This window comes from Turicimonas sp. TL08 (assembly GCF_054660695.1).
The window spans coordinates 1-55800 of record NZ_BAAGDP010000012.1 but is presented as its reverse complement, the minus strand read 5'-3'; the positions used below and the strand labels follow the sequence as shown (position 1 = coordinate 55800).

General features: G+C 44.0%; 60 protein-coding genes and 1 tRNA gene (1 of these 61 only partly in view). 25 read left to right on the top strand and 36 right to left on the bottom strand.

Annotated elements, in window-relative coordinates; genetic code table 11:
• The 18 genes from hypE to ACYQ4O_RS07640 all read right to left on the bottom strand — a co-directional run.
• Positions 1-89: the beginning of a hydrogenase expression/formation protein HypE gene (gene hypE / locus ACYQ4O_RS07725; RefSeq protein WP_308513341.1), read on the bottom strand. 961 nt of this gene lie to the left of the window's left edge; 89 of the gene's 1050 nt are visible here — the first part of the coding sequence; its start codon is at positions 87-89; its stop codon lies beyond the left edge, outside the window.
• 20 nt (positions 90-109) lie between these two features.
• Positions 110-1219 (bottom strand): hydrogenase formation protein HypD, encoded by a 1110-nt coding sequence (gene hypD, locus ACYQ4O_RS07720; RefSeq protein WP_460175247.1) that lies wholly within the window; start codon positions 1217-1219, stop codon positions 110-112.
• A 9-nt stretch (positions 1220-1228) separates the two neighbouring features.
• Positions 1229-1447: a HypC/HybG/HupF family hydrogenase formation chaperone gene (locus ACYQ4O_RS07715; RefSeq protein WP_308513344.1), complete on the bottom strand. Its 219-nt coding sequence runs from the start codon at positions 1445-1447 to the stop codon at positions 1229-1231.
• 2 nt (positions 1448-1449) lie between these two features.
• Positions 1450-3759: a carbamoyltransferase HypF gene (gene hypF, locus ACYQ4O_RS07710; RefSeq protein WP_460175246.1), complete on the bottom strand. Its 2310-nt coding sequence runs from the start codon at positions 3757-3759 to the stop codon at positions 1450-1452.
• Positions 3760-3763: 4 nt separating this feature from the next.
• Positions 3764-4426, bottom strand: coding sequence for a hydrogenase nickel incorporation protein HypB (gene hypB / locus ACYQ4O_RS07705; RefSeq protein ID WP_308513346.1), 663 nt, complete (start codon positions 4424-4426; stop codon positions 3764-3766).
• A gap of 61 nt (positions 4427-4487) precedes the next feature.
• Positions 4488-4694 carry a hypothetical protein gene (locus ACYQ4O_RS07700; RefSeq protein ID WP_308513347.1) on the bottom strand — a complete coding sequence of 69 codons (207 nt, stop codon included), beginning with the start codon at positions 4692-4694 and terminating at the stop codon, positions 4488-4490.
• 18 nt (positions 4695-4712) lie between these two features.
• A complete protein-coding gene (hypA, locus tag ACYQ4O_RS07695) occupies positions 4713-5063 on the bottom strand; it encodes a hydrogenase maturation nickel metallochaperone HypA (RefSeq protein ID WP_308513348.1) in 351 nt (116 codons plus the stop codon).
• Positions 5056-6162, bottom strand: a complete 1107-nt coding sequence (locus ACYQ4O_RS07690; protein ID WP_460175245.1) for a hypothetical protein — start codon at positions 6160-6162, stop codon at positions 5056-5058. The genes hypA and ACYQ4O_RS07690 overlap by 8 nt, the downstream gene beginning before the upstream one ends.
• Positions 6159-6722, bottom strand: coding sequence for a [NiFe]-hydrogenase assembly chaperone HybE (gene hybE / locus ACYQ4O_RS07685; protein ID WP_460175244.1), 564 nt, complete (start codon positions 6720-6722; stop codon positions 6159-6161). The genes ACYQ4O_RS07690 and hybE overlap by 4 nt, the downstream gene beginning before the upstream one ends.
• The gene (locus tag ACYQ4O_RS07680; protein ID WP_066593379.1) at positions 6709-6939 is read right to left on the bottom strand and encodes a rubredoxin; all 231 of its coding nucleotides are present in this window, start codon (positions 6937-6939) and stop codon (positions 6709-6711) included. Before ACYQ4O_RS07680 ends, hybE begins: the two co-directional genes overlap by 14 nt.
• Positions 6939-7856 carry a hydrogenase expression/formation protein gene (locus tag ACYQ4O_RS07675; RefSeq protein ID WP_308513351.1) on the bottom strand — a complete coding sequence of 306 codons (918 nt, stop codon included), beginning with the start codon at positions 7854-7856 and terminating at the stop codon, positions 6939-6941. The genes ACYQ4O_RS07680 and ACYQ4O_RS07675 overlap by 1 nt, the downstream gene beginning before the upstream one ends.
• The gene (locus ACYQ4O_RS07670; RefSeq protein ID WP_308513352.1) at positions 7850-8293 is read right to left on the bottom strand and encodes a thioredoxin domain-containing protein; all 444 of its coding nucleotides are present in this window, start codon (positions 8291-8293) and stop codon (positions 7850-7852) included. Before ACYQ4O_RS07670 ends, ACYQ4O_RS07675 begins: the two co-directional genes overlap by 7 nt.
• Before the next feature lie 2 nt (positions 8294-8295).
• Positions 8296-8616, bottom strand: a complete 321-nt coding sequence (locus ACYQ4O_RS07665; RefSeq protein WP_308513353.1) for a HypC/HybG/HupF family hydrogenase formation chaperone — start codon at positions 8614-8616, stop codon at positions 8296-8298.
• 3 nt (positions 8617-8619) lie between these two features.
• A complete protein-coding gene (locus ACYQ4O_RS07660; protein ID WP_460175243.1) occupies positions 8620-9252 on the bottom strand; it encodes a HyaD/HybD family hydrogenase maturation endopeptidase in 633 nt (210 codons plus the stop codon).
• Between the two features lie 212 nt (positions 9253-9464).
• Complete coding sequence (locus tag ACYQ4O_RS07655; protein WP_460175242.1) at positions 9465-9764, bottom strand: HigA family addiction module antitoxin; 300 nt, start codon at positions 9762-9764, stop codon at positions 9465-9467.
• A gap of 64 nt (positions 9765-9828) precedes the next feature.
• Positions 9829-10572 carry a Ni/Fe-hydrogenase, b-type cytochrome subunit gene (gene cybH / locus ACYQ4O_RS07650; RefSeq protein WP_308513355.1) on the bottom strand — a complete coding sequence of 248 codons (744 nt, stop codon included), beginning with the start codon at positions 10570-10572 and terminating at the stop codon, positions 9829-9831.
• Positions 10573-10584: 12 nt separating this feature from the next.
• Complete coding sequence (locus ACYQ4O_RS07645) at positions 10585-12345, bottom strand: nickel-dependent hydrogenase large subunit (protein ID WP_460175241.1); 1761 nt, start codon at positions 12343-12345, stop codon at positions 10585-10587.
• Positions 12345-13445 carry a hydrogenase small subunit gene (locus ACYQ4O_RS07640; protein ID WP_308513357.1) on the bottom strand — a complete coding sequence of 367 codons (1101 nt, stop codon included), beginning with the start codon at positions 13443-13445 and terminating at the stop codon, positions 12345-12347. Before ACYQ4O_RS07640 ends, ACYQ4O_RS07645 begins: the two co-directional genes overlap by 1 nt.
• 339 nt (positions 13446-13784) lie before the next feature.
• On the opposite strand from ACYQ4O_RS07640, the gene ccmA reads away from it, so the two are divergent.
• The 12 genes from ccmA (at position 13785) to ccmI (ACYQ4O_RS07580) (ending at position 25041) form a co-directional block, all read left to right on the top strand.
• Complete coding sequence (gene ccmA, locus ACYQ4O_RS07635) at positions 13785-14468, top strand: cytochrome c biogenesis heme-transporting ATPase CcmA (protein WP_308513358.1); 684 nt, start codon at positions 13785-13787, stop codon at positions 14466-14468.
• Positions 14461-15129: a heme exporter protein CcmB gene (gene ccmB, locus ACYQ4O_RS07630; RefSeq protein ID WP_460175240.1), complete on the top strand. Its 669-nt coding sequence runs from the start codon at positions 14461-14463 to the stop codon at positions 15127-15129. The genes ccmA and ccmB overlap by 8 nt, the downstream gene beginning before the upstream one ends.
• 11 nt (positions 15130-15140) lie before the next feature.
• Positions 15141-15875, top strand: a complete 735-nt coding sequence (ccmC, locus tag ACYQ4O_RS07625; protein ID WP_308513360.1) for a heme ABC transporter permease CcmC — start codon at positions 15141-15143, stop codon at positions 15873-15875.
• Positions 15875-16063 (top strand): heme exporter protein CcmD, encoded by a 189-nt coding sequence (gene ccmD / locus ACYQ4O_RS07620; protein WP_066593348.1) that lies wholly within the window; start codon positions 15875-15877, stop codon positions 16061-16063. Before ccmC ends, ccmD begins: the two co-directional genes overlap by 1 nt.
• Positions 16060-16503, top strand: coding sequence for a cytochrome c maturation protein CcmE (gene ccmE, locus ACYQ4O_RS07615; protein ID WP_066593346.1), 444 nt, complete (start codon positions 16060-16062; stop codon positions 16501-16503). The genes ccmD and ccmE overlap by 4 nt, the downstream gene beginning before the upstream one ends.
• A 15-nt stretch (positions 16504-16518) precedes the next feature.
• Positions 16519-18480, top strand: a complete 1962-nt coding sequence (locus ACYQ4O_RS07610; RefSeq protein ID WP_308513361.1) for a heme lyase CcmF/NrfE family subunit — start codon at positions 16519-16521, stop codon at positions 18478-18480.
• A gap of 12 nt (positions 18481-18492) precedes the next feature.
• Positions 18493-19029, top strand: a complete 537-nt coding sequence (locus tag ACYQ4O_RS07605; protein ID WP_308513362.1) for a DsbE family thiol:disulfide interchange protein — start codon at positions 18493-18495, stop codon at positions 19027-19029.
• On the top strand, positions 19029-19532 hold the full coding sequence (locus ACYQ4O_RS07600; protein ID WP_423837336.1) for a cytochrome c-type biogenesis protein: 504 nt from the start codon (positions 19029-19031) through the stop codon (positions 19530-19532). Before ACYQ4O_RS07605 ends, ACYQ4O_RS07600 begins: the two co-directional genes overlap by 1 nt.
• Positions 19532-20929: a c-type cytochrome biogenesis protein CcmI gene (gene ccmI, locus ACYQ4O_RS07595; protein ID WP_308513363.1), complete on the top strand. Its 1398-nt coding sequence runs from the start codon at positions 19532-19534 to the stop codon at positions 20927-20929. The genes ACYQ4O_RS07600 and ccmI (ACYQ4O_RS07595) overlap by 1 nt, the downstream gene beginning before the upstream one ends.
• Positions 20930-21157: 228 nt before the next feature.
• On the top strand, positions 21158-22807 hold the full coding sequence (locus ACYQ4O_RS07590; RefSeq protein WP_277030274.1) for an ammonia-forming cytochrome c nitrite reductase subunit c552: 1650 nt from the start codon (positions 21158-21160) through the stop codon (positions 22805-22807).
• Between the two features lie 92 nt (positions 22808-22899).
• Positions 22900-24132, top strand: a complete 1233-nt coding sequence (locus ACYQ4O_RS07585; RefSeq protein ID WP_460175239.1) for an MFS transporter — start codon at positions 22900-22902, stop codon at positions 24130-24132.
• A gap of 12 nt (positions 24133-24144) precedes the next feature.
• On the top strand, positions 24145-25041 hold the full coding sequence (gene ccmI / locus ACYQ4O_RS07580; protein WP_308513366.1) for a c-type cytochrome biogenesis protein CcmI: 897 nt from the start codon (positions 24145-24147) through the stop codon (positions 25039-25041).
• On the opposite strand, the gene ACYQ4O_RS07575 is transcribed toward ccmI (ACYQ4O_RS07580), so the two are convergent.
• From ACYQ4O_RS07575 to ACYQ4O_RS07545, 7 genes are all read right to left on the bottom strand, one after another.
• Complete coding sequence (locus tag ACYQ4O_RS07575) at positions 25030-26910, bottom strand: peptidase U32 family protein (RefSeq protein ID WP_308513367.1); 1881 nt, start codon at positions 26908-26910, stop codon at positions 25030-25032. The genes ccmI (ACYQ4O_RS07580) and ACYQ4O_RS07575 overlap by 12 nt on opposite strands.
• A gap of 47 nt (positions 26911-26957) precedes the next feature.
• Positions 26958-27608: an ankyrin repeat domain-containing protein gene (locus ACYQ4O_RS07570; protein WP_460175238.1), complete on the bottom strand. Its 651-nt coding sequence runs from the start codon at positions 27606-27608 to the stop codon at positions 26958-26960.
• On the bottom strand, positions 27598-28377 hold the full coding sequence (locus ACYQ4O_RS07565; protein WP_308513369.1) for a TatD family hydrolase: 780 nt from the start codon (positions 28375-28377) through the stop codon (positions 27598-27600). The genes ACYQ4O_RS07570 and ACYQ4O_RS07565 overlap by 11 nt, the downstream gene beginning before the upstream one ends.
• A gap of 12 nt (positions 28378-28389) precedes the next feature.
• Positions 28390-29178, bottom strand: coding sequence for a UDP-2,3-diacylglucosamine diphosphatase (locus ACYQ4O_RS07560; RefSeq protein WP_066593317.1), 789 nt, complete (start codon positions 29176-29178; stop codon positions 28390-28392).
• Positions 29179-29670, bottom strand: a complete 492-nt coding sequence (locus tag ACYQ4O_RS07555; RefSeq protein WP_308513370.1) for a peptidylprolyl isomerase — start codon at positions 29668-29670, stop codon at positions 29179-29181. It lies immediately after the preceding gene.
• A 14-nt stretch (positions 29671-29684) separates the two neighbouring features.
• On the bottom strand, positions 29685-30245 hold the full coding sequence (locus tag ACYQ4O_RS07550) for a peptidylprolyl isomerase (protein WP_308513371.1): 561 nt from the start codon (positions 30243-30245) through the stop codon (positions 29685-29687).
• A 79-nt stretch (positions 30246-30324) separates the two neighbouring features.
• On the bottom strand, positions 30325-30873 hold the full coding sequence (locus ACYQ4O_RS07545; protein WP_308513372.1) for a tetratricopeptide repeat protein: 549 nt from the start codon (positions 30871-30873) through the stop codon (positions 30325-30327).
• A gap of 110 nt (positions 30874-30983) precedes the next feature.
• Here ACYQ4O_RS07545 and cysS point away from each other — a divergent pair, with 110 nt between their 5' ends.
• Genes cysS through tilS form a run of 4 tightly spaced genes read left to right on the top strand, consistent with a single transcriptional unit; the run spans position 30984 to position 35427 of the window.
• A complete protein-coding gene (cysS, locus tag ACYQ4O_RS07540) occupies positions 30984-32378 on the top strand; it encodes a cysteine--tRNA ligase (protein WP_308513373.1) in 1395 nt (464 codons plus the stop codon).
• Positions 32379-32381: 3 nt separating this feature from the next.
• Positions 32382-33050: a DNA-3-methyladenine glycosylase family protein gene (locus ACYQ4O_RS07535; RefSeq protein ID WP_460175237.1), complete on the top strand. Its 669-nt coding sequence runs from the start codon at positions 32382-32384 to the stop codon at positions 33048-33050.
• A 2-nt stretch (positions 33051-33052) separates the two neighbouring features.
• The gene (locus ACYQ4O_RS07530) at positions 33053-34021 is read left to right on the top strand and encodes an acetyl-CoA carboxylase carboxyltransferase subunit alpha (RefSeq protein ID WP_066593299.1); all 969 of its coding nucleotides are present in this window, start codon (positions 33053-33055) and stop codon (positions 34019-34021) included.
• 8 nt (positions 34022-34029) lie between these two features.
• A complete protein-coding gene (gene tilS, locus ACYQ4O_RS07525) occupies positions 34030-35427 on the top strand; it encodes a tRNA lysidine(34) synthetase TilS (RefSeq protein ID WP_308513375.1) in 1398 nt (465 codons plus the stop codon).
• A gap of 52 nt (positions 35428-35479) precedes the next feature.
• On the opposite strand, the gene ACYQ4O_RS07520 is transcribed toward tilS, so the two are convergent.
• The 6 genes from ACYQ4O_RS07520 to ACYQ4O_RS07495 form a co-directional block, all read right to left on the bottom strand.
• Entirely contained in the window at positions 35480-36286 is an 807-nt protein-coding gene (locus ACYQ4O_RS07520; RefSeq protein WP_308513376.1) for an ABC transporter ATP-binding protein, read from the bottom strand.
• A gap of 1 nt (position 36287) precedes the next feature.
• Positions 36288-37175: an ABC transporter permease gene (locus tag ACYQ4O_RS07515; protein ID WP_308513377.1), complete on the bottom strand. Its 888-nt coding sequence runs from the start codon at positions 37173-37175 to the stop codon at positions 36288-36290.
• A gap of 12 nt (positions 37176-37187) precedes the next feature.
• Entirely contained in the window at positions 37188-38180 is a 993-nt protein-coding gene (locus ACYQ4O_RS07510) for an ABC transporter substrate binding protein (RefSeq protein ID WP_460175236.1), read from the bottom strand.
• Positions 38181-38400: 220 nt separating this feature from the next.
• The gene (locus ACYQ4O_RS07505; protein ID WP_460175262.1) at positions 38401-39120 is read right to left on the bottom strand and encodes an amino acid ABC transporter ATP-binding protein; all 720 of its coding nucleotides are present in this window, start codon (positions 39118-39120) and stop codon (positions 38401-38403) included.
• A gap of 20 nt (positions 39121-39140) precedes the next feature.
• A complete protein-coding gene (locus ACYQ4O_RS07500; protein WP_084081492.1) occupies positions 39141-39809 on the bottom strand; it encodes an amino acid ABC transporter permease in 669 nt (222 codons plus the stop codon).
• 87 nt (positions 39810-39896) lie between these two features.
• Positions 39897-40661 carry a basic amino acid ABC transporter substrate-binding protein gene (locus ACYQ4O_RS07495; protein WP_308513379.1) on the bottom strand — a complete coding sequence of 255 codons (765 nt, stop codon included), beginning with the start codon at positions 40659-40661 and terminating at the stop codon, positions 39897-39899.
• Positions 40662-40874: 213 nt separating this feature from the next.
• Here ACYQ4O_RS07495 and ACYQ4O_RS07490 point away from each other — a divergent pair, with 213 nt between their 5' ends.
• Both ACYQ4O_RS07490 and ACYQ4O_RS07485 read left to right on the top strand, forming a co-directional pair.
• Positions 40875-41177 (top strand): hypothetical protein, encoded by a 303-nt coding sequence (locus tag ACYQ4O_RS07490; RefSeq protein ID WP_308513380.1) that lies wholly within the window; start codon positions 40875-40877, stop codon positions 41175-41177.
• Between the two features lie 286 nt (positions 41178-41463).
• Entirely contained in the window at positions 41464-42753 is a 1290-nt protein-coding gene (locus tag ACYQ4O_RS07485; protein ID WP_460175235.1) for an L-cysteine desulfidase family protein, read from the top strand.
• A 232-nt stretch (positions 42754-42985) separates the two neighbouring features.
• Here the strand turns inward: ACYQ4O_RS07485 and ACYQ4O_RS07480 are convergent.
• Positions 42986-43079: transfer RNA gene (locus ACYQ4O_RS07480), tRNA-Ser, on the bottom strand.
• 291 nt (positions 43080-43370) lie between these two features.
• On the opposite strand from ACYQ4O_RS07480, the gene ACYQ4O_RS07475 reads away from it, so the two are divergent.
• On the top strand, positions 43371-44840 hold the full coding sequence (locus ACYQ4O_RS07475) for a DegQ family serine endoprotease (RefSeq protein WP_460175234.1): 1470 nt from the start codon (positions 43371-43373) through the stop codon (positions 44838-44840).
• A gap of 926 nt (positions 44841-45766) precedes the next feature.
• On the opposite strand, the gene ACYQ4O_RS07470 is transcribed toward ACYQ4O_RS07475, so the two are convergent.
• The gene (locus ACYQ4O_RS07470; protein ID WP_460175233.1) at positions 45767-46435 is read right to left on the bottom strand and encodes a MarC family protein; all 669 of its coding nucleotides are present in this window, start codon (positions 46433-46435) and stop codon (positions 45767-45769) included.
• Positions 46436-46505: 70 nt separating this feature from the next.
• Between ACYQ4O_RS07470 and mtgA the strand changes: the two genes are divergently transcribed.
• Entirely contained in the window at positions 46506-47228 is a 723-nt protein-coding gene (gene mtgA, locus ACYQ4O_RS07465) for a monofunctional biosynthetic peptidoglycan transglycosylase (protein WP_460175232.1), read from the top strand.
• Between the two features lie 201 nt (positions 47229-47429).
• Here mtgA and ACYQ4O_RS07460 read toward each other — a convergent pair whose 3' ends face one another.
• Complete coding sequence (locus tag ACYQ4O_RS07460; protein ID WP_308513385.1) at positions 47430-48536, bottom strand: acyltransferase; 1107 nt, start codon at positions 48534-48536, stop codon at positions 47430-47432.
• A gap of 271 nt (positions 48537-48807) precedes the next feature.
• Between ACYQ4O_RS07460 and ACYQ4O_RS07455 the strand changes: the two genes are divergently transcribed.
• The 5 genes from ACYQ4O_RS07455 (at position 48808) to ACYQ4O_RS07435 (ending at position 53559) form a co-directional block, all read left to right on the top strand.
• Positions 48808-49395: a hypothetical protein gene (locus ACYQ4O_RS07455; RefSeq protein ID WP_308513386.1), complete on the top strand. Its 588-nt coding sequence runs from the start codon at positions 48808-48810 to the stop codon at positions 49393-49395.
• Between the two features lie 217 nt (positions 49396-49612).
• Positions 49613-50635: an amidohydrolase family protein gene (locus tag ACYQ4O_RS07450; RefSeq protein ID WP_066593086.1), complete on the top strand. Its 1023-nt coding sequence runs from the start codon at positions 49613-49615 to the stop codon at positions 50633-50635.
• Between the two features lie 9 nt (positions 50636-50644).
• Entirely contained in the window at positions 50645-51319 is a 675-nt protein-coding gene (locus ACYQ4O_RS07445) for an orotate phosphoribosyltransferase (RefSeq protein ID WP_308513387.1), read from the top strand.
• A gap of 504 nt (positions 51320-51823) precedes the next feature.
• Positions 51824-52444, top strand: a complete 621-nt coding sequence (gene lolA / locus ACYQ4O_RS07440; RefSeq protein ID WP_460175231.1) for an outer membrane lipoprotein chaperone LolA — start codon at positions 51824-51826, stop codon at positions 52442-52444.
• Between the two features lie 125 nt (positions 52445-52569).
• Complete coding sequence (locus tag ACYQ4O_RS07435) at positions 52570-53559, top strand: metallophosphoesterase family protein (RefSeq protein WP_460175230.1); 990 nt, start codon at positions 52570-52572, stop codon at positions 53557-53559.
• Here the strand turns inward: ACYQ4O_RS07435 and moeA are convergent.
• Positions 53468-54694: a molybdopterin molybdotransferase MoeA gene (gene moeA, locus ACYQ4O_RS07430; protein ID WP_308513390.1), complete on the bottom strand. Its 1227-nt coding sequence runs from the start codon at positions 54692-54694 to the stop codon at positions 53468-53470. The two genes, ACYQ4O_RS07435 and moeA, sit on opposite strands and share 92 nt — an antisense overlap.
• Positions 54691-55290 (bottom strand): molybdenum cofactor guanylyltransferase MobA, encoded by a 600-nt coding sequence (gene mobA / locus ACYQ4O_RS07425; RefSeq protein WP_308513391.1) that lies wholly within the window; start codon positions 55288-55290, stop codon positions 54691-54693. The genes moeA and mobA overlap by 4 nt, the downstream gene beginning before the upstream one ends.
• Positions 55291-55800: the final 510 nt, after the last annotated feature.

The window sequence follows — 55800 nt, the reverse complement described above, 5'->3', positions numbered from 1 at the left end:
CTGGCTTTGCCGCCTGCGCCATAGTTCATTTCGATTTTTCCGTTTTTAATGTTCAGCGGACGGACATAATGTTTCTTTTTTTCTTGCATTTTATTTGTACCGATACTGGCTATTTCTTTGTTCTTCTTCCGTAAGTGTAATAAGCTGCGCAGGCACCCTCACTGGAGACCATGCAGCTTCCGATTGGAGTTTCCGGTGTGCAGACGGTTCCGAAAGCACGGCAGTCTGACGGATGCTTTTCTCCTCGCAGAATTGCGCCGCATTCGCATGCTTTGTTGTCCGGGACTCTGCGGTAGGGAAGATCAAAACGTTTTTCTGCATCAAAGAAGGCATAGTCTTCACTTAGCTTTAGAGCGGAATAGGGAACGCTTGAGAGGCCTCGCCACTCAAAAGAGTCTCTGATATCAAAAACTTCCTTCATTAGATTGATAGCTTTAACGTTGCCTTCGGGTTTGACCGCGCGAATGAATTCGTTTTCAACTTCCGCTCTTCCGTCATTAATTTGCTTAATGAGCATAAGAATCGCTTGAAGCATGTCTAATGGTTCAAAACCTGCGACCACAACGGACTTTTTATATTTCTCAGCCAACTCCTTGTAGGGATCAGATCCGATAATAGTGGAGACATGAGCGGGGCCGACAATCCCGTCAATTTTGACACCGTTCGGATTGTTCAGAATATGCTTCATGGCCGCTGGAGTTAAAACATGGTTGCAGAACACTGAGAAATTCTTAATATTTTCTGCTTTTGCCTGTTTTAGAACGACCGCTGTAGGCGGCGTTGTGGTTTCGAATCCTATAGCAAAAAAGACAACTTCTTTGTCCGGGTTTTCTTTTGCAATCCTGTATGCATCGCTGACGGAATAGACCATGCGGATATCTGCACCTTGAGCTTTCGCCTTCATCATGGAAATTCCGCCGGATGCCGGTACTCGCATGGTGTCTGCATAAGTACACAAAATAACATGATGCTTAACGGCTAGCTCAATTGCAGAGTCAATTCGTCCGATTGGCATGACGCAAACGGGACAGCCCGGACCGTGAATCATTTCTACATTCTTCGGAAGAATATTTTCTAAGCCGTAACGGCTTAAGACATGAGTATGACCGCCGCAAAATTCCATTAAACGATAGGTACGATCCGGCCTGACTTCTTCCGCAATCTTCTTTGTGATCTCTTTGGCTATTGCCGAGTCGCGATATTCACTAATGTATTTCATAGACTATCTTTAAGCGGAGACTTGAGAATTGAAAAGTTGAATGGTTCTTTGGGCTTCTTCCGGATCGATTTTCTGAAGAGCATAACCGACATGCAGAATGACATAATCACCGACTTGTACATTCTCAATCAAAGCCGTAGAAATTGTTTTCTTAACACCGGCGATTTCTGCGATTGCTTCATCACCGGGAAGCACTTCAATAATTTGTACGGGAACGGCTAAACACATTTTTATTCCTTCTCTATAACATTTGCCATACCGGCGACCCACAGCTGACCGAGAGATAAACCTCCGTCATTGCAAGGGACCTCGGTAGATTCGTAAATTTTTAGCTTTTGGTGCTTCAATGCACTTTTGATTTGTTTCATCATGAGATTATTGAGGCAGCAACCTCCGGAAAAACAGATTTTCGTGATGCCTGTCTTTGAACTTTGTTCAATTAATTCTTCGGCAAGAACGGAAGCAATTGTCGTGTGAAAATCTGCAGCAGCTTCTGCTCTGTCTTGCCTTTGGGCAAGATGAAGAAGAAATTCATCGATATTCAGAATGCCGTTTTCACGTTTGACCATTTCTCTGAAAAAGCGGCCGTTTTTGTTTTTGGCAGCGTATTCCAGTAGAACAGGGGCTTCGCCTTCGTAGGTAGAAAAGTCCTTAACCCGAAGAAGTGCTGCTGCCATGTCAAAAAGTCTGCCAAGACTTGAGGCCTGTGGAACGGGAAAGTTTGAATCCATCAGATGAAAAATCATTTGAACATTCCTGTCCGGGAATAATTCCAGAGCCTTTTCGCGGTAACCGTTTTGTGCTAAAAACGCAGCGGCAATTCTCCATCCTTCTTTTGCGCATTTATCTCCGCCCGGAAGAGCAACCGGTTTGAAGTGGCTTAAACGCAGAAACCCCTTCGGATCTACGCGAAGAATTTCGCCTCCCCAGCTGGTACCATCCGTCCCTAATCCAACCCCGTCTAAGGCAACCCCGATTACAGGTTCTTCCAGACCATGCTGAGCCATCACGGAGGCGATATGCGCGTGATGATGCTGGACAGGAAAAAGCTTGGCTCCGTATTTATCCGCTAAATCTTCTGCTAATCGAGTTGAAAAGAAGTCAGGATGAAAATCACAGGCAATAATAGACGGGTGAATATCAAACGTTTCAATCAAATGTTCAATAGCTTTAGATAAAGCCGTGCAATTAGAGACTCTGTCCAAATCTCCAATATGCTGAGAAAGAATCGCATTATCTTCTTTTGAAACACAAGCGGTGTTTTTTAGCCAAGAGCCTGTAGCGATGCAGGAAGGTACTTTCCTCGGCAGCTTAGTGACCTTTGGAACGTATCCGCGGGCTCTTCTTATGATTTTTGTGGGTTCCGAAAGATCGCTGCGGATTACCGAGTCATCGCATCGAATGAGAATATTTCTATTGTGCTCGAGATAAAAATCTGCAATTCCTTGCAGCTGCTCTTCGGCTTCTTTATTGTTAATAACTAGAGGCTCACCTCCTGCATTGGCGCTTGTCATTACGAGATAAAGAGGGACTTCTTCTGAGGCGAGTGGAAAGTGAGGTTGCCGGTTAACTGCCTCAAAAAATAAAAGCCAATGGATGGGTGTGTAAGGGGACATCAGACCAATTGTAGAAAGATCAGGCGCTATCCCATCAAGCAGTTCATCGGCCGCGTCCTTCTTTGGACAAAGAACAATAGGGGCAGCGCTCGATTCCAGAAGATTTTTGGCTTCTTGGTCGATTACAAGAAATTTTTCCGCACTCTTAGCGTTTGCAGTCATGATTGCAAACGGTTTACTCGGTCTGTTTTTTCTTTTGCGAAGTTCTCCGACGGTTTGGGAATTTAACGCATCACAAACTAGATGAAAACCTCCCAATCCTTTGATTGCACCGATTGCGCCTTTTTTTATTAATCTGAAAGTTTCTGCAATCGGGTCGTCGGTCTCTATAAGATTGCCGTCCTTATCTTTCAAAGCTAGTTGAGGCCCACAGTTCCAACAGGCATTTGGCTGAGCATGAAAACGACGGTCAAGGGGATTTGTATATTCTTCATGGCACAAAGGACACATTGGAAAGTCCTTCATACTGGTCTGTGGTCGATCGTAGGGAATATGAGCAGTAATCGTATATCGAGGACCGCAGTGAGTGCAGTTAATAAAAGGATACCGGTACCTTCTGTTGCTGGGATCAACAAGCTCTGTCAGACAGTCTTTGCATACGGCAGCATCGGCAGGAATCGTTGTTTTTACTGCCGAGGATTTGCTTTCAATAATTCTGAAAGAAGAAAACGCCGGACACTCAACGACTTCTTCCTCTAGAGAATCTACTGAAGCAAGAGGAGGCAGTTCTTTTTTGAAGCGTCGGTCAAAGACATCTTGTTGTTCTTTTGTGCCCTGAAGAATAATCTCTACACCTTCTCCGTCGTTTAAAACCGTCCCTTTTAACCCTTCAGAAACAGCAATAACGTATACAAAGGGCCGGAAACCGACTCCCTGAACAGTTCCTCGAACTCGGATTCTTCGGGTGTAGAGATTTGAATCCATATGATTATTTACGATGGCTCTTTAACCAGTCAATCCACTTTTCCATGCCCTCTCCGGTAGTCGAAGAAAGTTCAATGATTTCGATATCCGGATTGACTTGTTTGGCGTACTGTTTGCATTTCTCAACGTCAAAATTGAGATAAGGAAGGAGATCGATTTTTGTCAAAATCATGACTTTTGATGCATTAAACATGTACGGATACTTCAAAGGTTTGTCCTCTCCCTCAGTGACGGAAAGAACGACTACCTTGCATAATTCTCCAAGGTCGAATGCTGCCGGGCAAACAAGATTGCCGACATTTTCGATAAACAGAATGGAATTGTCCTCGGGAATTAATTTTGCTGAGGCGTCTTTAATCATTTCCGCATCTAAATGGCAGTTTTCTCCCGTGTTGATTTGAATAGCACGGCAACCGGTTGCTCTGATTCTTTCCGCATCATTGATAGTCTGCTGGTCTCCTTCGATTACCATCAGAGGGACTTCATTTTTTAAAGCTTCGATTGTCTGACAAAGGAGCGTAGTTTTGCCGCTTCCCGGGCTTGAAACTAAGTTGAGTGCGAGAATATTGTGATCGGCAAAATAATTTCTGTTTTCTGCAGCGACTTTATCGTTTGCTGCCAGAACGTCCATCTCAAGTTTGATTAAACGATCATCTACATCGCTCATGAAATACCTTTTTAGAAATTAAATTATTTTTTAGTTCTATTCGTTAGAAGAATCTAGCTGATTAATTAGCATGATCATGTTCATGGCCATGATCATGATGATGTTCATGGCTGTGTTCGTGGTGGTGTTCATGACCATGATCGTGAGGATGTTCATGGCCGTGGCTATGTTCGTGATCACCATGGTGATGAGCATGAATATGCTGTCCGGATTGATCTAAATCTTCAATTGTTGCGCCTTTGCCGCCGCATCCGCATGTAATACACATATTAACCTCCAAGTGTTACTAATCTTCTGTTTTAAGTTCAAGCTCTGAGACCCTAAATTCGTTGCCACCGTTAATTTTTAACTGATACCCTCCGCAAATAGGACAAGGATCGCCTAAATGATGGAACGGAACGGTTTGAGCACACTTCATACACCAAGCCGTTCCTTCCGGGCGTTCAAGTTCAATTTCTGCTCCTTCCATTACAGTCCCATGAGCAGCGATTGTGAGACTTTGCATCAAGGATTGCAGCTCAACGCCGGCCAGCTCACCGACGATTAATTTAATTTTTGCTACATCCCGATTGTTGTTTTGTTGTGAAACGCCCTCAACAATCTCCACAATGCTCTGTGCCAGGGACATCTCATGCATTTTTATTGACCTCGATATTGATTTGAACACACGGGTCGTAGGAAGAAACCACCAGATAAACCAGTTTTTTTAATTCATCTTCCGACTGTCCTGAAATATCTTTTAAAGAATCATTAAAAGCATGTGTGTCGGTTACATTCAGTTCTGTTGGAGTCAAGATACCGTAATCAGCAATGACGTTTTTTCCTTCTTTTTCTTCCAATTTTGCAAAGTGAAAAAGAACGCCGCGAGAGTTTTGAATAACGCTCAGCGCGCATTTATCTTCCAACTTCAAGACTGAGGCAGAAATCTCGGAAGGGAAGTCATCCATCAGAGTTGTAATGAGTTCAACGAATCTGGCGCAAAGCCGGGTGTATGCCGTGTTTCCATCTTGCGCTAGCAGATAAGAAATCAGAGGATCTTTTCTTTGACGCGCCACTGCCCCCGTTAGGTGTTTGATATCGAACTTATGGCCTTTCGACATCCATAGTTTCTTTTCCTTCACATCTTCTAAAAGCACTTGAGGAGTCTTTTTAAGAAGAGGAAGGCTGCACCATCCTAAGTTACGGTGAGAGTTAAGAGCTGCAAAGATTGATGGAATATCTTCAGAAGTTTCATCCGTGAATCCATTGAGAAGATCTTGCTCCCAATCTTCGCCGAAGTCGGCCAGCAAAAGAGGAAGAGCCAAGTCTGCTAATTTTCTTTTTTCTTCCTTAACTTTTTCCGAATCACGGGGATCAACTTTTTTAAGTTCGCTTACTTGTGCACGAATCTCGACAATACGGTGAATGTGTCTTTTTCGGAAAGCTTCAGGAGCAAGCTGCAGCAAAAAGAAACGTACTCCTTCGTTAATGATTTCCAGGTAATTCTGCCAAATGCAGTCCTTGAAGATTTCCGTGGTGTCTTGTCCCGAAGCTTCATACAATGCAAGTTTGGCTGCAGCACTCTGTGAGTCGGGGCATAGAGAAAAAAGAATAGGAATGAGTTCAAAGACTTCCTCCGGGGTTTTGCCGATAAATAACTTTTCTACAGAAACTTCAGAAGAAGCTTTCACGGCTGCATTTCTTACACAGTTATCGTCTGTATCGAGAAAAATATTGAGATTTCCGACAAAGCTCATGCGTTCTCCTGTTGTTTTCTTCTAAAGAAGGATCTTCTAGAAATTGGTTTAGATAAAGTGTTCTCTACGGCTTTTTCCATGGCCTCTTCTTCGATTTCTCGTTTAGATTCAACCATTGGAGTTCCTTCTTCTTCGGGTTGCTCATCTTTCATAATTTCATCGAGAGCGGCGTAGGCGACTTCGACAGCCATTTGATCGTCTGTAATTTCCTCAAGTGGGGAAAGGAGGGAACACATTTTGTATTCACCAAGGATTTTATCTTTCACGCTGATAAAGTCATAGAGCCCGGCCGGAAATTGATAATGAAGTTTTTTTCCTTCAGGAACTGATTTCCAATATCCTTCTTCTCCCTCACATAAAATAAGATTGATGGCCCAAGGCGTGACCATGACTCCGAGCCAGAAGTTAGTCCATTTCTTAAAACCAACTGCGTGGACTTTAACTTTCGGGTGAAGAAAGGGCAGTCCCTTCATTCGGTTTTGATGAATGTACTTAAACCCAGCCTCTAAGCGAGGGGCCGGATTTGGCTTCCAAATAGCAGGGGCCTTACTTTTCTGCATAATCTTTGGGAACTACCATGAACAGTTCTTTTTCGCATCCGCAGACAGGGCAGCACCAATAGTCAGGAAGTTGGGAAAATGGTGTAGAAGGCTCGATGTTCTGATCAATGTCTCCTTTTTCAGGATCGTAAACATAGTGACAGACCTTGCATTCCAAGCAGTCAGTGTCCTTGAGCTTGGAGGCGTCTCCTAAATAAGTTCCTTCAAAGCCATGCATTAAGACAACTCCACGGGAGAAAGTTCCCAGCTAGATGTAACCCATTCGACCAATTCTTTGATTCGTAAGACCGAGTCCTGTAGATCTTCCGCAGAGGCCAGCGCTTCTTCGGGGAGGCCGCAGACGACAATGGTGTTGAGAATCATCAAACGAGTAGGGGCGTTGTTAAAGTATTGAATTCTCCATGCATGACGAACGTCGGTGGAAAGAATATGGCAGTTTCCGAATCCTCTGGACATCATATGCACGGCACCCATGCCAAGAGCTGTGTCAATAATTTGATTGTCAGCCGGAGTCATAGGAAGATGACTCAAATTAAATGTCTTTGCCGGTGCGCCGGGTTCCCAGCTCTTAAGAGCGGCGTTAAGTTCCGCCAAGATGGCAGGGCTGTTCATGGCCTCAGGATCTTCCTTGGTAGGGTTAAGTCCCTCTTTAGATGTCAGATAAGCAGCTTCCGGTACGCATGCAGGTATGGCGCTTACTTCGATCTGGTCGGAAATCGGTTTGCCGTCTTTGTAATAGCAGACACGCCAAACACCGACGAAGATGGATTCTTGGATGCGGATTTCGTCGAAATTATCCTGCGGAAGTTTGATGATGATAGAAACTTCACCTTCACCCAACATTTGGTTGACCAAATTCAAGGTAGCCGGATCTAGATGGTTTAACGCAAAAGAGGGACCGGCAGCATTGGAATTTTGGTTCCAATTCTTCATTTCTTGATAAAGCTCAATGAATAATTGACGGCAGCGTGTTGCCGTTTCCTTATCGCTGATTTCCGGAGCATGAGGTCGGACGTATGTTTCCACGGTATCTGGAACGCCGATGGTCATTGCCTTTTCTTCATCGGGCTGTGAACCGGGGCCGATGCTTTTAATTGGAATGTTGATTGGCCGAGAAGTAAATTTGTTTAGCATGATTTAACAGGAATTCCGATTGAGGGTGGGAAGGAAGGAGAACGCTGAATAATTTCATCAACTTCAGCAACAAGTTGAGACCACAGACGCAAGCCGTCGACCGCTCCGAGATAAGCGCCGTCTCTTACAAACACCATAGCCGGCCAGCGTTTAAAGCCGTAGATGGCTGAAAGTTTTCTGGCATGAGGAGGGCAGACGACAGCTTTGTTTTTGATTAACTGACAGGATTTTGCTAACTCTGGAGCAATGACGATTGCATCCATAGTTTCTTTCATCCGGTTTGGATCATCTACAAAGAGAATCAGAGAAAGACCGTCTTTCTTCAGAAATGCTTCAAAAGAATCGGCATCAATTTGCTCGAAACCACATTCCTCAGTCATTTTTTTGAAGATGGGATGAGTCTGCAGATCTATTTTTTTAGGTACTTCTATAAGCATGATTACCTCTTTTTTAATTGGGCAGCCAGATGCGGAGGAAGGCGTCCGGTGTTGGCAGTGATGTCGGCAAATGCATCTTCAGTATTTGGATCAAGAGTCCCGTTCATCGCGTTCTCCAGAGAATCTAACGCTTTGTTTACTTGGGCGGCTCGCTCTTCCGTAAGAACGTCCATTGCCGTTCCGTTCCATGCCAGGATCCAAGTTCCGGGTTCAAGCGGGCCAACCATCATTATGTCGATTTTTTCCCGCTGGCCTCTGCCTTCACAGATGGCCACGCCTTCATCCGGAAGCTCCTTGACGATCATTGGTATTCCGATACACATAGGTTATGCCTCGTTAGTGCGGATAAAGGCGTATCTTCTGTCACCCGTACGATCAGCCTCTTCTTGAGAAGGTCTTTCTGCTTCGTACCTTTCCATGTTCAAGGCCGAGTTCTCATTCAGAGGCTCGTAAGATTCGTTCGGAGTTCTTTCTCTTAAGGGTACGCCCCAGTTTTTTAATTCTTTAAAAGCAGCCTCAACAGCGGGCCCGAGCTGTTTCTTGGCTTCATTGGATAAAGACCCGCCGTAATCATCAAGAAGCACAGGCTGGAAGCCAACAACGACGATTTGGTTCGGCGCAGACAGGCGTAGATGAGCAGCTGCCAATAAGTCGTTCATACCGTCTTGGTGTGGGGAGAGTTTGGTTGATATCCAGATTGAAATCTCTTCATCGTGGAGAACTCTTAATTCACCGGGTTCCCCGTGAAAATCACAGCAGTCAAAAACTAAGAGCTTGTCGCATCTGCAAATGTCATCGAACAGATACATTCCGAGAGTGCCTCCGTCGATAACTTTATCTGCCGGATCAAGCACCGCGTACCTTTTATGGAACTCTTCAACAGCTCTTACGCCAAAGCCTTCGTCAGCCCAAAGAATGTTTCCGATCCCAAGGATTAAAGTTGGAATTTCTTTTGTCATACGCTATTAGTAACCTTCGTAGTTACACTTACTTATCCAAATGATTATACGGTAAAAGTAAGTGGAAATACTAATGATTGGCACTTAAATAGCGAGTCGATTGAATTTTTTGTATAGGTAGAGGAATTAACTAAAAGTAATATGAAAAAGTTATATAAGAAGAACTGAAATGGACGATATAAAAACAACAAAACTCGTCAGAGACGAGCTTCTTATTGGGGTGAAAGGCTTTGTCGCTTTTCCTTTTCCAGTTCCTGATATAGATCCCAGTGCATTTGCAGCGTAAGCCAAAATTCGGGATCCGTATTAAAGAAGCGGGCAAGCTTTATAGCGGTAGAAGGAGTTATTGAGCGTTTTCCTACGACTAGTTCATTAACTCTTCTTCTTGAGACGCCTAAGGCCCTCGCAAGGTGAGCCTGCGAAATAGAAAGGGGCTGCAGAAATCTGGAATCTAGGAAGGTTCCCGGGTGAGGAGCACTTCTGCAGGACTTCAGGAAGGAGAGGTCTGACAATTTGGCCTCTCTCCCGAATCCCTTATTCCGTAATTCTGCAGCCATCTTATACAACGCTTAGAAATTACTTACCGGAGTAAGTTCTTTCGATCTCCGCGTCCGGGAACTGAGGTTCCTTGAAGTAGCGGATGCCGTTGATAATTGTGGATACCTGAGTACCGCCGCCCATGATATCTTCACGGAAGCTCATGTATAAGTGAGCGCAGAGGAAGATAAGGATGTAGTACATCAGCAAATGATGGAAGGTTCTTACCGGCTGCGGGCCGCCAAGCAATTCAGTAACCCAACCGAAGTATGTCATCCAACCTGTATCCCAACCCCATTGCTGAGCATAAAGACCAAACCCGGTAATGATGATGAGAACACTGCCGAGAATGTACATTAAGCACATTGCGGTTTGAGCCAAAGGATTGTGTCCGACATATTCTTTTGGATGCTTATTCAAGAAGAGATAATAAGCAGCGCAGCCGAAGATGCCTTTGAGCCACATAATGTCCCAGAAGGGCAGAATGAAGATCATTCTTGAGTATTTGTTGCCCACAAATGCCCAGTAGATACGGTAGGCAAGAAGGGCAGCAAACAGCATGCCGCATACTAAGTGGATCAGGATAATATGTCCGAAGAAATATGTGCTCCATGTATCCGCATAGTTGGGGATCGGAGGCCAGCCGATTAAGAAACCGGTGATACACAAGAGAAAGAAAACAACCGCTTGTGCCCAATGCCAAAACCTAACTGGGGCCTCATAGACATATACAGGCTCGATCGGTCCTTCAAGAATTTCATACGACCATTTCGAGATTTTCATAAAACCCCCTTCTTAGCGAACTTGAACTTTGCAGAGTTCTTGTCCTTCAGTTGAAAGTACGTGAGTTGCGCAAGCCAAGCACGGGTCAAAACTATGGATAGTACGCAAGATTTCAAGCGGCTGGGTAGCGACGGCTACCGGTGTACCGAGCAATGAGGCTTCGTATGCACCCAATTGGCCCTTCGGATCACGTGGGGAAGCATTCCAAGTAGACGGAACAACAGCCTGCCAGTTTGCAATGACACCGTCTTTAATGACGCACCAGTGGCCAAGAGCACCACGCGGAGCTTCAGCAGGACCAACACCCTTGCATTCGAGCGGCCATGTGCTCGGTTCCCATTTTTCCATATTGGCAGCAACTTCGTCACCGGCCTTAATGTTGGCTTCGAGTTCATCAACGCAGCGAAGCATTTCACGAGCCATCATACGAGCTTCTAAGCAGCGAGCCAGTGTACGGCCAAGAGTTGAGAACATCGCTTGAATTGGTACGCCAGCCTTTGAAAGGGCTTCATTAACCAATTCTGTCTGTTCAGGCATCTTCTTAGCGTATGCAACCACCATACGGGCCAATGGGCCGGTTTCCATAGCGTGACCGTTCCAGCGAGGAGCTTTAATCCAAGAATAACGGCTTTCAGCACCAAGCCACTTAATATCTGTCTTGGTACCTTCAGTACCGGCTCCGAGTTCAAACTTCGGATCAGTGATACCGTCCCATGGATGCAAGCCTGCATCCGGCTGAGGATATTGATACCAAGAGTGATCAACGAATTCTTTAATCTGGTTAGGATCTTTTAGGTCAACCGGGTGGATTTCATCAAGTTTGCCGTCGATGATGGCGCCGTTAGGCATCAACAAGCTCTTTTCAGAAAGATCGTTGGCATATCTTGGGAAATCGCCGTAGCAGAGCAAGTTCTGGTTGGAGAGACCTCCGCCAATCTTGAACCAGTCTTTGTAGAACGGAGCCATTGCCATAAGGTCCGGATAGTAGACTTCTTCAATAAACTTGATTGTGTCTTTAGCGATATCGCGGATGTAGTTAACCCAAATCTGGTTGACCATTGTGCCTTGAGCACCCGTGTCGTTCATGTTAATTGGGCACGGTACTCCGCCGACCAAATAGTTCGGGTGAGGGTTCTTTCCGCCGAGAATTGTATGAACCTTAACGATTTGACGCTGATAGTCCAAGCTTTCAAGGTAGTGTGTTACACCGAGAAGGTTGACTTCAGGCGGAAGCTTGTAAGCAGGGTTGCCCCAATAGGCATTTGCGAAAATACCAAGTTGGCCGCTGGCAACAAACTTCTTAAGTCTGTCTTGAATTTCTTTGAAGTACGCTGGAGAAGAAAGGGCGTGATTAGAAATTGCTACCTGGATTTCGCTGGTTTTCTTCGGATCAGCATTCAGCGCGCTTACTACATCAATCCAGTCCAAGCCGTGGAGCTGATAGAAGTGTGTAAGGTGGTCCTGGCAGTAGAGGGTAGCATTCATCAAGTTGCGGATGATGTTTGCATTCTTAGGAATCTTAATTCCAAGAGCATCTTCAACGGCTCTAACTGCAGAAAGAGCATGAATACCGGTACATACACCGCAAATACGTTCTACGAAAGCCCATGCATCACGTGGATCGCGGCCTTTAAGAATGACTTCCAAGCCTCTCCACATTGTGCCTGTAGACATGGCATCGACAATAACGTTGTTGTCGTCCATGACGGCTTGCATACGTAAGTGACCTTCAATACGGGTGATAGGGTCAACAACAATTTTCTGGTTTGCCATTATAAGTTCGCTCCCATGTCTTTATTAACTTCTTTGCTCTTTGCTCTGGCAACAGCACTTGCAGCGACGTGGACGGCAATTGCAGCGCCGATTACGCCGAGAGCTGCCAGACCCACACGGTCGGCAGTTGCTTGAATACCAAGGCCCCAGCTTGGAGGAAGAATAGTTGGTTCGTGTGCATAGAAGGAACCTTTATCCCAGAAATCAGCTTCTGAACAAGCAAGGCATGGATGGCCCGACTGAACCGGCCAAGAAATTGCTTCGTTCCATCTAATAGCAGAACAAGAGTTGTAAGTGATAGGTCCTTTGCAGCCGACTTTGTATAGGCAGTAGCCGAGCTTGGCACCGATATCGTCAAATTTTTCAACGAACTGACCGGCATCAAAGTGGGCTCGTCTGTAGCATTTATCGTGAATTCTCTGACCGTAGAACATCTTCGGACGCAGCTGACCGTCAACCGGCGGGAGACGATCATAGGTGAGCATGTATGTGATGACACCGGTCATGACTTCAGGAATCGGAGGACAACCCGGTACGCGGATAATCGGTTTGTCTTTGATTACATCGGTAATAGGTACTGAGTGGGTCGGATTTGGTTTGGCCGTATTGATACAACCCCAAGATGCGCAAGAGCCCCAAGCAATGATGGCTTTTGCTCCTTTAGCGCAGTGAAGGAGTTTTTCAATAAATGGTTTACCGCCCGGAATACAGAAGACACCGTCGTCTCCCAAGCATGGAGAACCTTCAACAGCAAGAATATAGTTGCCGTCGAATTTCTTCATAACATCTTCCAAAGCTTGGTGATCTTGTTCACCTGCTGCGGCCATCAATGTGTCGTCATATGCTAAAGAAATCATAGAGAGGATGACATCTTTAACCAACGGATGGTAGGAACGAATAAAAGATTCTGTACAGCAAGTGCATTCAAGTCCGTGAAGCCAGATAACTGGAGTTCTAGGCTTTGTTTCCATAGCGTGAGCGATATCAGCTGCGCCGGAAGCACCTAATCCGAGAGAAGCAGCCGTGAGAGAGCAGAATTTCAAAAAACTCCGTCTTGAAACTCCCTGACGCCGCATCATTTCATAGTTAGTTTCTGTCATAGAAGCAATTCCATCAGTAAGGGTTATTGCAGGTTCAATGCGTCGAACCTCTTGGGTAACTGTAACCTTAAATGTAAACACTTAGAGGGAATCGTGCTTAAAATGGGTTTTTAATAAAAACATATGGATACTTGTGATTTTACAAATTTGATGTAACGTATATCGTTACATTTAATCTACTTGGAACTTGAGAAACGAAAGAGGAAAAAATAAATCTTCAGACTCTCGCTTAATAGTGATTTCCCTAGCGAAATAAACGATCGGTAATACCTAAGGTTTATTTAATGCCGTATTCCTAAACTAGCTCCGACTGAAATTTAACGTTAAATTTTTCAATTTATGTCTCAAACCGTCCCCCAGCTAGAACTCAAGGATGTGAAGTGCATTCGTGGGGAAAGGTTGCTTTTTCGTAAGCTTAACTTTTCCTGCCAAGAAGGCACTCTGGTAAGAATTGCCGGTCCGAATGGAACGGGTAAGACTAGTTTGTTGCGTCTTCTGGTTGGACTTATGTCTCCACAGGAAGGAAAGATTCTTTGGGGCGGTCAGGAAATCAAAAAACTAAAAGAAGATTTTTGGAAAGACCTGGTTTATATCGGACACCTTAATGGGGTGAAGGATGAACTTACTGCGAGAGAGAATCTTCTTATCAATTGTGAAATCGGAGAACATCCGATTACTTCTGAATACGCGGACGAATGTCTTAAAAAGGTTGGGTTGGAAGGTTTTGAGGACCAAATTACTCGTGCTCTTTCACAAGGCCAAAGAAGGCGTGTGGCACTGGCAAGACTTTATGCCTCCTCTCATGCCAAGCTGTGGGTTTTAGATGAACCCTTCGTAGCGCTGGACGTTGCCGCAGTAGAAAATTTGTCCAATCAAATTGCTGAGCATGTTAATAGCGGCGGAATTGTCATTTTGACAACACACCAAGAAGTTCCGATTTCTGCAAATAAAAAAGAGGTCATCACTCTTAAAGGTGGCGTATGGCTCGGACGTCATGAAATGAAGAAGGTAAAAAATGTTTAGATTGTTTCGAGCAGTTTTGATAAGAGATCTGACGTTGTCCTTTCGTCAGAAGTCGGACATCCTCAATACAGTTTTTTTCTTCATTGTGGTCGTTACTTTAGTCCCGCTGGGAATCGGTCCCGATCAACAATTATTAAGATTGATTGCTCCCGGAGTGGTTTGGGTTGCAGCTCTGCTTGCAGCTCTTCTTTCCCTTCCGAGGCTTTTTGCTAACGATTTTGCCGATGGAACTCTTGAACAGATGCTTTTATCGGGAGAGCCGCTTACAGTTATCGTGATTGCGAAAGTTTTTGCTCATTGGTTGACTACCGGCATCCCTTTGACTGTAATTTCCGTGGTTTTCGCCTTAATGTTTGACTTAAGTGCTGAGGTCACGGTAGCTCTAATTACTGCCCTGTTTATCGGAACCCCGGTTCTAAGCCTGGTGGGGTCTGTCGGTGCAGCTCTGACTCTCGGAGTCAGAGGAGGAAGTGTCCTTACTTCCTTACTCGTTCTTCCACTTTATATTCCCGTACTAATCTTTGGAGCAGGCGCTGCTGAAGCTGTTTCAGTTGGAGTATCCTCCTCCGCCTATTTTTTAATTGTTGGTGCCTTAACCCTTTTCTCTTTAGTCGTCATGCCAATTGCAACTGCTGCGGCATTGAGGATTGCAGCTGAATAGGAGATTTCTTTATGACCTCAACTTCCATCTTTACTCCTGAGGGAATGTACCGCTTTGCCGGCAAGCTTGTGGTGCCTTGTCTCGTCTCTGCCGCTATTGTTGCGCTTATAGCTTTTTACCTAGGCTTTTTTGTAGCTCCGGTCGACGTAACTCAAGGCAATTCCTACCGTATTCTTTATATTCACGTTGCCAGTGCTTGGATGGCCATGCTTCTCTACGTATTGATGGCCATTTTCTGCATTCTCGGCTTAGTTACTGAGAAAAAGCTTTGGCCGATGATAGCTGCTTCATTAGCACCTACCGGCGCCTTGATGGCTTTTTTAGCTCTCTGGACAGGATCTCTTTGGGGTCGTCCTACCTGGGGGGCTTACTGGGTATGGGATGCACGCCTCACAAGTGCTCTGATTCTCTTCTTCTTTTACCTTGGTTACTTGGCGCTTCAGAACGCCATCCCGGATTGGAGAAGGGCGGATAAAGCTTGTTCTGTCATCGGAATTGTCGGTGTGATTAACGTTCCGATTGTTTATTTTTCTGTTCAATGGTGGAACACTTTGCATCAAGGTGCTTCTCTCACCTCTTCAGGTTCCTCCATTCATCCCATCATGTTAACTGCATTGCTCGTTATGGTTGCCGCCTTCTGGCTATACACCTTCGGTGCAACATTTGCCCGTCTCCGCTCCATTATTTTGGAACGCGAAAAAGGTGAGGAGTGGGCTCAGGAACTTGCTTTGAAAGGAGAGCTGTAATGGATCAGTGGGGAAGTTTTTCTGATTTTATTTCTATGGGCGGCTACGGACGATATGTATGGGGCGCCTATGGGATGGTCATTTTTTGTTTTATTTGTGAATTAGTGAGTTTAAGCAGACGCCGTCAAAGAGCGGCAAAAGAATTATTGCTTGAGGCACGCGCTCATCAGGCGGAGGAAGACCTATGAACACCAAACAGAAACGCTTAGCTTTAATTGGAGGCGGATTGGCAATCGCAGCGGCGGCTGTCGGTTTAGTTATGAATGCATTCCAGGACAACCTTGTCTTCTTCTTTTCGCCAAGCCAGGTTGTTGCTAAGGAAGCTCCTGAGGGGAGAGCTTTCAGAATCGGCGGATTCGTCAAAGAAGGATCTGTCCAAAGACAGTCTGATGGTTTGACCGTTAATTTTTACGTTACTGATACAGCTCATGAAGTTCCTGTTGCTTACAAAGGCAGCTTGCCTGATCTTTTCAAAGAAGGGAAGGGTGTAGTTGCTCAAGGAAAGCTCAAGAATGGAGTCTTCGAAGCAGATCAAGTTTTAGCAAAGCATGATGAAAATTACATGCCTCCTGAAGCGGAAAAAGCCGTTAAGGAAGCGCATGAAAAAGCTCGTGCTTCAAAGTCATAAGTTTCGGAGATTTGGATGATTCCAGAGATAGGACATTTTGCGTTAATTCTCGCCTTAATAGCGGCCCTGATTCAGGGTATTTTGCCATTGGCGGGAACAGCCTTGGGAGTGAGAAGCTGGGTTAATGTGGCCAGACCTGCAGTATTTGCCAATTCTGTATTCTGCCTTATTGCTTTCGGCTGCTTAATGTGGTCTTTCTACGTTAATGACTTTTCTGTTGTTAACGTAGCAAGTAACTCCAATACTCTTCTGCCGTGGTTCTACAGGTTATCCGCAACATGGGGCTCTCATGAAGGCTCTATTCTGTTGTGGACAGTGCTTTTGGCAGTTTGGGGTCTTTGCGTTGCTTTATTTTCCAAGCATTTGCCGCAGGAAGTAATGGCACGCGTGATCGGTGTTATGGGCTTGATTTCCGTCGGCCTGACTCTTTTCATGCTTTTAACCAGCGATCCATTTGTTCGCCTGTTTCCGGCAGCCTCGGAAGGCCGTGACTTAAACCCGCTTCTTCAAGACCCGGGAATGGTTTTTCATCCGCCGCTTCTCTACATGGGCTATGTAGGAATGGTGGTACCTTTTGCGTTTGCGGTAGCGGCTCTTATCGGAGGAAGATTAGATGCTGCCTGGGCCCGCTGGACACGTCCATGGACAAGCATTGCGTGGATCTTCTTAACTCTCGGCATCGCTCTTGGCTCCTGGTGGGCCTACTATGAATTGGGCTGGGGCGGCTGGTGGTTCTGGGATCCGGTTGAAAACGCTTCCTTTATGCCTTGGCTTACCGGTACAGCTTTGCTTCATTCTTTGGCAGTTACTGAAAAACGCGGAAGCTTTAAGATCTGGACTGTTCTACTTGCCTTGATTACCTTCTCTCTTTCCTTGCTCGGAACCTTCCTGGTTCGTTCAGGTGTTTTGACTTCCGTCCATGCTTTCGCAACGGATCCTCAGAGAGGCCTGTTTATCTTGGCTCTTCTTGTCTGCGTAATCGGCGGCTCTTTGCTGCTTTTTGCCTGGAGAGCTCCTCGCGTCGGGACAGGCGGACAATTTGAATTGTTCTCCAGAGAAGCTCTGCTTCTGGTCAACAATGTATTACTCGTTGTTGCTATGGGTGCTGTTCTCCTTGGAACTTTATATCCACTATTTATTGATGCCCTCAATGCAGGCAAGATTTCTGTAGGACCTCCGTACTTTGATTCTGTATTCGGTCCAATCATGGTTCCGGTTATTTTCTTAATGGGTATAGGACCTCTGGTTCGATGGAAAGACGCAAGTGTTTCTGACTTAGGCAAGAGAACATTGTGGTGTCTGATTATTTCTGCGATCCTGGGAGCTTCTGTTCCGCTATTATGGGGTTGGAGCACATGGGTGTTCATTGGTCTCTTCCTTTCTTTCTGGGTTTTGACCACTTTCTTAGAAAGCGTCCGAGAGAACATTAGAAATATTCGCGGCAACTTCTTCCGCAAGCTCTCCTCTTTAAGCAGAGCTTATTGGGGCATGATGGTTGCTCACCTTGGAGTGGCAGTCTTCATCGTAGGCGTTTCCATGGTCATGACTTACTCCCTTGAAAGAGATGTAACTATGACTCCGGGTCATGAAGTTTCCGTCGGCGAGTACAACTTTAAATTTGACAAAGTTGAAACAGGAATTCGCGGACCTAACTTTATCGCTGACAAAGGCTTCTTTACCGTTACCAAGGGTCAGAAGACCGTTGCCGAACTGACGCCTGAGAAGAGAAAGTATTTCTCCAGTGAAATGCCGATGACTGAATCCTCTATTGATTCTTCCATTACCGGAGACCTCTACGTATCTATGGGCGCACAAACTGCTGACGGTGCATGGATTGTTCGTGCTTACGACAAACCATACGTAACTTGGATCTGGTGGGGGTGCATCATTATGTCCCTGGGTGCATTGTTAGCGATGTTTGATAAACGTTATCGCATTCTTCGTCGTAAGGATGCTGATAAATATGGCGCTAGATAACCGAGATAAAAGATGAAATTGAAATATATCGTTCCGCTGGTTTTATTTCTGGCGTTAGTAATTTTCTTTGTCGTAGGTCTGGGGAAGGATCCTCGTGAAGTTCCTTCTCCGCTTATCGATAAACCGGCTCCTGAATTTGCTCTTCCAAGGCTTGACGACCCTTCAAAGGTTGTCAGCAAGAAAGATATGCTTGGTCAGGTTTGGTTGATGAATGTTTGGTCTTCCTGGTGCGGTTCTTGTAAGTACGAGCATCCTAATCTAGTGAAGATTGGCAAAAGCGGTCAGAAAGTGCTTCCGATCGTTGGATTGAATTATAAAGATACGGACGGTGCCGCCGTACGGACATTAAGAACGACAGGCGACCCCTATGATTTCTCTGTTAAAGATCCTACAGGTGAAACCGGTATTGAGTTCGGAGTCTACGGTGTTCCCGAAACGTTCGTCATTGATAAGAAAGGAGTCATTCGCTATAAGCAGATTGGACCGATTACTGACGAAGTCTGGGAAAAGACCATGTATCCGTTAATTAAAAAATTAAAGGCAGAATGATGAAAAAATTTCTTTTCTTACTTTGTGCTTTAATTTCTCTTAGCTGTTTTGCTCAAGCGCCGCAGTCCCCCGGAGCCGCTCCGGACGTTAAACCGACAATCCTTGATCCGGTTGCAAATAAGAGAGTCGCAGAAATTTCTAGCCAGCTTAGGTGCTTAGTTTGTCAAAATCAGTCAATCGCAGATTCCAATGCCGAGTTAGCTATTGACTTGAAGAACCAGGTAGTTAAGCAAATTGCCGCCGGCAAGACTAATGAGCAAATCATTGATTTTATGGTTGAAAGGTACGGAGATTTCGTTCTTTACAATCCCCCCTTCAAATTAAGTACTTTGCTTTTATGGGTTGGACCGGCTTTATTCTTCGTGTTTGCCCTGGCTGCTTTGTTCTGGACATTAATTAAGAGAAAGCAGCAAAAAGCCAAACCTTTGACAGCAGAAGAAAAAGCGAGAGCTGAAGCGTTGCTGAAAGGTACAAAGAGCAACACTAAAAAAGGAGCCGTCTAATGACTACTTTATTCCTGTGGATGGGGTTTTTGACTATCCTTTTACTCTTGATCTTGATTGTTCCTTTATGTACTAATCGAGCCAAGAAGCAAAAGGAAAGTCTTCCGCAGATTAATGTCGATATTTACCGAGATCAATTTAAAGAGCTTGAAAATGAGCTGGCTCGGGGAGCTATCTCTCAACAAGAGTACGACGAGGGAAGAGAAGAACTTGAAAGAAGAGTTCTCGAAGACACCGCGGTAGACAATCAAGTTTCTTACAGCAGTGGAAAAGCGGGTATCTACACGGCTTTTGCTCTCGTGCTTTTAGTTCCGTTTGTGGCTGCCGCTATGTGGTTGATAACACAGCCTCTCGGCGATTTCAGACTTGACGGTGGTAAATACGAAGGTATCGTCGATTACAACACTGGTCAAGTGGTTAAGAATACGGGAGAAATGCATGATATGGATTCCGCTATTCTGAAGTTGAAGCAGCACCTTGATGCAGAGCCTGGTGATATTAACGGCTGGATGATGTACGGAAGAACTCTTCTTACTCTTCGTAAATATCCTCAGGCGGCCGATGCATTTGAGCATGCACTCCATTTAGCGCCGGGCAATCCTGTCATCATGGTTGATTTAGCTGATGCTATTGCAATGGTCCAGAATCAAGATCTCACCGGCCGTCCGTGGGAACTTGTCAACAAAGCCTTATCTGTGGATCCAACCAATTGGAAAGCCCTGATGATGGGAGGTACGGATTACTTCAACCACGGTGACTACCGGATGGCTGTAATGTATTGGGAAAGACTTCTTAAGCATCTTTCGCCAAACGACAATCTTGTCCCAGCTGTGAAGGGCAGTATCCAGGAGGCTCGCTCATTGGGTCAGATCGTTGGTCCGGTTCAAGATACTCTTCCATTTGGAAAACCTCATGGAAACAACTCTTCTCCTGTGCCAATGGTCAGCCAGATGATGCAAGGCGGAACCTCTGCAATGAGCCAGTCTATTGTGCCTGGAGACGGTCATTCTCCGGAGGCTCACAAAGTTGAGAAGGCTAAGCCTACTCACAGTATCTCCGGCACCGTAGAGCTTTCTCCGGATCTCATTGAAAAGATGGGGGACCACACTACTCTTTATGTGACTGCCCGACCTGCTTCCGGTAGTCGTGCTCCGATCGCTCAGTTCCAAATGAAGGTGTTAGATTTTCCTGCCCATTTCACTGTGGATAACACCATGACGCCTCCGATGGATATGGGAGCTGGAACTTTGGATCAACATAAAGAAGTTATCGTGACCGCACGTCTTGGCAAAGCCGGTTCCATCATGCCTGCCGCCGGTGATTTAGAGGGAACTACAGGCCAGCCGATACCGGTGAATTCTAAAGAGGTAAAAATTATATTGAACAAAGTCAGATAACCTTATATCGACGCAAAACTTAGGGCCGTTTCGACGGCCTTTTTTCATCTTTCCGTTTTTCTTTTTTGCACAAATATTTGGTAGTGCTTGGGCTTTTATACCTACCCCTTTTGGAGTAGATAGAAGGTAATAGGTGATAGAGATAGGCGTTAAGCTTGATTTAATAAAGTTCCTCGATCAAAATGTAAGTGTTGGTAAAAAATTTACCCCACTAACTCGGAGAACAACATGAGAAAGATGAACAATCTGCTCTCTATTTTGGCGGTTCTTGCTCTCTCTGGAACGGCCTCTGCAGCTCTGGCGCAGGCTCCGGCCCAGCCAAATGCAGCTTCTGCAACGTGTGTGGCTTGTCACTCTAACATTGGCGCTATGCACCAAGGAAATAAGCATCAAAACTTACCTTGCGCAACATGCCACGAAGGTACAGATAAGCACCTAACGAATCCAAAACAGAAACCTACTGTGTCTATGAATCCTCAGCAATGCGGCACTTGCCATGCTGATCAGTTCAAGACAATGTACCAAGCAAATCCTCATTCGATTGCTCGCAACTCCAAGAAGAATTCTGACAGCATCGCTCCTAACCCATTCTTTGATGAAGCACTGGGAGCCCACGGCTTTACTAAGGAACATAACCTTTTGAGAGCTCACGCATACGGCGCTGTTGACCAATTCTTGGCTGATCGCTCTTTCGGTGGACGTTTCGTTCCTAAAGACGGCTGGTTATTCTTCGGTGAAAACGGCGGTTTCTTCGGCGTTTGGGACAAGATTAAAGACACTATGCCGGATAACAATCAGCAGAAACCTCATAAACCTGGTACTGCCGCTGCTGCCAATCCGGTTTGCTGGACATGTAAGTCTTCTGACCTCATGATGGATTGGGCCTACTTGGGTGATCCTAAGGCCGGCGCAAAATGGTCAAGAGCATCTAATCCCGTTGAACTTGTCCGCAACATCAATCATGCTTTGAACTGTAACCTCTGCCATGATCCGCACAGCGCTCAGCCGCGCGTTATCAGAGATGCTTTGATCCAAGCCGTTACACGTACTGATTATCCGACTCTCTACTCAGAATCTGCCAACAAGACTCCGGTAGACGTTAAGGATATGGGTCTGCGCGGTTTCACAAGAAAGATTGCTATCTTAGGTAAACCGGACAGCAAGTTGATGTGCGCACAGTGCCACGTTGAATACAACTGCAACCCGGGTACCGATCCTGCTACAGGCAAGCCAATCAAGATGGATGACGCCAGAACCAATCTCTTCCCATTGGTTGATGTCACCAAGATTGATGATTTCTACAAACATGCATCTTTCAAAGATTTCAAACACAACCAGACAGGCGCTCTTCTTACTAAGATGCAGCACCCTGATACAGAAATCTATTGGAATTCTACTCATGACAAAGCAGGCGTAGGTTGCGCCGCATGCCATATGCCTAAGGTCAAGAATGAAAAGGGTGAAACCTATACATCTCACTGGGCAACCAATCCGAGAGCTTATGTTCAGGAAACTTGCCTGCAATGCCACAAAGATAAGACCGAAGAACACATGACACGAGTCATGGACGCTCAGAAGGCTTACTACATGGGCAAGCTTAGAGAAACTGAAGGTGCTATGTCTCAAATGTTCATCGCCTTTAGAGAAGCTAAAGACGCTGGCATCACAGGAGAACCTATCAAACAGGCTCAAGACCTTCACTCCGTTGCTCATACAAACTGGGAATGGTGGACAGCTGCTAACGGCGCATGGTTCCACAATCCGCAGCAGGCACAGGCTTCTTTAGCTAAGGCTACTGATTCTGCTAAGGCCGCAACAAAGATCTTAAGAGACGCAGTTGCTGCTAAGGTACAAGGTCAACAACAAGCTAAGAAGTAATTAGTAGTTATTCAGGCCTAAGGGAAGTCTCCACTCCTTTAGGCCTTTTTTGAGTCTTTAGGACGGTAAAATCAGAAAAAAAGGCCTCCATGATGAATAACAACCTTTCAAGTCCTAAAGATTTTGAAGCCATCTTTTTGGTTTCCATTGCACACGCAAGTTCTCATTTCTACCATTTAGTAATTCCGTCTTTGTTTCCTTGGCTGATGCCAGCATTTGACTTGAATTTCATTCAAGCCGGCGCCTTGATGACAACTTTTTTTGTAACGAGCGCAGTAGGACAATCGGCCAGCGGCTTTTTTGTTGATAAGACGGGCCCGAAAGCCGGAATGTATCTAGGTTTGGTACTTTTGGCATCTAGTGCGATTGTGCTGGGCCTCTCAGTCAATTATGCAATGCTGTTTTTAGCGGCTGCTTTAGCAGGAGCGGGCAACTCGGTATTCCATCCGGCCGATTACAGTCTGATGAATTACAACATCTCTAAACCGATGTTAGGACATGCGTTCGCCTGGCATACGTTCACCGGAAATATTGGCTGGGCCATCTGTCCGCTATTTATGGTTTTGATAGCGGAACACTATGGATGGCGAGCGGCGGCCTTTGCAGCTTCTTCGATAGCAATTATCGTTTTGATTGTTGAATTGGCCAGAAGCTCGGTGTTTGCCAACGACCAACGTAATGATAAGAGCGTTGACAAGAAGGCTTCAAGCGGAAATGCTTTTAGTTTTCTTTCCGAGAAAGCTGTTTGGCAGTGCTTTTTCTTCTTTTTCTTTACCGCCGGTGCCTTCGGCGTTCTTCAAAGTTTCAGTCAAACTATCTTTAATCATTTATATAACCTGGATTTAAAGAGTGCTTCGACTGCATTGACAGCTTATTTGGTATGTTCCGGCGTCGGCTGTCTCTTAGGGGGCTTCTTTACTAATCAGGAAAAACTCAGCAACGGAGCAGTAGTGGCCATTGCGTTAAGCTTTTCTGCCTTGATGTCCTTACTGTTGGCTTCCTGTATTTTGACTGGTTATTGGGCCATTCTATTTATGGGCGCTATGGGTTTAGGCACCGGAATCGCAAGTCCTAGCCGAGACATCATGATCAGGAAAGCCACAATCAATAAACTGGGAATGAAATCTATCGGCCGAGTTTATGGCTTTACCTACTGTGGAATGGATGTCGGGCAGTCATTGTCTCCCGTGGTTTTTGCCCCGCTGTTGGATGCCCAGATGTTTATGGCAGCTTTGTTTGGAGTAGCTATACTTCAGACTTTGGCAATTTTCACGGCCCTTAGCGTTGACAGCGGACAAAAGTCTTCTCTAGATCTCGCAACTTAAGAAATTTGATTTATGACTTTTTCTTCGTCTCAAATATATTTTTTTATATGTGCAGCCTTGATGATCGGTTTACTGCTGGTATGTCTTTGGGTTGGAATGAAGGGACTATTTCAAGGGCGCAAAGAATTTGAGACGCAGGAACTCAATAGCTATGTTTACTCAGATGAACTAGCTGAACTTGAAAGGGATTTAGATCGAGGCAGCATCACCCGGGCACAGTTTGATGAGGGGAAAGAAGAGCTCGAACGCCGTGCTCTGGAAGAAGCAAATTATTTAGATGCTCCGGTGAAAAGTCATCCCAAAGAAAAATTATTTTTCTTAGGACTTGGAGTCCTAATTCCTATCTCCGCAATCGTAATCTATCTTTACGTGGGTAATCCTTCTTTGATTGGGTACCATATTGAAAGTGAGAAGTCTCATTGGAATGAAAGGGGAGAGGTCTTCTTTGATGAAAATGCTCCTTTGGAAGAAGATAAACTAAGAGAGTATCTAAAAGAATCACCTAAAGATGTTAGAGGATGGTTGACGTTAGCCAGACTTCTTAATCAAAAGAAAAAACCTGACGAGGCTTTACAAGCTTTCAATAAGGCTTTCTCTTTGTCCAATAAAATTTCAGAAGATCCTGATTCCGTGTTGGAGAGAGCTCTGACCATGTTGGAAACAGGAAAACCTGAGAATTATTCTGAGGCTAAAAAAGAGCTTTCCAGAGTGATTGAAATGAACTCGGGAAATGTAAGGCCTTACGAAGTCTTAGGTATTTTGTGTTTTAACGAAGGAAAATATGAAGAAGCCGCCAAGTATTGGACAGAAGCTCTGGGTTACTACCCGGAAAACTCGGCGACTCGATCTTATCTTCTTGACGTGATTGGCGAAGCGAAGAATAGGGCTTCTCTAAATTTAACTCGCTAAAGAAATTGTCATTTCACAGGGTTTGCAGTGGAACTTGGCAATTAGTACGGTTTTACCGCTGACTAACTTAAGCGGTGTGGGTTTAATTTTTTCTCCGCGCTTCCTAGCTTCTTTAGGACAAAGATTTAAGCTGTAGCGGATGCAGTGTTTGCATCTCATCAGTTCGGCCTGAGGATTCTTGTGACCGTCTTCTAAAGCGGTTTCTACTATCTTGAAGCCGTGCTTCTCATAGAACTCTCTAGCCTTTTGATTTAAGACGTTCCCTCTATAGTCCAGCAAAGGGTTTTCTGCGAAGAAAGCACCGGGCTCTTTGGCCTGAGCCTTCGGCAGTTTAGAAAAAGAACTTATCCGTTTGGTTTCTAACTGTTCAATGACGGTTCTTCTCAGACTGTTGACCGCCGAAGCCGGGAGAAATCTGATGGTATCGCCTTCGACGGAGATTTCGTCAGAATCAAAAATAGTGTTGCCTAATTTACCTAGGGATTTTTTAATTTGAGTCAGAGCGTTTTCTCTGTTCTTCGCCTCATCAAAATTATTTGGTACCGAGACGGTTGAAACATTTCCGTCTTTGTCAGAAGCATAGACAGTCAGAGAATCATCAGAAAACTTAGCCTCAATCTTGATGGGAATCTTTCTGAGAGAGGTTGTGGCATTCATCTTTTTCAGCCAAGCCGCATCTTTGTTGCGCATCAGCTCCATGCCTACGGCCAATCCTGAAATCCTCCCGGTATGCTCGCGTGTATGGAGAGTCCAAAGATTGGTTGCATCCGGTACTTTTTCGGCCCTATTTACCAGGAATCCTGAAAGCTCGTCTTTATCATTCCAGAAGGTTAGACCGTCTCCATTATTGAATTCGTGTTTGCTTCTTACCGTGACGGAAAAATTATCTATTTTGACAACTTTGCCTATGATGTCGCCTGTCTTTTTGGGAGAGTTAAAACAAGCTATATCAGGCTGTCTTCCATTGACAAAATAATCAGTACCTCCGCGATTGAAGGCGTTGTTGACATCGGGATCAAAGAAAAATTCAATCTTTCCTTCACTAGATTTAGCAAAAGAGGGGTTTTGAGACAAGAATTGATCCAGCAGACGCCGATAATGTGCCGTTGTATTTTTTACATACGCTGCATCTTTATATCTTCCCTCAATTTTGAAACTTCTCACACCGGCTTCGATTAAGGCCGGAAGGTTTGCACTCTGGTTGTTGTCTTTGAGTGAAAGAACATGCTCATTGAGTCCGAGTACTTTGCCTTCCTCATCATAAACATCGAAGGGAAGGCGGCAAACTTGCGAGCATTCTCCGCGGTTTGCGCTGCGATTTTTCAGAACTTGACTTGCGTAGCATTGACCGCTGTAGCTTACACAGAGAGCGCCGTGAATAAAAAATTCGATTCTGGCTTTTTCCAAAGAATCATAGATTGCTTTAATTTGGTGGAGATCTAGCTCTCGGGCAGGTACGATTTGTGAGAAACCGGCATTCTCTAAGAATTTTGCCTTTTCAGCGGTACGAATATCGCATTGAGTAGAGGCATGCAGCTGAATGGGAGGAAGATCACACATCAGTAGTCCCATATCTTGGACAATTAGAGCATCAATGCCGATATTCCAGGCTTTGTGGGCCAGTTCTACTGCTTGTTCGAGTTCTTTATCTTTCAGCAAGGTATTTAACGTCAGATAAACTCGTGAACGATATTGGTGTGCATACTTAACTAATCTTTCTAAGTCCTCTAGGCTGTTGCCTGCATTAGCACGGGCGCCGAAAGAAGGGCCTCCGATATAAACGGCATCGGCTCCGTGAGAGATTGCTTCAATACCGATATCAGCATTTTTAGCCGGACTTAAAAGTTCTAATTCTTGAGGAGAGGACATAGAAAAAAATAAACCCACGCAAGTGGGTTGAAGAAAAAGTTAGTGGGTTAACGGCAGTGATCGTATTTGAGAAGGTCTAAGACTTCCAGGTTAGTCTGCCTTTGTTTGGCGATATCGTAAGGGGCCAAAGCATCATTGTTGCAAAAATCTTTCCGGGCACCGGCATTTAAGAGAAGTTTCACGGTTTCTGCATTTCCGTCTCTTGCCGCCATATATAAGGGAGTTATACCGCGCAGAGTTCTTGCGTTGAGATCTGCTCCGCCTCTCAGAAGCAGCGGAATAATTTCGTTGTTGCTTGAGGCAGCTGCATAGTGCAGGGGAGTCCAGTGTCCCGGGTTATTAACGGAAGCTCCCTTAGCTAATAATTTCTTTGCGATACCATTTTCTTTATAAAAAATAGCAAGCATCAAGGGAGTTTCATACAGCACATTCGGTTTGTTCAAATCAATATTTTTTTGATTGAGAAGTAAGTCGATTACATCATAGGACTTATTGCGGATTGCGCGGGATAAAAGAGGATCAGCGTTTCCGCCCGGAGTTGCCGTATTGGGATCAAAACCTTGTTTAAGAAGCGGGGCTAGATCGTCAGGACGGTTATTAAGGGCTGCATCAATGGCATCTTCATAAGAAGAAGCCAAAGCTGCTCCGGAAACAAAAATGGTCGCCGCGACCGTCAAAATAAATCTTTTAACCTTCATACCGAGCCTTACTAAAAAGTCGAAAAAAATTTTCTGTCGTGGCTTCTTCGACCTCCTCTAAAGAAATCGAACGAAGCTCAGCAATTTTTTTCGCTACGTAAATTACTTTAGACGGATCATTTCGCTTTCCTCTAAATGGCACGGGAGCCAAATAAGGACAATCTGTCTCAACTAATATTCTTTCAAGCGGGATAGACGAAGCAACGCTTTGAATATCAACCGCATTTTTAAACGTCACAATACCTGAAAACGAAATGTAGCCGCCCATTTCCAACGCAACTTGGGCCATCTTTTGATCACCACAGAAGCAATGAAGGACAAATCCGCATTCTTCTGCGTGATTGTCTTGAAGAATTCTCATCGTATCTTCATTGGCATCGCGGGAGTGAACAATTACCGGCAGATTGGCTTTTCTTGCTGCCTGAATATGAAGTGCAAATCTTTCTCTTTGCCAGTCCAAAGGTTCGGAGTTGTAGTAATAGTCGAGTCCGCACTCTCCTATTCCAACTACTTTTTCATCGGTTGAAAGAGCAACCAGCTCTTCAATCGTTGCCTCGGAAATGTCGTCATCCGTGCTCGGATGAACTCCGACGGAGCACCAAATATTTTTGTGAGATTTAGAAAATGAAAGGCAGCGAGGAAACTCTCTTAAGGCACAGCAAACCGTCAATGCGCCTTTCACATTATTCTTTTCCATTTCAGAAAAAATGCGAGGAAGTTCTTCGACAAACTCCGGGCTGTCGATGTGGCAATGTGAATCTATGAGCATAGGTAAGAGAGCTTATGAAAGACGTTCAAAATGAAGGAAGCCGCCTTCATAGCTTAAATATCCGCCTCTGGTCTTGCCGTTTTCAAAATCCCAGTCAGGAAGTACCCAACGGTCAAAACGGAAGTCGTCATTGACGTGAGTGTGATGAGCGGGTTTATGAGTATGCCCGTGAATGACAGTAGCTACATTTGCCTGGCGCGCTGCTCTGGCTACATCATGGACAACGACATCCATTAATTCATAACTTTTATGAGTATTCTCGTCTTTGCTTTGGTCTCGAAGGCTGTTGGCTAAGTCGATTCTGTGTTTCAGTTTTTCCTGCAGAATGGAAACCTGCACATCGGGATTTCGGAGTGTAGAGCGGAACTGTTGATAATCCTTGTCGAGGGTGCACCACTCATCGCCGTGAGAAAGCAGTATCCTTTCGTGGCCTGCGTAGGTGACAACCGGATCGGAAATCAGGATTGCGCCGGTTTGTTTCTCGAAGACTTTTCCTAAAAGAAAATCCCGATTGCCGTGCATTGCGTACAGGCTTTTTCCTAAAAGCCTGTAGTTCTTAAGGGCGTTGATAATATCCGGGAAGGCGTCAATGTGGTCGTCACCTGCCCAGAATTCAAATAAATCACCCAAAATTATCAGTTCATTGAATTTGATGGCATCTCGCCTTAAAAACTGGAAAAACGCTTCTTTCGTAGCTTGTTTGTCATTAGACAAATGAAGGTCTGCAATAAACACAGGCTTTCCCAGAGCGGGAAGCTGCTTTACACAAGAATTGATAGGAGCGATGCCATCAAAAGACACTTAGATCACCTCTGCTTTTTCGATAATCACATCTTCAGCAGGAACATCCTGATGAGGGAAATGACTTGTTGTTCTAACTTGGGCGATCTTATCAACAACTTCTTCCCCAGCGACAACTTTTCCGAAAACTGCATAACCCCAACCTTGGGAAGTTTCGCTGCGGAAGTCTAAGAAGTTGTTGTTAGCAACGTTGATGAAGAACTGGGCGGAAGCGGAGTGAGGATCGCTTGTGCGGGCCATAGAAATGGTGTACTTGTCGTTCTTTAAGCCGTTGTTAGCTTCGTTTCTGATCGGGGCTCTTGTTTCTTTTTGAACCATGTCGGGAGTAAAGCCGCCTCCCTGGATCATGAAGCCGGGAATAACACGGTGGAAAATAACGCCGTTGTAAAAACCGTCTTTGACATATTGTTCAAAGTTAGCGGCTGTAACAGGAGCGTTTTTGAAATCCAGTTCAACGTCGATGACGCCGAAGTTTGTAGTTAAACGAATCATTTGTTTTTCCTTCTTTATTTCAAAATTTCAACAGACTTAATTTCGATAGGTCTTACAGGAACGTCGTCGTGGAAGCCCTTTGAGGTTGTCGGCTGGCGTACGATTTTTCTCACGGTATCCATGCCGGAGACGACATGACCGAAAACAGCATACCCGTCATTGGAGGCAGAGGCATTTAAAAAATCGTTGTCCTTAACATTAATGAAGAATTGGCTTGTAGCAGAATTCGGATCATTGGTTCTTGCCATGGCCACGGTTCCTACGTTATTTTTCAATCCGTTTTTAGCTTCAAGCGGGATCGGAGCATGAGTTTTTTTCTGCTGCATGGAGGCAGTAAAACCGCCCCCTTGAATCATGAATCCCGGAATCACACGGTGGAAAATAGTGTTGGTGTAAAAACCTTCCTTGGCGTAATTCAAAAAATTAGCGCAGGTCTTAGGAGCTTTTTGTTCATCAAGCTCAATTACGATTCTGCCTTCAGTGGTATTGATTGCAACCTTCTGTCCGGCATAAGCACCTGTACAGACGGCTAATGCAATGACTGCAGAAGCAATAATTTTCTTATTAAATATCATATTCAAAACCTAATAAATTTCCTGGCTTCCTTGAGCCAATCTTTGGATTGTATTAGCAGCAAAAAGAAAATGGACAAAATTACTTACTTAAGAGCTCTCTAATCGTTTCTAATTTTGTCTTGGTGTTTTTGCTTTTCGGAGAAAGCTTTAAGGCTTCCCCGTAAGATTGGGCTGCCAATGCAAGGTATACGTCACCGAGGTTGTTGTAGGTCGTAAAGGACTTGGCATTGTTGGAAAGGGCTTGTTCCAACAGTTCTTTGGCACGGCCCAGATTTCCTTCCCCTGCATAAAGTACAGCTAAGTTGTTGTAAGGTTCGGCGATTTCCGGATATTCTCGAATCAGTTCTTCAAAAGCTTCTTTTGCTTCCTTGTTTCTCTTGAGGTCGGAGAGAATGACGCCGCGGATGAATCGGAGCTGAACGTTCTTAGGATTGTTTTCAATCTCTTTTTCTGCAAGAGCTAAGGCATCTGCACGTTTGCCGCGATAAATTAGTTGGTTGACGTCCCTTACCGGATTGATAACTTCATTTTCTTCAGGCTGAAAAAGTTGGGCCTGCGTTGATGTCAAAGAGGCGGAGCCTAGCAGCAAGGAGAAGCAAAGAAGGGAAACTAATTTCGAAATGCGCATTTCTTAACTATCCAAAGTCATTGAACAAAACTTATAATCAATAGATTGTAACCTTAGAACCACGGGGAGCGAAGCCCCGTCATTTAGAACGGTAATAGTTAGGATGACTTATGGCCCTAAAAATTTATAACACTCTGACTCGAAAAGTTGAACCTTTCAAATCCATTGAACCGGGGAAGGCCGGAATGTATGTTTGCGGGGTCACGGTTTACGACGATTGTCACATTGGTCATGGAAGGACCTTTATCGCTTTTGATGTCGCACGAAGATGGTTGGAAAAAAGCGGCTATGAGGTTAAATTCGTTCGAAATATTACCGACGTAGACGACAAAATCATCAAAAGATCGGCCGAAAGAGGAATTCTTCCTGAAGAGCTGAGCAAAATTTATGCAGAAAGAATGCAGGAAGATTTTGCTGAACTGGGCTGCCTTCCTCCAACTCACGAACCTCGCGCTACAGCCTACATTCCGCAAATGCTTTCTCTCATCGAGAAGTTGGAAGAAAAAGGATATGCATATCAAGACAAAGGCGGAGACGTGGACTTTGCCGTGCGTAATTTCAAGGATTACGGCGAGCTCTCCGGAAAGAAGATTGATGAACTTCGTGCAGGAGAACGAGTTTCAATTGATGAGACAAAACGTGATCCGTTAGATTTCGTGTTATGGAAAAAAGCAAAACCCGGTGAACCGCAATGGGATAGCAAATGGGGTAAGGGAAGACCGGGTTGGCATATCGAATGTTCCGCAATGGCATGCGAACTTCTCGGAGAGACAATCGATATCCATGCAGGCGGTCCTGATTTGAAGTTCCCTCACCACGAAAACGAGATTGCTCAGAGCCAGGCGGCAACGGGCAAGAAATTCGTAAACACTTGGATGCACTCGGGGCCTCTTCGCGTCAATGGAGAGAAGATGAGCAAGTCTTTAGGAAACTTCTGGACTATCCGTGATGCATTGAAAGAAACAAACAAGCAATATGGCCAAGGAAACGGAAACGAAACTTTGCGTTTCTTCTTGCTTAAGTCTCAATACAGAAGCCCTATCGACTTTTCTTCTGCTCTTGTTGAAGACGCTCATACAGGTTTGACCCGTCTCTACAATGCGTTAAAAGAAGTGGCTCCTGACGAACAGCCGTTGGATTGGAATGAAAAGCACGCAGCTAAATTTAAAGAGGCAATGGATGATGACTTCAATACGGCGTTGGCTGTCTCCGTGCTGTTTGAATTGGCAAATGAAGTCAATTCCACTAAGTCTCCTGAATTGGCCCGCCAACTCAAAAAGCTAGGTGAAGTTCTGGGGCTCCTCCAGCTGAATCCTGAGAAATTCATTAAGGGAGCAGTAGAAGGAGTGGATGCCGCCTGGGTTGAAGAAATGATTCAGAAGCGCAAGGAGGCTAAAAAGAACAAAGATTTTGGTACTGCAGATGCGATCCGTCAGGAATTGAAGGATAAAGGCATTGTTCTTGAAGACAAGCCGGGCGGAATTACTGAATGGAAGAAGGCCTAAACCATGACAGATGTCTTAGCCGGAGTAACACCGGTTCTTCCCGGTTGGTGGAATGAAGCGTGTGAGGAGTTAAGCAAACGTGATGAAAAGATGGCAGAGCTGATTAATGTTTACTCCCATACAGCTCTGACTTCAGTTCAAGATCCTTTTGGAACTTTGATTAGATCCGTCATCGGTCAACAAATTTCAACGAAAGCGGCTCAAACAATTTGGAGAAATTTTGCGGCGGCTTGCCCTGAGATGACTCCCCAGCGAGTCGCAAAGAAACACCGAAGAACTTTGAGAAGCTGCGGTCTGTCCGAGAGAAAAATAGATTACATCTTAGATATTTGCCGTTATTTCCTGGAAGAAAACATCACCTTTGAGCTATTGGAGGGTATGTCAGAACAGGAAATCATTGACAGCCTTACCTCGATTAAAGGAGTAGGACGTTGGACGGCTGAGATGTTTTTAATCTTTACCATGGGAAGGCAGAATGTGTTCCCTGTTGCTGACTTAGGCATAATTAAAGCAATAGAAAAGCTTTACTTTTCTGCTGAGGAACTTCAGGCTCTTGATGCTCGGCAAAAGCAAATAAAAATACTTAAACTTTCTGAAAACTGGGCACCATACAAAACAGCTGCCAGCTGGTTTTTGTGGAGAAGCTTAAATAATTCGCCCGTGAGATATTAAATATGGCTAAATTAACTTACCTTGAATTTGAAAAACCAGTTTCGGTTTTGGAAGATAAAATTGCGGAACTTCAAAAAGTAAGCGAAGATCCCAATTCCATCAATATCCAAAGTGAAATTGATAAGCTGGAAAGAAAAAAGACCAAGCTTCTCAAAGATATCTACAGCAAGCTCACTCCATGGAATGTCTCTTTAGTTGCGCGTCATCCGCAGAGACCATATACCCTTGATTACATCAATACCATTTTTACCGACTTTCATGAGCTTCACGGAGATAGAAGCTATGCGGACGACCTCTCAATCGTCGGCGGTTTAGCCCGTTTTAACGGTCACAGTGTGATGGTTATCGGTCATCAGAAGGGGCGCGATACCAAGGAAAGAACTTTGAGAAATTTCGGCATGAGCCGTCCGGAAGGCTATCGCAAAGCATTACGACTGATGAAGCTTGCGGAAAAATTCAACATTCCTCTGTTTACTTTTGTTGATACCCCGGGAGCCTATCCCGGAATCGGGGCGGAAGAAAGAGGCCAGTCGGAAGCTATCGGACATAACTTATATGCAATGAGCCAGCTCCGAGTTCCGATTATCACTACAATCATTGGAGAAGGCGGCTCCGGAGGAGCTCTGGCGATTGCAGTTTGCGACGTTTTACAGATGCTTCAAAACAGTACGTATTCCGTGATTTCTCCCGAAGGGTGCGCTTCCATTCTTTGGAAGAGTGCGGCGAAAGCCCCGGAAGCGGCCGAGGCTTTGTGCTTGACTGCACCTAAATTAAAAGAGCTGGGCTTGGTCGACAAAGTTATTCCTGAGCCTGTAGGCGGAGCTCATCGCGATCTTGCTGCAATGTCCGCTACTTTAAAACGGAACCTAAATGAATCACTCCGAGTTCTCAAGAGAATGTCTGTAGAGGAACTTTTGGAGAACCGACATCGGAAGTTAATGAATTTCGGTAGTTTTTCTGAACAAGGATAACGAGAAAGATGAGCATAGTGCCCAGTGCTGCTAAAGAGGTTAACGCTGCTATAGAAAAGCTCTATAAGGATCTCTCTGAACGCGGTGACGGCTTAGAGAGTTTCGTTAATAAGAAAATAGATCTTGTCGTGGCAGTCTCGGGAGGCTGTGACTCCGTTAGTCTCCTTAAAGCCATCGCTGGGTATGAATCACCTTTGAAAGGCCGAGTAATCTGTGTTTATGTTAATCACCACATTTCTCCCAATGCGGATAAATGGGCGGCTAAATGCAAAGCCAGAGCAAAGAAGCTTAATGTTGAGTTCGTAGAAAAAGACGTTTTTATTCGCAGCAAAGAACAAGGGCTTGAGGCCGAGGCCAGAACTTTGCGTTACAGGGCGCTTAATGAAGTAGCGGAGGTTGAAAACTGTTCTGCTATTGTGACGGCACACCATTTAGATGACCAAATCGAAACCTTTTTGATTCAATGGATGAGAGGTTCGGGGCTTAGCGGTTTGATAGGTATGCCTTACATCAAAGAAGGAAAAATTCCCGTCGTCCGTCCGTTTTTGAAGATTCCCAGAAAACGCCTTGAGACGTATGCAAGAAGCCAACATATGCGCTGGGTGGAGGATGACAGTAACACTGACGAATCTTATCTTAGAAATTTTTTGCGTCTGAATGTCATTCCGGAGCTTGAACGAGCTAGGGCAGGATTTAAATCTGCCGCTGGCCGCAGCATTGAAATTTTGGGAGAAACCTCCCAAATCCTGAATGATGTTGATGAGAAAGCGCTTCAAAAGTGTTCAGACGAGGAAGGAAATGTCCGATTAGACAGGTGGCAGAAATTTTCTCTTCCGCTCCAAGCCAGAGTATTCAGATTGTGGCTGCAGAAAAAAGAATTTCCTCCGCTTCCGCGCACTCGACTTGAGGAAATCCTCAGACAGATTAGAGAGAGCAAGAAAAAGGCAATATGCCTTCGCTCACAAGGCAAAAAGTCAATCGTTGTGAATGGAAGAACTCTTCTTATAAGAGAGGTGACTTCTGATGAAAATCCGGATTATTCCGTTGAATTTACTTGGAACGGCGAAAAGGAGATGCGCTTCAAGGGATTAGCGGGAACTTTGCGGTTTGTTGAAAGTCCGGACGGGTTCGAGGATTGTTACCTGAAGGAAAAGCCGCTTCTGTTTACTTTGGCTAAAAAATCCCGTACTCGCATAAAAATAAAAAAATTAAGACCTTCAAAGACATTAAAAGCTCTTTACCAAGAGATGAATATTCCCGAGTATGAAAGAGGGAGGGTGCCTAAGATTATTCGTGACGGTAAATTAATCTATGTAGCCGGAATCGGAGAAGAAATCCGAGAGAAACTCTATCAAGGAGACGGCAAGAAGTACTCTTTCGAATGGGTTGAAGATCATCTCCTTTAACAGCGACGCCTCCGTTTCGGAGGCGTCGCATTAAGAGCTTGAATAAAAAAGCTTATTTTGCCGGTGTGGTCAGGAGGGCTTCCGGATCAGAGAATTCGGAACCGCTTGCTCTCTCGAACATTTGGAGAAGCGATTGGACCGTTAAGTTTTTCTTCTTTTCTCCTTCAACATCAACAACCACGCGTCCCTCGTGCATCATGATTAAACGATTGCCGAAGCGCAAAGCGTCTCTCATGTTGTGAGTAATCATGAGGGTCGTAAGTTTTCCTTCCTCGACGCGTTTCTTAGTCAGCATTAAAACTTTTTCAGCAGTCTTCGGATCGAGCGCAGCAGTATGTTCGTCCAGGAGCAAAATTTGCGGCTTCACCAAAGTGGCCATCAGCAAGGTAATTGCTTGTCTTTGGCCGCCGGATAAAGTACCGATGCGAGTAGTGAGACGGTTCTCTAAACCTAGATCCAGTTCTTTAAGAAGCTGAGTAAAAGTCTCTTTTCTGCTGGCGTCTGCACTCCATCGAAGAGAAAGAGGCTGTCCTCGGCGGCTTGCCATAGCCAAGTTTTCCTCGACCTGCATATCTCCGGCCGTACCTTTCATAGGGTCTTGGAAGACTCGGCCGATGTATCGCGCACGAACAAATTCCGACATCTTAGTGACGTCTACGTCATTGATCTTAATTTGCCCTTCATCCGGTGGAAATACGCCGGCAATGCAGTTCATTAAGGTAGATTTACCCGAACCGTTGGAACCGATAACGGTAACGAAATCTCCTTCTTTTAGACGCAGATTGACGCCTTGAAGAGCTTTCTTTTCGTTTGGAGTTCCGTGAAAGAACGTTTTTCTCAAGTTAACAATCTCAAGCATCTTAGTACCTCCTTTGTTTCATGTAAGCGAATTTGCTTCTGATAAGAGGCAAAGAGAGGGCGATGGCAACCAAGATTGCGGTAAACAGCTTGAGATCGTTTGGAGGCATCCCCATTTCTAAGACGAGGGCGATGACGATACGATAAACGATGGAGCCGAGAACAACGGAAATAAGCCAGTTCTTAAAGCTTCTTGTACCGAATAAGACCTCACCGATAATGACTGAGGCCAAACCTATAACGATGGTGCCTGTTCCCATTCCCACGTCAGCGAAGCCGTTGCTTTGGGCTACTAGTGCGCCGGCAAGAGCAACCAAGCCGTTACTGATAAGGAGTCCGAGGATAACCATGAGGTCAGTATTGATGCCTTGAGCACGGGCCATTTGAGGATTGCAGCCGGTAGCGCGGATGGCTGTTCCTAGAACCGTTCCGAAGAACCAATACATGATGAGGCCGACGATAATGCAGGCGCAAAATCCAACAATAAATGTCGCAATGGATTGGCTTACACCAAAGGTGCTTTCTGTCAGGGTAAAGATAGTTTCATTGCGAAGCAAAGGAACATTAGCTTTGCCCATAACCATGAGATTGACGGAATATAAGCCAATCATGGTCAGGATACCGGAAAGAAGTGCCGGAATTTTGAGCTTGGTAGTTAAGATAGCCGTTACGGTACCGGCGGCACAGCCTGCAAGCACTGCAAGCAAAGTAGCAAGCCAAATAGGCTGATCACTTGCAATCAGGATAGCGGCAACGGCTGCTCCTAAGGGGAATGTTCCTTCAACCGACAAGTCTGCAATATCGAGAACTCGGAAGGTCAGGAACACCCCGAGAGCCATGATGGCCCACAAGAGCCCTTGCGAAATAGTGGATACAACTAAGTCAAACATTCTTATTTTTTATTATTTAACGACTTCATGGTTAAGATCGGCAGGGATCTTGGCGCCTAAGTTCTTGAGAGAAGATTCACTGATAAGAGTTTTGAATTCTTTCTGGAACTGAATTGCCATATCTTCAGGTTTGCTCTTTCCTTCGAGAATGTCGGCGGCCATGTTGCCGGCAATCTTGCCTAACTCATAATAGTCAATAGCAACGGAAGCAAAGCATCCTTCTTTGGTCATCCCGCCTTCACCGGCGAATATTGGAAGTTTTGCCGTTTCAGTAATTTTCAATAGAGCCGGGACTGCAGAAGCAATCGTGTTGTCTGTAGGTATATAAATTGCATCGACCTTTCCGACAAGACTTTGGGCTGCCTGCTGAATGTCATTGACGCTGGAAACTGTAGCCTCTTTAACTTCTAAGTTCTTAGCTTTAGCAATATCTTTAAAAATCTGAACTTGTCGTTCTGAGTTAATTTCACTGGAGGAATAGATAGTTCCGACTTTCTTGGTTTCCGGATAAATCTTGAGCATTAATTCAACCAATGTGTCGATTGGAGCCATGTCGGAAGAACCGGTGACGTTAGTGCCCGGCTTATCATTTTTCTTGACGAGTTTAGCAATTTCAAAGTCGGTGACAGCTGTGGCAACGATAGGAGTAGTTTTTGTTGCATTAGCCATCGTCTGGGCTGCCGGAGTTGCAATAGCACCGATTAAGTCAACTTTGTTGCTTGTAAAACGCTGGGCAATATTTCTAAGATTAGATTGGTCGGCCTGAGCGTTTTGGAAGTCAAACTTGACGTTCTTTCCTTCTTTGAAACCTCTGGCGGCAAGCGCATCAACAAAACCCTTGTTTGCTTCGTCTAAAGCTTTGTGTTCGACAAGCTGTACAACTCCGATGTTGTATTGTTTTTCAGCTGCGGTATTTTGTGGTGCGGCCTTCTTATCGTCGCAAGCTGTGAGGGTGAGAGCGGTCAAAACGGCAGCTCCCAAAAGGACTAAACGGTTTAACTTCATAATAAAACTCTTTTTATAAGTAAATAAACGTCTTTCTGATTGTATCAATGGGAAATTTTTAAGACGAAAATTGACAAACCTTTTTGAAGGAAAAACACTGAGAAGAATGAGCTATTGTTTTTTCTTTCTAACATCAAGAGGCAACGAACAAAAAAAGCCTTTGTGCGCTAAGGACAAAGGCTTTAAAAAAGGAAGGACAGGGGAGTCCTTCTTGAACAACTTATAGAATTTTGGACAAGAAACTCTTGGTTCTTTCGTTCTGAGGATTAGAGAAAAACTCTTCCGGTTCGTTCTCTTCCAAAATATAGCCGCCGTCTACGAACATAACTCGGTCGGCAACTTCTTTGGCAAAGCCCATTTCATGAGTTACCACGACCATCGTCATACCTTCTTTGGCCAAAGCTTTCATTACATCGAGTACTTCTTTAACCATTTCCGGGTCGAGAGCACTTGTCGGTTCATCGAACAAAAGAACTTCAGGGTTCATCGCAAGTGCGCGCGCGATTGCAACACGTTGCTGCTGACCGCCGGACAATTCGTCAGGATAAGAGGAAGCTTTGTGCTCCAACCCGACTCTTCTTAAAAGTGCGAGAGCTTTTTCTTCGGCTTTCTGTTTAGAAATCTTTCTAACTTCAACCGGAGCAAGCATGATGTTCTGAAGAACTGTCATGTTAGGAAAAAGGTTGAATCGCTGAAACACCATGCCCACTTCTTTACGGATGGCATTCAGGTTGGTGCCTTTTTCTAACTTGATGTTATCAATCAGGATGTCTCCCCCGGAAGGTTCTTCCAGGTAGTTTAGACATCTCAAGATTGTGCTTTTGCCGCTGCCGGACGGGCCGATAATGCAGACAACTTCTTTTTCTTTAATTTCAAGATTGATATCTTTGAGAACGGTCACATCTCCGAATTTTTTGGTGAGATGCTTGACGGAAATCATTGTTTTTTCAGACATGTTCGTTACCTTTTGCTTGTGTTAAAACGCTTTTCCAAAACGGCAACTAGCCTGGAAATACAGAGTGTCATGATTAAGTAGAGGATCGCAACGACCATCCAGACTTCGAATACGGCGTAAGTTCTGGAGATAATCATCTGACCTGTTCTTGTAAGCTCTTCGAAACCGATAACGGACACGAGAGAAGAATCTTTCAACATTGCAATGAATTCATTGCCAAGAGGCGGGATGATTCTCTTAAATGCCTGAGGCATAATGACAAACTTCATTGACTGGAACCAGTTAAGACCCAATGCACGGGAAGCTTCGAACTGACCTTTGTCTATACTCTGGATGCCGCTTCGGAAGATTTCAGCAACATAGGCGCCGCTATTAATAGAACATGCTGCGACGGCCGCAAAAAACGGGTCTATTCTCATTCCTAAGATTTTTGGAAGAGCAAAGTAAACCAAGAAGATTTGGACCAACAGCGGTGTTCCGCGAATAAAGTCTACGTAGATACCTGCCAGCCATCGGATGGCTTTAAAGTTGGAAAGACGGGCAATACCAACTACCATACCGATTAACAAACCAATACCAACGGAGAGTGCTGTGATTTCAAGCGTTACAGCTGCGCCTTTTAAAAGTAAAGGAAGATTGTCGATTATGAGATCAAAGTCAAGATCAATTGACATTTATGTCGCCTCTTGTAAATGAGCTTTCCTAGAGACGGACCGTCTAGGAAAGCTTTGAGTAGTTAAATCAAAGAGATGAAAGGAAAATTATGCGCCGAACCATTTCTTATGGATTTTGTCGAATTCTCCATTTTTCTTAAGTTCAGCAATGGCATCGTTAACTTTCTTTGTCAATTCATCATTACCTTTCTTAAGTGCGATGCCATAGCTTTCTTCTTCCATGACGTTTCCGATCATCTTGCCCTTACCGCCTTGAACGAGGTAGTAGGCAACTACCGGATGGTCATTAATACAGGCATCAACACCCTTGTTAGACAATTCCAAGAATTGTTCATCAGAATTATTGAATGTCACGACTTTTGCATCAGGAACCGTTGCTGCTTTGAATGCACCTGTGGTTCCCAATTGAACGCCGATTCTTTTACCTTTCAAATCATCCAAAGATTTGACTTCATTATTATCGGGATTAACCAAAATAATGAGGCCGGAAGTGTAGTAAGGAACAGAGAAGTTCACCTGTTTCTTTCTATCTTCATTGATTGTCATACCTGCGATGGCCATATCGATATTGCCTGTAGCAATAGCCGGGATCAGGCCGTCAAATGCCAGGTTGTGCAATTCAACTTTGTAACCCATCTGCTTGCCGATGGCTCTGATGAGATCCATATCGAAACCGGTCAGCTCAGCATCTTTCCCTTGGAATTCGAACGGAGCAAATGTTGGGTTCGTTCCGACACGAAGGATTTTTTCCTGAGGCTTAGCAGCAGTTTCTTTTTTATCATCGCAGCCAACCAGAAGGCTGGTGCTGAGCAATGCAACAAGCGGAAGTGCAAGTAAGGTTCTTTTCAGCATTTGTTTTCCTTAAATTTAAGAATTCTGTTCAGATCTTCCCTAGTCTAATAGTTGAAAGCCCTGGAAACTCGGAAGGAGGTAGCAAATGCGGATAAAGCTCCAAACTTAGGGTTAAATCGGAGGTGGATTGTAAATTGCCAGCATTGAGTCAAAAGAAAAAAAGAGTAACGAGACTTCACATAGACTGAGCAAAATTAGTTGAGGAGAAGAAAAGTGAAAAAGATTGCAGGGTTGTCTATTTCGTTAGCTCTTATCCTAGCCGGCTGCAGCTGGTCGACGGATCAACTCGGTCCAAATACATACGAAATTTCAGGCTATTTTGATTTCACAATGAAGGGCTCGGTTGTCGTTCAAGGGCTTGAAATGCAGGCGGACGCTCAGTGCAAAACTATTGGGCCCGACTATGTCCCGGAGGTATTTTCTATAAGTTATAAAAACCGAGTATTTAATTATGAGGCACAGAGAGCCTCTGCCGTCATCAAATACCACTGCGTAAAGCAAGAGCAGAAAAAGTAAATTAGGATGGCAGACAAACCATTAAAGGCAACCAAATTTTATTAGAAGTTTTCTTGCTTTTGTTATAAAAAATTCTGCTTTTTCTCGTGAAGATCTGCAAAAAGATAATAAAAATTTGGAAACGGAATAACGCGTATGCCTAGGGTATTTCCTTATTTTTGTTAGAGGTTTTTGTTTCTGTGGTATTTGCTCTTACGGTAATCGGCAGAAAAAGGTAAATTTCAACTTTTAATTCATCAAAGGAAGAAACGGAGACTCAAAAGGTTTCTAGTTTTCAGAGATCAATATGCTCAACAAGACAAAACGTGATCAAATTATTTCCCTTATCAATCGAGAAGTTGTCCCGGCCTTAGGGTGTACGGAACCAATTGCCGTTGCGTTATGCGTTGCAAAAGCCCGGGAGTTGCTTGGTGAGATGCCCGAAAAAATCCGGCTATCATTGAGCGGAAACATTATCAAAAACGCAATGGGTGTTGGAATTCCGGGTACGGGAATGATTGGTCTGCCTATTGCCGTGGCTCTGGGCGCTTTGATCGGAAAGTCAGAATTGGGCCTTGAAGTTCTTCAAGAGGTAAATGAAGAAGCTGTAGAAAAGGCAAAAGTTTTTCTTGACAAAGATTGCATCGAAATCATTCACGATGAAGAGGCGCCTTCTAATCTTTTTATTGACACCGTCGTTTCTCACGGAACTCAAACAGCACGTGCGGTTATTTCAAGAAACCATACACACTTCGTCTTTCTAGAAAAAAACGGAGAAAGAGTTTATGAAGAAGAGGGTTGGAACAATGCCGGCGCTGAAGAAGACGAAGCTGAAGAAGTTCAGCTCGACATGAAGACAGTTTATGAGTTTGCTACTGAGTCTTCCATTGAAGAGATCTCTTTTATTCTTAGAGCGAGAGATATGAACAAGAAGGCCGCTGAGTTGGCCTTAGCACATGATTACGGACACTCTTTAGGCGCAATGATTAAAAATAGAGGGGCAAGGTATTTCGGCGACACTACCGTAGCTCATATGATTTCTTATACTTCCGCCGCTTGTGATGCACGTATGGGCGGAGCAGCAATTGCCGTAATGTCCAATTCCGGAAGCGGAAATCAAGGCATCACGGCCACAATGCCGGTAGTTGCTTATGCCGAAGATTGCGATGCATCCGATGAACAATTGATTCGAGCGCTGACCTTAAGTCATTTAACCAGTATTTACATCAAACAGAATCTTGGGCGCCTCTCTGCGTTATGCGGATGCGTGGTAGCTTCTACTGGTGCCTCCTCCGGAATTACTTGGCTAATGGGCGGCAAATATGAGGAAGTTTGCGCAGCGATTAAGAATATGATTGCCAACTTGGCCGGAATGCTGTGTGATGGCGCAAAACCTGCTTGTTCTCTGAAGATTTCATCCGGGGTCTCTACTGCGATGATGTCCGCGCTTCTCGCGATGAATGAACATTGCGTGACTAAGCTGGAAGGCATCGTGAGCGACGATATTGATGAGACGATTAGAAATTTAACTGCTATCGGCAAAGAATCTATGATGGAAACTGATAAACAGGTCTTGCAGATCATGATTTGCAAATAAGATTCTGTTCAGCGATTGAACCTTGATAAGCACGAGATGTCCTTTCCATTCACAAGGCATCTCGTTTTTTCGTAAAACAAGCTTATAAAGAAGATTGAATTTGGATTGGATGAACCAAAAACTTACTCAATGCTGAGAGAAAAATTTCGTATCGAGGAAGTCGAAAATCGGTGTGAAATTATTAGAATTTCGGAGAAAATCGTTTGCAGCTTATTGATTTTATTGAATAAATTGGCGGAAGAAGAGGGATTCGAACCCTCGAGACCGGTTATAGCCAGTCTGCGCCCTTAGCAGGGGCGTGCCTTCAGCCTCTCAGCCATTCTTCCGCACAACTTCACTCGTCTGTTTGAGTGAAGCACGAATTGTATAGGTAAAAAATAAAAAGGTCAAATATTCTTTTAATTGGAATCCTTGGATCAAGAGTGCCAATGGGCGGGAGGCGTTCTAAAGAGGATTTTTAAAATCGAGAAATGGATTGTTTGTCAATTTGTATACAAAGAAATGTCTTTTTACCTGTTTTACGAGTGTTTGCTAACAAAACCTCTCGTTAAGGAGACATTAATCAGGAACTGAAATATTCTCAAAATGAAATTCTTCCCTTAACACTTGGAGAACTAATGATTCAAAAGATTTTGAACAAGAAAGTGTTAGCCGCTGCAGTCGCCCTGACAGCTGCTTCCGGGTTTTTCTTTTCCCAGAATAATGCACTTTCTCCCGTCCCTGTAGTACATGCTCAGTCCGTTGCTCAGCAGCTCCCTGATTTTACAAAGTTGGTCGAAGAAAATGGTAAGGCAGTCGTCAGTATTGACGTTACCAAAACAATGTCAAAGAGACCGCATCCTTCATTAGACGGAATTCCAAAAGATCAGCTTGATCAGTTGAGACGTTTTGGCTTCCCACTCCCGTTCGGCCAAATGCCGAAAGCTCCGGGCGGAAAGGCTCCTAAAAGAAAAGGACAGGGTTCCGGCTTCATTATCAGTTCTGACGGTTTGATTCTTACAAATCATCACGTTGTTCGTGATGCAACTGACATTACCGTTCACTTGACTGACAAACGGGAATTCAAGGCTAAAGTTCTTGGTTCAGATGAAAAAACGGATATCGCCGTTGTTAAAGTCGAAGCGACCGATCTCCCGACAGTCAAACTCGGAAAGTCCAGCAAGGTTAAAGTTGGAGAATGGGTTGCTGCTATTGGGGCTCCATTCGGACTTGAAAACACTGTGACGAGCGGTATCGTTTCTGCTAAGAGCCGAGACCTTCCGGACGACCAGTTTGTTCCTTTCATTCAGACAGATGCAGCTGTGAACCCAGGCAATTCCGGTGGTCCGCTGTTCAACATGGCAGGAGAAGTTATCGGTATCAATTCTCAGATCTTCTCTACTTCAGGCGGGTTCATGGGATTGTCTTTTGCTATTCCTATTGATTTGGCTCTTGAAGTTAAGGATCAGCTTCTTAAAGACGGTAAAGTTTCCCGCGGCAGAATTGGTGTTCTTATCCAAGGCATGTCTCCGGAATTAGCAAAGAGTTTCAACCTTAAGAAGGCTGAGGGGGCTCTTATTGCTGAAGTCCAGAAAGAAGGACCGGCGGCTAAGGCTGGGTTGCAGGAAGGTGATATTGTTATTGAATATGCCGGTACCCCTGTGTCTGAACCTCGCGATCTCTCAAGGGCTGTTGCAAAGACAAGGCCCGGTACCTCTTCCAAGATGAAAGTCATTCGCGATGGCAAAGAAGTCGTAGTGACGATCACTGTTGAAGAAATGAAGGGGGCTCCCGAAGTCAAAGCCAGCGTTCAGGAAAAAGCAAAACTTGGTGTCTCTGTTCGTCCGTTGAATGATGAAGAGAAAAAGAAGTTCGAAAATGGTCTTGTAATTGTTGAGGTTAGCCCTGATAGCCCGGCTGAAGAGGCTGGTCTTAAAGCAGGTGACATTCTTATAAAAGTTGGCGGCAAGACCGTTAAGACTTTTGATGAACTTAAAGAAACAGTTGCTAAGGCACAAGACTTGCTTCCTGTTTTGGTTGACAGACAAGGTCAAAGAACTTTTGTTCCAATTAAGCTGAAGCCGGAAGAAAAAGCTGACAAGAAGTAAGACTCCGTAATTAACAAGTAAAAAGCGCTCTTCGGGGCGCTTTTCAAATTCTGACGAGCATTTAAGTATTTTTTCAAACAAGCTTATTTTTTATCCTAATTACAGTTCACTCCACGTTCAGTGCGTAACAAAAGTATTTCTAAAAGTTATTAATCAGAAAATCTTGCAGATAAATAATTCCCAATAAAATGGGGTTGAATCTTTATCTATTGATTATTAAAAATAACTTTTAAATTGCTAATAAAAGTAAGGAATGTAACAGAATAGAAAACGAGAAGAAAATAGAGAGAACGTGAAGGATCGAGAGACTCAAATTTTTATTTTTTCATATAGTTTGCTAAATGTTTGTACGCTTAGTTTCGAATAAAAAATCCCAAATACACAGTATCAGACAAACAGATCACAGGGAGACTCCTAATAGTATTTACATGAAATTCAAAGAGATTTGGCCACTTACCCACTTATTAAAATATATCCGATGTTTATAATGAATTGTGTTCAGTAAAGGCAAAGAAGCAGTTCGCAGAGGTATCAGTGCAGAGGTTGGAGGCTCGGGCGCTGATTCAGAAACCGCGGCGTAATTCCTTATCTGTTTTCTATGCTATTCGTGGAGGTGAATATGGAACAGCTATTACAAGAAATGTCAGCTTACAGCGATTTGCTAATCATTCTCGGAGTTTTGGTTTTAGCTATCGTAAGTCTTTATTCAAAAGTATCTGGTAAAAAACAGAAAAAATAACATTCCTTTATCTGTTTTCGTATTCTTTAAGTTTCAATCTTAATTAGAAATGCATGTGCGCATTCTGCTAATTCTTTAATTCTTAACTAAATTTCGTCCTCCAAACGCAGTCAAGAAGCCTCAAAATAATTTGGACCTCGCATCATGGCCGAGGTCCTAGTAAATTTCAAGATTGATTCGTCGCTCTTTAATGAGGAAGGCTGACTACCAGTTTCGTCACTAATTCTGAGACACCGGTCCACAAGATTTGGACGCCAAGGCAAAGAAGAATAAACGAGAAAATTCTTTGAATAGCATCCGAACCGGTTGCGCCGAGGCGTGCCGTGATGCGGTCTGAGTATTTAAAGCAGACAAAGATGGTGAGAGTTGTTGCTAAAGCTGCCAAATTAACGGCAAGGATATTGGTCAGATTAATTTCCGTTGAAGTACCGATAGCGGTTGCGACCGAGATAGCTCCTGGACCAACCGTGAGAGGCAAGGTCAACGGATAAAATGCCTTAGCCATCAGCTCGTTATTAGAGATTTTTTTTGCAGGATCTACAGGAGTGTCTTCTGCTGTAGGAGCATTCAGCATTGACCAGCCGGCGCCGAAAAGAACTAAACCGCCGCCGACTCTTAAAACACCGAGAGATATTCCAAAGAAGCTAAGGATAAAGGAACCAATCCATAAAGACCCAATGGTCATAAGGAAGCAATAGACTGCAATTCTTGCAGCAAGTTTGCCACGGATGTCTCTTGTGGCTGATATCGTCATGGACAAAAAGAACATCGCTCCTCCAATAGGGTTAATCACCGTTATTAGAGAGGAATAAACATACAAAAATGTATTGGAGAACTGAGATAAATTAAAATCCATGATTTGAACCGTTAATTAAATGCATACGCAGTCTTGATTCGGAAGCGAATATTACTCTAATAGTTTTTCCATGGTGAAGATAAGAAACAAAACTGGTACTTTTGCTAGATGGATAAAGAGAGTAATGCTGGGTTTTCTTGTTCTTTTTCTCATTTTTCAAATTCACTACATCCTCAGGATTACCTGGTTTGGTTTTTTCGAACCTTCTTCTACGCCGTATATGAGGCAGGAAGAAATTCGAATGAATGAAGCATCTTTGAGAAAAATTCAATATCAGTGGGTCGATTTCTCCCAAATCTCTCCTTATTTAATAAGAGCAGTGGTTGCAGCCGAGGATGCCAAATTTATGGAGCACTCGGGTGTACAGTGGGAAGCCGTTCGGGAGGCTTTTATTGCCAACATTCTGAAAGATAGAAGAGCACCCGGTGGTTCTACCCTGACTCAGCAAACGGTGAAAAATCTATTTCTCAGTCACGAGAGAAGTTACTTAAGAAAAGCGGAAGAAATATTTCTTGCGCAAATGATGGAATTGCTCTGGAGTAAAAAGAGAATTCTTGAGACTTATTTAAATATTGCTGAGTTTGGCGACGGAATTTTTGGGGTGGAGGCCGCCTCACGCTACTACTTTCATAAAAATGCTTCAAAATTGAGTAAATCTGAAAGTGTCTGGCTGGCCTCCATTCTCATCAACCCCAAAGAGTATCAGAATAGGAAAAGGACGCCTCATCTCAACCGCCGAATTAATCGAATTAATCACGACATGGAACTTGTAGAAGTCCCCTCACGGAAATAAACCGGAATCTCATTGGTTTATTTGCGGAAAAAACTTCTGCTAAATCTGTTTGTGGTTCGAGCTTTGACTTGATACATCAAGTAGGCTTGAAGTAACGCTTTTAAAACTTTCTTCATAAATTACCTCCTTCATTCCTATAGTACCCTAAGTAGGGGGATTTACTTATTGATTTTTGCTCAAAACAGAACTAATTACAAATTTCTAATTTGGACTGTCAAAAAATCGCTGAATTTTTGAGTCTATCGGAGCAAGCTTCGGCATAAGGACTTGCTTGAACCACTTCCTCATATAGTGTTCTCTTCCCATTTCTATAAGAGTACAAATGGTAAAGACTACCGTCGTAACCCCCAAAGCATAAGGAATGAAATAGGGTTCATTTAAATGCTCATTGATATTAAACACAGTCTTCCAAAGCCATGGATAGAGGGTCGGATTCTCATGTATAAGATAGACGCCGAGCATAGCTGCGGCAACTTTGTTTATCCATGGGAAATACCCGAGACGCCATTGTTTAAAAAGAATAAAAAGTCCCAGTGAGGAGAGCAGGGTAAAAATGCTCGTCATATTGGCAAAGGTAAACCAGTCAACAAATCCAATGTTCCATGAACTTCGGTTACTCATATCCGCGATCCAGATTAACCCGGCAACACACAGCCAAGGAACCGTCGCCAGGAGAACCGCTTTTAATGTAGAGAGCCGATACCTCTCTAATTTTGTTCTCAGATAAGCACCGACGAAGAAGAGATAAATAAACCAAAGAAGAGAGGAACCGTAGTACTCCGTTTTTGTGGTAATTGTAGGAATCACGGACCAAATTAGTCCAAAAACTAATATTAGAGCCAGAAGTTTCTTTTCTCCTAAGGAGCGAATGGTAAGGGTCAGGAAAGGGGAAGCGAGGATCAATACAAAATAGGCAGAAATAAACCAATAGAAATCATTTCTTATTGGGAAGAAACAACTAATTAGCCCCGACCAAGTAAATTCTTTGACTCCCACGGCGGTAAAAACTAAATAGAAGAGAAATACATAAAAGAAAGTAGAAATCCATAGATAAACCAAAGAACTTAGCTTGCTTATCTTATTGCAGATGAAATATCCGGTGATAAGAACAAATAAGTCGACTCCAATTTTGCCGCCGGTAGAAAATAACTGAGTGAAATAGTAGTTCCCGCTCATTGGAAAATCTCCTTTCCAGATCGGCACTCCTCCATGTACGGCAAAGTGATGAGCAACGATTAGAAACATCGCTAATATTCTTGATGCTTCAATATTTGAAAAACGTGGAACTTGGTTCGGCGCGTTGTTCATTAAATGGTTTCCTTCTTTAATTAAATTATGGATTTCCCTAATACATAGCAAAAGACCTCGGAAGATTTGAAAAATATTGCCCAAAGTGAGTATCGGACGAATTTAGTACGCAAATTAAAAAACGCGGTTAAATGTCGACAGGTAGGCAATTCCGAAAAGGGTGAAGAAAAAAGAGATTTTTTATCGCCAAAAAGCGCGAAATGGCTAAGAAAAACCCTGACGGAAACTTTAAATGCTTGTATGATTAACTATAACAGGATGGAGGGATGTTATGACAGAGAGGGGCGAATACTCTCTATCCTTCCAGCAATTTTTAAGCAAAAATGAGCGGAAGATAGAAGCGATCCACCAATCTGCCTCTCGGGTAACAGGTCAAATTAGTCACCCGGCAGAGGCGAGGTTTTCAGATCTGGGGATGTACCTGGAAGAGATAAGTCAAGTCATTGACAGGTTGCGCCAATGGAGAGCGCAGACCAAGCAGATTCTCGACGGTATCAACAAGAGGTATCCGCCGGAGAAGACCAGGGAGCTCTTGTCTCTTAAAGAATATGGAGAACTCTGTAATTTGATTGGTTTTACCGCTCAGGAGTACGTCCAACTCAATGAAAAATACGAAAAGTTAATTTTCGGTTTGGAAGATCTTCAGTCCAGCTACTCCTATATTCATTCTGCCGACAACGAAATCAAGCTTTCTCCTCATCAGGCCGAAATCTTGTTAGATATTCTCGAAGAATTGGATCGCGAGCATCGGCTGACAGACGAAGGGGTGGAACTTTTAGCTTACCTCTATGATGCCACTGACAAGCATCACTCTCAGAAGCATTCAGAGCTTTCTACAACAAACAGCTCAATTAACTAATTTTCCAAGATTTACATTTCGGGGAAAGCCCTTTAAAAAAACACAAAACGAAAGTCTCTAGTTTTGATATCCTTACGCCTATGAAACTTAACGGCACAAGAATAAAACTAATTAGTTCGGTACAAAAAATTCGACAAGGCGCGATTGCACCTAGGTTTACTATTTCTTAAAAACGGCTTTGAAGCCGTTTTTTTTACATGCGGAGAGCTTTATCAACATGAATTTAGAAACACCTCTTACCATCCGCTCGATGATTGAGCCCGTTATCAAACGAAACGGAGGATGGGTTAATACGCACGCGCATGCAGATCGTTCATTTACTCTCAGTCCTGATGTTTTACACATGCGTAAGACCTGTACTTTGCAGCAAAAGTGGGATGCCTTAGATAAGTTAAAGGCAGAATCAACGGAAGAAGATTTTTACAGAAGATTTTCTCAGTTATTTGAGCTCATGATTTCTCAGGGAGTTACTGCTTTGGGAACCTTCGTGGATATTGATCCTCAGAGTAAAGACAGAGCAATCAAAGCCGGTATCAGGGCTCGTGAACACTATAAAGATCAGCTGGAAGTTAAGTTTGCCAATCAAACTTTGAAGGGCGTAATTCATCCGGAAGCAAAAGAATGGTTCGATATCGGTGCTGAAATGGTTGATATCATCGGTGCTCTTCCAAAAAGAGATGAGAAAGACTACGGTAAAGGTTCCGAAGCCTTCGATATCATTCTAAGTACGGCTAAGAGATTAAATAAGATGGTTCATGTTCACGTGGACCAGTTCAATGAGTCCTTGGAGTACGAAACTGAAGAACTTTGCATGAAGACTATTGAGCATGGAATGCAAGGTAAAGTAGTAGCTATTCATGGTATTTCTATTGCAGCTCACTCTAAGAAGTACAGACATCGTCTTTATGAACTCATGAAGCAAGCTGATGTCATGATGATTGCTTGTCCAACTGCTTGGATTGATACTCCGCGTTCTGAGGCAATTGGTCCTGTTCATAACTCTATGACCCCTGTAGATGAGCTTGTTCCGGCTGGAATTACAGTTGCTTTAGGAACTGATAACGTCTGCGATGCCATGGTGCCGTGGAATAACGGTGATATGTGGCATGAACTCACCACATTGGCCACCGGCTGCAGATTTGACGAAATGGAAGAATTGGCAAAGATCGCCACAATTAACGGCAGAAAAGTTCTCGGTCTTCCTCCTCTTCAGAACACTGACTTCACAGTACATATTTAAGGAAAGAGAATGGCAACATCATTTATTGCTCAAGACATTATTGCAGAACATCTTTTGGTAAATAATGCCATCGTTTTTCTGAAAAACTCTCCTATGCGTCTGAAGTCGGGTTTGATTACTCCGATCTATGTGGATAACAGAATTTTGTCTTCTTTTCCGGAAGCTTGGAGAGACGTCATTGAAACTATGGCCTCGAGAATTATCGAACTCCAGCTGAAATTTGACGTGATTGCAGGCGTAGAAGGCGCGGGAACTGCGCACGGCGCCGCTTTAGCCTATCGTCTGAATGTTCCATTCGTTACTGTAAGACAACAAGCAAAAACTTATGGAAACAAGAGCCGTATTGACGGGGTGGATGTAAAAGGCCAAAAAGTTTTGATTATTGAGGACCATTTATCTACCGGTATCTCTTTACTTGATGCCGTAAAGGTCCTGAGAGAAGCCGGGGCCGAGGTAACAGACTGCTTTGCAATTACTAACTTCGATATGCCGGAAACCACTCGTCTTTTCTCAAAGAACCATGTAAAGGCCCATCAAATGCTTTCATTTGAATTTATTGTCAACAAGGCCGTACAGATGGGTTTAATCGGACCTGAGGATCTAGACGATATTCATTCCTGGCTTGATACGCCATGGAGCTGGGCTGCCCAGCGCGGTTTACTAGCTCACACAACGGAAAATTAATAAATCCTAACCACGAGAGACTCCTTCCAGTAAGGAGTTTTTCTTTACCTAGCACACTGAGGAAGAAAAGAGGTTGGCTTCCCTGTACCGGAACGCAGCAGGAGGTGTTTGCTGCCTTCGTGAATGGAGGGACGTACAGGGAAGCCTAGAGAAAGATGCCAACTCGAGTTAAAAACCGAGTTAGAAAATTTCACAAAAGCTAACAAATCAAACACTTCTTTAACACTCGAGATAATTTTAGGACCCCCCTTTTATTTTGTGAATAGAGAACTTCCATAATCAAAAAAACGAGTAAGGGAAAAATCTTACCCCCATAAAAAATGAAATGTCTTTAACCTAAAAGAGGTAATTACTTGTTTTTGGTTAAAAAATTTTTACTGTTTTTATTTTTTTTGGGGCTTAGTGATTTCCCTTAACTAAAGAAACAAAGTTAAAATTAGTGAAAATCATTAGTGTGTTAACTAAAGCGATTTCTCAAAACCAATATTTTCTCTGGAGATTAATTTGAAAAAAGTCTGTTTTCCTCTCTTACTGTCCTTTTTCATCAGCACATATGCCTTGGGAGCTGAGGGGATCGAGCTGTTGGAGAATTTTTCAAAGAATGTCAAAAATGCTCAAGGAGAGTTTGACCAGACGGTGGTCGATAAAGGCGGAAAGCAAATTGACCAGTCTACCGGTAAGTTTGTATTCTCGAGGCCCGGAAAATTCTTATGGGAGTACACGGTCCCATTTCCTCAAGAGATGATTTGCAACGGAAAGACTATTTGGGTTTGGGATAAAGATTTAAACCAGGTGACAGTCAGATCCGCAAAGGAGACTATTCCGCAAAGTCCCGCCGCAATTTTATTCGGGGATTCCAATATTAAGAAATACTGGACGGTTAAGAACATAGAAGGATCGGACAACTTAAATTGGATTGAATTGGTTCCTAATGCCGGCAATCTTAACTTTTCTAAGATTACGATGGGCTTTAAAGGCGACCTTCCGGTCAAAATGGAGTTTGTCGGATCTCTCGGAGAAACTTCCAAGCTCACACTTAAAAATGTTGTAACGGACGTTTCCCCCGGCTCTAAATTTTTTAGTTTCGAAATTCCTAAAGGCGCCGACGTTGTAAGACTGGAGTAGGTACGAAAAGGAGGTTGTCCCTCTCGAACGGCAAAAAGATCTTATGAAATAGTGTTATTCTCTGTCTAACGAAAAATTTAGGTGCAGGCTTCAAAATAAATAATAAAAGAGCCTGTTTGTTAGACATGAGATATAGGCGTTCATATTTCGGCCGGAAGAAGGGCCGGGCGCAGGTTTGCGGGAGTTCTCAGCCAGAAGCGAAAGAGCTCAAAAAGTTAGAAAAAATTTTTTTGTGCGGTGACCCTCACGGAGAGTTCGACCACATTCTTAAAGCTATTGATGAATTTCATCCGAATGCGATAATAATTCTAGGGGATCTCACTCCTGATAGGAGTCTGGATGAGATATTCAAAGATATCGGAGAGACGAAAGTTTTCTGGATTCCAGGTAATCACGATACCGATTCAGATTTAATTTATGACCGAATCTGGCGCTCAAAATTCGCAACTAATAACCTCCATGGAAAAGTACTTGACGTCTGTGGGGTTAAAGTCGCCGGTCTAGGCGGTGTATTCCGGGGGCAGATATGGATGCCTCCCGCGCTTCCTTGTTACAGTTCTCCCGGAGTATTTATCAAAAAGCTTGGAAAAGCTACAACTTGGCGAGGAGGTTTGCCGAGACGCCATCGTTCAACTATTTTTAGTTCCGTGTATGACAAGCTAAAAGAGTGTAAAGCAGATGTGCTTGTCACTCATGAGGCTCCTTCTATTCATGCAAAAGGTTTTGAATGTCTTGACGTATTGGCAGATCAATTAGGGGTGAAATATTTTTTTCATGCTCATCAGCATGAAAGTAAAAATTACGGCGTCATCAACGGATTTGTTGCGCGAGGGATTGGACTTAGGGGAGTTATCGACTTAGCAGGAAACGTAATTGTTCCGGCCGAGGCGGATCTCAGAGAAACAGCTAATAAGTTTCAGTATGAAAAGAAACCGAAAGTTAAAAAACTTCCGGCTTCTAAATTCAGACGTTTATACAAAGCCCGCAGAGATCGTCAGTTTAAAGGGCAAAGCGGCTGGAAAGCTATTGATAAACACCCTGGAACGGAACTACGAGGAGGGTTTCGCCAGGCTGGACAGGACCATGCTCCTCGGGAAGATAAATCAAGCAATTAGCAGTGATCATGGAAGCCGAAGCTCCTGTCTTCTGGCTTCCCGCTGAGCGAACCATTGCTTTTCCATTTTCTGTATACAGGATTCCTCTTAAGAATTCCGTATGGCCTTCTCTTTTCTTCATTTTTTCGGTTGCCTCAGCTTCCGCATATTGCATAGAAATATCCTTGGCATTTGCAAGAAGCTGAAGAGCCTGCTTAACGATTACTAAGAAAGTGATTTGTGTAGCTGTGGGATTGCCCGGTAATCCGAAGAAGTAACTTTCTCCAATTTTTCCGATCGCCAAAGGGCGTCCCGGCTTAATTCTGCACTGCCATTGGACAAGTTCGCCTAGCTCTTCCACAACGGTACGGGTAAAGTCCGCTTTACCGACGGAGACACCACCGGAAGTAATGACGGCATCTGCACAATCAGCCGCCTTTTGGAAAGTTTCTTTTAAAGACTCAGGATTGTCTTTAACAATTCCAAGATCTTTAATTTCGAATCCCGCACACTCTAAGAGAGCTCGAATGGCATAACGATTGGAATCGTAAATATGGCCGTCTTTTAAAGGAGAACCTAAGGATTGGAGTTCATCTCCTGTTGAGAAGAAGGCGACTCTGACCTTGCGGAATACCAAGACTTCAGGTATTCCTAAAGTTGCCAAGAAGTTGATGTGCGGAGGCATGATTCGTGTGCCTTTCTCCATACACACAGCACCCTTGGCAAATTCTTCTGCTTTTTTGCGAACATTCTGACCTTTCTTTACGTAACTAGGAAAGGTGATCTCTTTTTCATTAACGGTAACTTGTTCTTGCATCACGACCGTATCAGCCCCCTCAGGAACTTTACCTCCGGTCATAATACGTACACACTCTCCGGTCTTTAATTCACCTAAGAAAGGATGACCGGCAAAAGAACTTCCGACTTCCCTCAAGGTAAATCCTTCAGGAAGGATGTCTTTCGAAGAGAAAGCCCATCCGTCCATTGCTGAATTATCAAAAGCCGGGATATTGATAGGGCAGATAATATCCTCTGCCAAAAAGTATGATAGGGATTCAGACAAAGGCACAAGCCGAGTGTCCTTTATTGCTTCAACGTAGGTTTTGAGGAACTCCAAAGTTTCCCCAAAGCTTTTGGAAGATGAATTTGAACTCATTTGGTATTCCTTTTTAGAAGTGAAAGTTCTTCCAATGTATTAATGTTTTCGAAAGCAGGAAATGGTGCTTCTACCTTGACTTCCAGGACGCCGCATTTTCTTAGCCAGTAGCCGACGGCTCTTTCCCCGGAGTCTAGAAAACTCGATAAGGATGGAAGAAGGGTGCCATGAATCAAAGAATGAAGAGGATATCTTCGGCCATTGTGAACAGGCATAACGCACAACTTGTCATTCTCTTTAGCCTTTTGAAGAAGCACAGAGACCAAATCGTCCGGGAAGAAGGGAGTATCGACAGTTGCGCAGAACAACCATTGGATGTCCGGAATTTCAATAAGCGCCGACTCAATTCCTGCCAAGGGCCCTAGGAATCCCTCTCTCTTATCTTTTATGACTTCAAACCCGAACGGTTTGAAGTAAGAAACATACTCATTAGCGCTGATAACGATATCGTCAACTTGCTTGGACAGGTTCCCAATGACAAGTTCGGCAAAGGGCCGGTCATTTAATTGGACGGCACCCTTGTTAATAGAGCCCATTCTTTTTGCTTGCCCTCCCGCAAGTAAAAGTCCGGTGACTCGTTCCATGGATTCTGACATTTAGGATTCTTAATAAATCTGCATAGAAAAGATTCTAACAGTTGTGATGATTGTACCTAGGAGAATCTGAGACAGGTTGAGAATGCCGTCCTAAAAAGAGAAGGCTACCTCTACATTCCATCTCTGTCAGTTTCAAAAGAAAAATTAAATAAGGTCAAAATAAGAAATAAAAAATTGATAAATGCCAAAAATTTTCGAAGTGTTGTGAAAGTACAAAAATTTTTACATTTAATTTAAGTGGTTGAAATTAATGCAAAAACTAATATTTTACGCCGAATTTATAGAAAATTTTTCATCAAGAGGTTTGACAAGCTCAAAAAAGGTATTTATAGTTCGCACCTCGTTGTTGATGACGAACACGAAATCAGCGACGCAAGTTCTTTAAAAATTTATCGACGAACCGATAAGAGCGGGCACTTAAGTTTAAGAGCGAAAGCGCAAGATTTAAATTTAAGAAGCTCGCTTCTAGTGAGGCAAACGGAGTAGGAAATACTCCGTCAAAACCGAAAC

Coding starts and splice junctions, on each gene's coding strand:
- hypD (WP_460175247.1), bottom strand. CDS start 1,219: ATGAAATACATTAGTGAATATCGCGACTCGGCAATAGCCAAAGAGATC.
- ACYQ4O_RS07715 (WP_308513344.1), bottom strand. CDS start 1,447: ATGTGTTTAGCCGTTCCCGTACAAATTATTGAAGTGCTTCCCGGTGAT.
- hypF (WP_460175246.1), bottom strand. CDS start 3,759: ATGGATTCAAATCTCTACACCCGAAGAATCCGAGTTCGAGGAACTGTT.
- hypB (WP_308513346.1), bottom strand. CDS start 4,426: ATGAGCGATGTAGATGATCGTTTAATCAAACTTGAGATGGACGTTCTG.
- ACYQ4O_RS07700 (WP_308513347.1), bottom strand. CDS start 4,694: ATGTGTATTACATGCGGATGCGGCGGCAAAGGCGCAACAATTGAAGAT.
- hypA (WP_308513348.1), bottom strand. CDS start 5,063: ATGCATGAGATGTCCCTGGCACAGAGCATTGTGGAGATTGTTGAGGGC.
- ACYQ4O_RS07690 (WP_460175245.1), bottom strand. CDS start 6,162: ATGAGCTTTGTCGGAAATCTCAATATTTTTCTCGATACAGACGATAAC.
- hybE (WP_460175244.1), bottom strand. CDS start 6,722: ATGCAGAAAAGTAAGGCCCCTGCTATTTGGAAGCCAAATCCGGCCCCT.
- ACYQ4O_RS07680 (WP_066593379.1), bottom strand. CDS start 6,939: ATGCATGGCTTTGAAGGAACTTATTTAGGAGACGCCTCCAAGCTCAAG.
- ACYQ4O_RS07675 (WP_308513351.1), bottom strand. CDS start 7,856: ATGCTAAACAAATTTACTTCTCGGCCAATCAACATTCCAATTAAAAGC.
- ACYQ4O_RS07670 (WP_308513352.1), bottom strand. CDS start 8,293: ATGCTTATAGAAGTACCTAAAAAAATAGATCTGCAGACTCATCCCATC.
- ACYQ4O_RS07665 (WP_308513353.1), bottom strand. CDS start 8,616: ATGTGTATCGGAATACCAATGATCGTCAAGGAGCTTCCGGATGAAGGC.
- ACYQ4O_RS07660 (WP_460175243.1), bottom strand. CDS start 9,252: ATGACAAAAGAAATTCCAACTTTAATCCTTGGGATCGGAAACATTCTT.
- cybH (WP_308513355.1), bottom strand. CDS start 10,572: ATGAAAATCTCGAAATGGTCGTATGAAATTCTTGAAGGACCGATCGAG.
- ACYQ4O_RS07645 (WP_460175241.1), bottom strand. CDS start 12,345: ATGGCAAACCAGAAAATTGTTGTTGACCCTATCACCCGTATTGAAGGT.
- ACYQ4O_RS07640 (WP_308513357.1), bottom strand. CDS start 13,445: ATGACAGAAACTAACTATGAAATGATGCGGCGTCAGGGAGTTTCAAGA.
- ccmA (WP_308513358.1), top strand. CDS start 13,785: ATGTCTCAAACCGTCCCCCAGCTAGAACTCAAGGATGTGAAGTGCATT.
- ccmB (WP_460175240.1), top strand. CDS start 14,461: ATGTTTAGATTGTTTCGAGCAGTTTTGATAAGAGATCTGACGTTGTCC.
- ccmC (WP_308513360.1), top strand. CDS start 15,141: ATGACCTCAACTTCCATCTTTACTCCTGAGGGAATGTACCGCTTTGCC.
- ccmD (WP_066593348.1), top strand. CDS start 15,875: ATGGATCAGTGGGGAAGTTTTTCTGATTTTATTTCTATGGGCGGCTAC.
- ccmE (WP_066593346.1), top strand. CDS start 16,060: ATGAACACCAAACAGAAACGCTTAGCTTTAATTGGAGGCGGATTGGCA.
- ACYQ4O_RS07610 (WP_308513361.1), top strand. CDS start 16,519: ATGATTCCAGAGATAGGACATTTTGCGTTAATTCTCGCCTTAATAGCG.
- ACYQ4O_RS07605 (WP_308513362.1), top strand. CDS start 18,493: ATGAAATTGAAATATATCGTTCCGCTGGTTTTATTTCTGGCGTTAGTA.
- ACYQ4O_RS07600 (WP_423837336.1), top strand. CDS start 19,029: ATGAAAAAATTTCTTTTCTTACTTTGTGCTTTAATTTCTCTTAGCTGT.
- ccmI (WP_308513363.1), top strand. CDS start 19,532: ATGACTACTTTATTCCTGTGGATGGGGTTTTTGACTATCCTTTTACTC.
- ACYQ4O_RS07590 (WP_277030274.1), top strand. CDS start 21,158: ATGAGAAAGATGAACAATCTGCTCTCTATTTTGGCGGTTCTTGCTCTC.
- ACYQ4O_RS07585 (WP_460175239.1), top strand. CDS start 22,900: ATGAATAACAACCTTTCAAGTCCTAAAGATTTTGAAGCCATCTTTTTG.
- ccmI (WP_308513366.1), top strand. CDS start 24,145: ATGACTTTTTCTTCGTCTCAAATATATTTTTTTATATGTGCAGCCTTG.
- ACYQ4O_RS07575 (WP_308513367.1), bottom strand. CDS start 26,910: ATGTCCTCTCCTCAAGAATTAGAACTTTTAAGTCCGGCTAAAAATGCT.
- ACYQ4O_RS07570 (WP_460175238.1), bottom strand. CDS start 27,608: ATGAAGGTTAAAAGATTTATTTTGACGGTCGCGGCGACCATTTTTGTT.
- ACYQ4O_RS07565 (WP_308513369.1), bottom strand. CDS start 28,377: ATGCTCATAGATTCACATTGCCACATCGACAGCCCGGAGTTTGTCGAA.
- ACYQ4O_RS07555 (WP_308513370.1), bottom strand. CDS start 29,670: ATGATTCGTTTAACTACAAACTTCGGCGTCATCGACGTTGAACTGGAT.
- ACYQ4O_RS07550 (WP_308513371.1), bottom strand. CDS start 30,245: ATGATATTTAATAAGAAAATTATTGCTTCTGCAGTCATTGCATTAGCC.
- ACYQ4O_RS07545 (WP_308513372.1), bottom strand. CDS start 30,873: ATGCGCATTTCGAAATTAGTTTCCCTTCTTTGCTTCTCCTTGCTGCTA.
- cysS (WP_308513373.1), top strand. CDS start 30,984: ATGGCCCTAAAAATTTATAACACTCTGACTCGAAAAGTTGAACCTTTC.
- ACYQ4O_RS07535 (WP_460175237.1), top strand. CDS start 32,382: ATGACAGATGTCTTAGCCGGAGTAACACCGGTTCTTCCCGGTTGGTGG.
- ACYQ4O_RS07530 (WP_066593299.1), top strand. CDS start 33,053: ATGGCTAAATTAACTTACCTTGAATTTGAAAAACCAGTTTCGGTTTTG.
- tilS (WP_308513375.1), top strand. CDS start 34,030: ATGAGCATAGTGCCCAGTGCTGCTAAAGAGGTTAACGCTGCTATAGAA.
- ACYQ4O_RS07520 (WP_308513376.1), bottom strand. CDS start 36,286: ATGCTTGAGATTGTTAACTTGAGAAAAACGTTCTTTCACGGAACTCCA.
- ACYQ4O_RS07515 (WP_308513377.1), bottom strand. CDS start 37,175: ATGTTTGACTTAGTTGTATCCACTATTTCGCAAGGGCTCTTGTGGGCC.
- ACYQ4O_RS07510 (WP_460175236.1), bottom strand. CDS start 38,180: ATGAAGTTAAACCGTTTAGTCCTTTTGGGAGCTGCCGTTTTGACCGCT.
- ACYQ4O_RS07505 (WP_460175262.1), bottom strand. CDS start 39,120: ATGATTTCCGTCAAGCATCTCACCAAAAAATTCGGAGATGTGACCGTT.
- ACYQ4O_RS07500 (WP_084081492.1), bottom strand. CDS start 39,809: ATGTCAATTGATCTTGACTTTGATCTCATAATCGACAATCTTCCTTTA.
- ACYQ4O_RS07495 (WP_308513379.1), bottom strand. CDS start 40,661: ATGCTGAAAAGAACCTTACTTGCACTTCCGCTTGTTGCATTGCTCAGC.
- ACYQ4O_RS07485 (WP_460175235.1), top strand. CDS start 41,464: ATGCTCAACAAGACAAAACGTGATCAAATTATTTCCCTTATCAATCGA.
- ACYQ4O_RS07475 (WP_460175234.1), top strand. CDS start 43,371: ATGATTCAAAAGATTTTGAACAAGAAAGTGTTAGCCGCTGCAGTCGCC.
- ACYQ4O_RS07470 (WP_460175233.1), bottom strand. CDS start 46,435: ATGGATTTTAATTTATCTCAGTTCTCCAATACATTTTTGTATGTTTAT.
- mtgA (WP_460175232.1), top strand. CDS start 46,506: ATGGTGAAGATAAGAAACAAAACTGGTACTTTTGCTAGATGGATAAAG.
- ACYQ4O_RS07460 (WP_308513385.1), bottom strand. CDS start 48,536: ATGAACAACGCGCCGAACCAAGTTCCACGTTTTTCAAATATTGAAGCA.
- ACYQ4O_RS07455 (WP_308513386.1), top strand. CDS start 48,808: ATGACAGAGAGGGGCGAATACTCTCTATCCTTCCAGCAATTTTTAAGC.
- ACYQ4O_RS07450 (WP_066593086.1), top strand. CDS start 49,613: ATGAATTTAGAAACACCTCTTACCATCCGCTCGATGATTGAGCCCGTT.
- ACYQ4O_RS07445 (WP_308513387.1), top strand. CDS start 50,645: ATGGCAACATCATTTATTGCTCAAGACATTATTGCAGAACATCTTTTG.
- ACYQ4O_RS07435 (WP_460175230.1), top strand. CDS start 52,570: ATGAGATATAGGCGTTCATATTTCGGCCGGAAGAAGGGCCGGGCGCAG.
- moeA (WP_308513390.1), bottom strand. CDS start 54,694: ATGAGTTCAAATTCATCTTCCAAAAGCTTTGGGGAAACTTTGGAGTTC.
- mobA (WP_308513391.1), bottom strand. CDS start 55,290: ATGTCAGAATCCATGGAACGAGTCACCGGACTTTTACTTGCGGGAGGG.